This is a genomic window from Nocardia sp. NPDC058658 (genome assembly GCF_042716665.1).
Classification (GTDB): Bacteria; Actinomycetota; Actinomycetes; order Mycobacteriales; family Mycobacteriaceae; genus Nocardia.
The window spans coordinates 227,782-282,647 of sequence record NZ_JBHXRR010000004.1; the positions used below are offsets into that span (position 1 = coordinate 227,782).

60 protein-coding genes (2 of these 60 only partly in view) are annotated in these 54,866 nt (G+C 66.9%); 37 read left to right on the plus strand and 23 right to left on the minus strand.

Annotation, left to right across the window (positions count from 1 at the left end; genetic code table 11):
* On the minus strand, positions 1–205 hold the 5' portion of the coding sequence (gene fgd / locus ACFWUP_RS10010) for a glucose-6-phosphate dehydrogenase (coenzyme-F420) (RefSeq protein WP_379232686.1). It extends 806 nt beyond the left edge of the window; the window shows 205 of its 1,011 coding nt (coding positions 1–205); the start codon lies at positions 203–205; its stop codon lies beyond the left edge, outside the window.
* Between the two features lie 158 nt (positions 206–363).
* Here fgd and ACFWUP_RS10015 point away from each other — a divergent pair, with 158 nt between their 5' ends.
* The 4 genes from ACFWUP_RS10015 to ACFWUP_RS10030 all read left to right on the plus strand — a co-directional run bounded on the left by ACFWUP_RS10015 (position 364) and on the right by ACFWUP_RS10030 (position 3,747).
* Entirely contained in the window at positions 364–1,122 is a 759-nt protein-coding gene (locus ACFWUP_RS10015; RefSeq protein ID WP_379232880.1) for an HAD-IIA family hydrolase, read from the plus strand.
* A 148-nt stretch (positions 1,123–1,270) separates the two neighbouring features.
* A complete protein-coding gene (locus ACFWUP_RS10020; protein WP_379232688.1) occupies positions 1,271–2,359 on the plus strand; it encodes an LLM class flavin-dependent oxidoreductase in 1,089 nt (362 codons plus the stop codon).
* A 154-nt stretch (positions 2,360–2,513) separates the two neighbouring features.
* On the plus strand, positions 2,514–3,149 hold the full coding sequence (locus ACFWUP_RS10025; protein WP_379232690.1) for an FMN reductase: 636 nt from the start codon (positions 2,514–2,516) through the stop codon (positions 3,147–3,149).
* Between the two features lie 49 nt (positions 3,150–3,198).
* A complete protein-coding gene (locus tag ACFWUP_RS10030) occupies positions 3,199–3,747 on the plus strand; it encodes a YceI family protein (protein WP_379232692.1) in 549 nt (182 codons plus the stop codon).
* 122 nt (positions 3,748–3,869) lie between these two features.
* On the opposite strand, the gene ACFWUP_RS10035 is transcribed toward ACFWUP_RS10030, so the two are convergent.
* Both ACFWUP_RS10035 and ACFWUP_RS10040 read right to left on the minus strand, forming a co-directional pair.
* Entirely contained in the window at positions 3,870–4,319 is a 450-nt protein-coding gene (locus ACFWUP_RS10035; protein ID WP_379232693.1) for a MarR family winged helix-turn-helix transcriptional regulator, read from the minus strand.
* Complete coding sequence (locus ACFWUP_RS10040) at positions 4,316–4,948, minus strand: DJ-1/PfpI family protein (protein ID WP_379232695.1); 633 nt, start codon at positions 4,946–4,948, stop codon at positions 4,316–4,318. Before ACFWUP_RS10040 ends, ACFWUP_RS10035 begins: the two co-directional genes overlap by 4 nt.
* A gap of 115 nt (positions 4,949–5,063) precedes the next feature.
* On the opposite strand from ACFWUP_RS10040, the gene ACFWUP_RS10045 reads away from it, so the two are divergent.
* Both ACFWUP_RS10045 and ACFWUP_RS10050 read left to right on the plus strand, forming a co-directional pair.
* Entirely contained in the window at positions 5,064–5,282 is a 219-nt protein-coding gene (locus tag ACFWUP_RS10045; RefSeq protein ID WP_379232697.1) for a hypothetical protein, read from the plus strand.
* 12 nt (positions 5,283–5,294) lie between these two features.
* Positions 5,295–6,392, plus strand: coding sequence for an SPFH domain-containing protein (locus ACFWUP_RS10050; protein ID WP_379232881.1), 1,098 nt, complete (start codon positions 5,295–5,297; stop codon positions 6,390–6,392).
* Positions 6,393–6,464: 72 nt separating this feature from the next.
* On the opposite strand, the gene ACFWUP_RS10055 is transcribed toward ACFWUP_RS10050, so the two are convergent.
* A complete protein-coding gene (locus ACFWUP_RS10055) occupies positions 6,465–6,836 on the minus strand; it encodes a hypothetical protein (protein ID WP_379232699.1) in 372 nt (123 codons plus the stop codon).
* 116 nt (positions 6,837–6,952) lie between these two features.
* Here ACFWUP_RS10055 and ACFWUP_RS10060 point away from each other — a divergent pair, with 116 nt between their 5' ends.
* Complete coding sequence (locus ACFWUP_RS10060; RefSeq protein WP_379232701.1) at positions 6,953–7,861, plus strand: SGNH/GDSL hydrolase family protein; 909 nt, start codon at positions 6,953–6,955, stop codon at positions 7,859–7,861.
* 14 nt (positions 7,862–7,875) lie between these two features.
* Positions 7,876–9,108, plus strand: a complete 1,233-nt coding sequence (locus tag ACFWUP_RS10065; RefSeq protein ID WP_379232702.1) for an acyltransferase family protein — start codon at positions 7,876–7,878, stop codon at positions 9,106–9,108.
* Here the strand turns inward: ACFWUP_RS10065 and ACFWUP_RS10070 are convergent.
* From ACFWUP_RS10070 to ACFWUP_RS10105, 8 genes are all read right to left on the minus strand, one after another.
* Positions 9,075–10,307, minus strand: a complete 1,233-nt coding sequence (locus ACFWUP_RS10070; RefSeq protein ID WP_379232704.1) for a serine hydrolase domain-containing protein — start codon at positions 10,305–10,307, stop codon at positions 9,075–9,077. The two genes, ACFWUP_RS10065 and ACFWUP_RS10070, sit on opposite strands and share 34 nt — an antisense overlap.
* Positions 10,304–12,334, minus strand: coding sequence for a hypothetical protein (locus ACFWUP_RS10075; RefSeq protein WP_379232706.1), 2,031 nt, complete (start codon positions 12,332–12,334; stop codon positions 10,304–10,306). The genes ACFWUP_RS10070 and ACFWUP_RS10075 overlap by 4 nt, the downstream gene beginning before the upstream one ends.
* Positions 12,335–12,346: 12 nt before the next feature.
* On the minus strand, positions 12,347–13,336 hold the full coding sequence (locus ACFWUP_RS10080) for a protein phosphatase 2C domain-containing protein (protein WP_379232707.1): 990 nt from the start codon (positions 13,334–13,336) through the stop codon (positions 12,347–12,349).
* The gene (locus ACFWUP_RS10085) at positions 13,336–14,007 is read right to left on the minus strand and encodes a hypothetical protein (RefSeq protein WP_379232709.1); all 672 of its coding nucleotides are present in this window, start codon (positions 14,005–14,007) and stop codon (positions 13,336–13,338) included. The genes ACFWUP_RS10080 and ACFWUP_RS10085 overlap by 1 nt, the downstream gene beginning before the upstream one ends.
* Before the next feature lie 101 nt (positions 14,008–14,108).
* Positions 14,109–14,393, minus strand: a complete 285-nt coding sequence (locus tag ACFWUP_RS10090) for a LuxR C-terminal-related transcriptional regulator (protein WP_379232711.1) — start codon at positions 14,391–14,393, stop codon at positions 14,109–14,111.
* A 47-nt stretch (positions 14,394–14,440) separates the two neighbouring features.
* The gene (locus ACFWUP_RS10095; protein ID WP_379232713.1) at positions 14,441–14,773 is read right to left on the minus strand and encodes a hypothetical protein; all 333 of its coding nucleotides are present in this window, start codon (positions 14,771–14,773) and stop codon (positions 14,441–14,443) included.
* 1 nt (position 14,774) lies between these two features.
* On the minus strand, positions 14,775–15,365 hold the full coding sequence (locus ACFWUP_RS10100) for a toll/interleukin-1 receptor domain-containing protein (RefSeq protein WP_379232715.1): 591 nt from the start codon (positions 15,363–15,365) through the stop codon (positions 14,775–14,777).
* Between the two features lie 367 nt (positions 15,366–15,732).
* The gene (locus ACFWUP_RS10105; protein ID WP_379232717.1) at positions 15,733–16,980 is read right to left on the minus strand and encodes a helix-turn-helix domain-containing protein; all 1,248 of its coding nucleotides are present in this window, start codon (positions 16,978–16,980) and stop codon (positions 15,733–15,735) included.
* A gap of 183 nt (positions 16,981–17,163) precedes the next feature.
* Between ACFWUP_RS10105 and ACFWUP_RS10110 the strand changes: the two genes are divergently transcribed.
* The gene (locus ACFWUP_RS10110) at positions 17,164–17,595 is read left to right on the plus strand and encodes a hypothetical protein (protein ID WP_379232719.1); all 432 of its coding nucleotides are present in this window, start codon (positions 17,164–17,166) and stop codon (positions 17,593–17,595) included.
* 43 nt (positions 17,596–17,638) lie between these two features.
* Here ACFWUP_RS10110 and ACFWUP_RS10115 read toward each other — a convergent pair whose 3' ends face one another.
* Positions 17,639–18,145 (minus strand): nitroreductase family deazaflavin-dependent oxidoreductase, encoded by a 507-nt coding sequence (locus ACFWUP_RS10115; RefSeq protein WP_379232721.1) that lies wholly within the window; start codon positions 18,143–18,145, stop codon positions 17,639–17,641.
* A 74-nt stretch (positions 18,146–18,219) separates the two neighbouring features.
* Between ACFWUP_RS10115 and pta the strand changes: the two genes are divergently transcribed.
* Positions 18,220–20,298 (plus strand): phosphate acetyltransferase, encoded by a 2,079-nt coding sequence (gene pta, locus ACFWUP_RS10120; protein ID WP_379232723.1) that lies wholly within the window; start codon positions 18,220–18,222, stop codon positions 20,296–20,298.
* The gene (locus ACFWUP_RS10125; RefSeq protein WP_379232724.1) at positions 20,295–21,491 is read left to right on the plus strand and encodes an acetate kinase; all 1,197 of its coding nucleotides are present in this window, start codon (positions 20,295–20,297) and stop codon (positions 21,489–21,491) included. The genes pta and ACFWUP_RS10125 overlap by 4 nt, the downstream gene beginning before the upstream one ends.
* 27 nt (positions 21,492–21,518) lie before the next feature.
* Here ACFWUP_RS10125 and ACFWUP_RS10130 read toward each other — a convergent pair whose 3' ends face one another.
* From ACFWUP_RS10130 to ACFWUP_RS10140, 3 genes are read right to left on the minus strand one after another with little or no spacing between them, the layout of a single operon-like run.
* Positions 21,519–24,152, minus strand: a complete 2,634-nt coding sequence (locus ACFWUP_RS10130) for a tetratricopeptide repeat protein (protein WP_379232726.1) — start codon at positions 24,150–24,152, stop codon at positions 21,519–21,521.
* Positions 24,153–24,157: 5 nt separating this feature from the next.
* Positions 24,158–25,114 carry a glutamate ABC transporter substrate-binding protein gene (locus ACFWUP_RS10135; RefSeq protein ID WP_379232728.1) on the minus strand — a complete coding sequence of 319 codons (957 nt, stop codon included), beginning with the start codon at positions 25,112–25,114 and terminating at the stop codon, positions 24,158–24,160.
* Positions 25,111–26,592: a hypothetical protein gene (locus ACFWUP_RS10140; RefSeq protein ID WP_379232729.1), complete on the minus strand. Its 1,482-nt coding sequence runs from the start codon at positions 26,590–26,592 to the stop codon at positions 25,111–25,113. Before ACFWUP_RS10140 ends, ACFWUP_RS10135 begins: the two co-directional genes overlap by 4 nt.
* A 127-nt stretch (positions 26,593–26,719) precedes the next feature.
* Here ACFWUP_RS10140 and ACFWUP_RS10145 point away from each other — a divergent pair, with 127 nt between their 5' ends.
* Both ACFWUP_RS10145 and ACFWUP_RS10150 read left to right on the plus strand, forming a co-directional pair.
* Complete coding sequence (locus tag ACFWUP_RS10145; RefSeq protein ID WP_379232731.1) at positions 26,720–27,343, plus strand: NUDIX domain-containing protein; 624 nt, start codon at positions 26,720–26,722, stop codon at positions 27,341–27,343.
* Between the two features lie 9 nt (positions 27,344–27,352).
* Positions 27,353–27,727, plus strand: coding sequence for a hypothetical protein (locus ACFWUP_RS10150; RefSeq protein ID WP_379232733.1), 375 nt, complete (start codon positions 27,353–27,355; stop codon positions 27,725–27,727).
* Between the two features lie 6 nt (positions 27,728–27,733).
* Here ACFWUP_RS10150 and thiE read toward each other — a convergent pair whose 3' ends face one another.
* Positions 27,734–28,432: a thiamine phosphate synthase gene (thiE, locus tag ACFWUP_RS10155; RefSeq protein WP_379232735.1), complete on the minus strand. Its 699-nt coding sequence runs from the start codon at positions 28,430–28,432 to the stop codon at positions 27,734–27,736.
* A gap of 113 nt (positions 28,433–28,545) precedes the next feature.
* Here thiE and thiO point away from each other — a divergent pair, with 113 nt between their 5' ends.
* From thiO to ACFWUP_RS10185, 6 genes are all read left to right on the plus strand, one after another.
* Complete coding sequence (gene thiO, locus ACFWUP_RS10160; protein WP_379232883.1) at positions 28,546–29,616, plus strand: glycine oxidase ThiO; 1,071 nt, start codon at positions 28,546–28,548, stop codon at positions 29,614–29,616.
* Entirely contained in the window at positions 29,613–29,822 is a 210-nt protein-coding gene (gene thiS / locus ACFWUP_RS10165) for a sulfur carrier protein ThiS (RefSeq protein WP_379232736.1), read from the plus strand. The genes thiO and thiS overlap by 4 nt, the downstream gene beginning before the upstream one ends.
* A complete protein-coding gene (locus tag ACFWUP_RS10170) occupies positions 29,815–30,570 on the plus strand; it encodes a thiazole synthase (protein WP_379232738.1) in 756 nt (251 codons plus the stop codon). Before thiS ends, ACFWUP_RS10170 begins: the two co-directional genes overlap by 8 nt.
* A gap of 85 nt (positions 30,571–30,655) precedes the next feature.
* Positions 30,656–31,591: an ABC transporter ATP-binding protein gene (locus ACFWUP_RS10175; RefSeq protein WP_379232740.1), complete on the plus strand. Its 936-nt coding sequence runs from the start codon at positions 30,656–30,658 to the stop codon at positions 31,589–31,591.
* Positions 31,591–32,352, plus strand: coding sequence for an ABC transporter permease (locus tag ACFWUP_RS10180; RefSeq protein WP_379232742.1), 762 nt, complete (start codon positions 31,591–31,593; stop codon positions 32,350–32,352). The genes ACFWUP_RS10175 and ACFWUP_RS10180 overlap by 1 nt, the downstream gene beginning before the upstream one ends.
* A 306-nt stretch (positions 32,353–32,658) precedes the next feature.
* Positions 32,659–33,471 carry an adenylate/guanylate cyclase domain-containing protein gene (locus ACFWUP_RS10185; protein ID WP_379232885.1) on the plus strand — a complete coding sequence of 271 codons (813 nt, stop codon included), beginning with the start codon at positions 32,659–32,661 and terminating at the stop codon, positions 33,469–33,471.
* Here the strand turns inward: ACFWUP_RS10185 and ACFWUP_RS10190 are convergent.
* From ACFWUP_RS10190 to ACFWUP_RS10200, 3 genes are read right to left on the minus strand one after another with little or no spacing between them, the layout of a single operon-like run.
* Positions 33,454–33,792: a hypothetical protein gene (locus tag ACFWUP_RS10190; RefSeq protein ID WP_379232744.1), complete on the minus strand. Its 339-nt coding sequence runs from the start codon at positions 33,790–33,792 to the stop codon at positions 33,454–33,456. The two genes, ACFWUP_RS10185 and ACFWUP_RS10190, sit on opposite strands and share 18 nt — an antisense overlap.
* 49 nt (positions 33,793–33,841) lie before the next feature.
* Positions 33,842–33,985 carry a hypothetical protein gene (locus ACFWUP_RS10195; protein ID WP_379232746.1) on the minus strand — a complete coding sequence of 48 codons (144 nt, stop codon included), beginning with the start codon at positions 33,983–33,985 and terminating at the stop codon, positions 33,842–33,844.
* Positions 33,986–34,033: 48 nt separating this feature from the next.
* Complete coding sequence (locus ACFWUP_RS10200; RefSeq protein WP_379232747.1) at positions 34,034–34,873, minus strand: SDR family NAD(P)-dependent oxidoreductase; 840 nt, start codon at positions 34,871–34,873, stop codon at positions 34,034–34,036.
* 42 nt (positions 34,874–34,915) lie between these two features.
* Between ACFWUP_RS10200 and ACFWUP_RS10205 the strand changes: the two genes are divergently transcribed.
* The 11 genes from ACFWUP_RS10205 to ACFWUP_RS10255 all read left to right on the plus strand — a co-directional run bounded on the left by ACFWUP_RS10205 (position 34,916) and on the right by ACFWUP_RS10255 (position 46,400).
* Positions 34,916–35,509, plus strand: a complete 594-nt coding sequence (locus ACFWUP_RS10205) for a TetR/AcrR family transcriptional regulator (protein WP_379232749.1) — start codon at positions 34,916–34,918, stop codon at positions 35,507–35,509.
* A gap of 67 nt (positions 35,510–35,576) precedes the next feature.
* Positions 35,577–37,292, plus strand: a complete 1,716-nt coding sequence (locus tag ACFWUP_RS10210) for an acyclic terpene utilization AtuA family protein (protein ID WP_379232751.1) — start codon at positions 35,577–35,579, stop codon at positions 37,290–37,292.
* Positions 37,244–38,440, plus strand: a complete 1,197-nt coding sequence (locus tag ACFWUP_RS10215; protein ID WP_379232753.1) for an acyl-CoA dehydrogenase family protein — start codon at positions 37,244–37,246, stop codon at positions 38,438–38,440. The genes ACFWUP_RS10210 and ACFWUP_RS10215 overlap by 49 nt, the downstream gene beginning before the upstream one ends.
* The gene (locus tag ACFWUP_RS10220; protein WP_379232755.1) at positions 38,437–40,035 is read left to right on the plus strand and encodes an acyl-CoA carboxylase subunit beta; all 1,599 of its coding nucleotides are present in this window, start codon (positions 38,437–38,439) and stop codon (positions 40,033–40,035) included. The genes ACFWUP_RS10215 and ACFWUP_RS10220 overlap by 4 nt, the downstream gene beginning before the upstream one ends.
* A gap of 8 nt (positions 40,036–40,043) precedes the next feature.
* Positions 40,044–42,041 (plus strand): acetyl/propionyl/methylcrotonyl-CoA carboxylase subunit alpha, encoded by a 1,998-nt coding sequence (locus ACFWUP_RS10225; RefSeq protein ID WP_379232757.1) that lies wholly within the window; start codon positions 40,044–40,046, stop codon positions 42,039–42,041.
* Positions 42,038–43,198 (plus strand): acyl-CoA dehydrogenase family protein, encoded by a 1,161-nt coding sequence (locus ACFWUP_RS10230; RefSeq protein WP_379232759.1) that lies wholly within the window; start codon positions 42,038–42,040, stop codon positions 43,196–43,198. Before ACFWUP_RS10225 ends, ACFWUP_RS10230 begins: the two co-directional genes overlap by 4 nt.
* 213 nt (positions 43,199–43,411) lie before the next feature.
* On the plus strand, positions 43,412–44,194 hold the full coding sequence (locus ACFWUP_RS10235; protein ID WP_379232761.1) for an enoyl-CoA hydratase family protein: 783 nt from the start codon (positions 43,412–43,414) through the stop codon (positions 44,192–44,194).
* A gap of 4 nt (positions 44,195–44,198) precedes the next feature.
* A complete protein-coding gene (locus ACFWUP_RS10240) occupies positions 44,199–44,813 on the plus strand; it encodes a TetR/AcrR family transcriptional regulator (protein ID WP_379232763.1) in 615 nt (204 codons plus the stop codon).
* Positions 44,814–44,883: 70 nt separating this feature from the next.
* Positions 44,884–45,090, plus strand: coding sequence for a DUF2191 domain-containing protein (locus tag ACFWUP_RS10245; RefSeq protein WP_379232764.1), 207 nt, complete (start codon positions 44,884–44,886; stop codon positions 45,088–45,090).
* Positions 45,081–45,512, plus strand: coding sequence for a PIN domain-containing protein (locus tag ACFWUP_RS10250; RefSeq protein WP_379232766.1), 432 nt, complete (start codon positions 45,081–45,083; stop codon positions 45,510–45,512). The genes ACFWUP_RS10245 and ACFWUP_RS10250 overlap by 10 nt, the downstream gene beginning before the upstream one ends.
* Positions 45,513–45,587: 75 nt before the next feature.
* A complete protein-coding gene (locus ACFWUP_RS10255; RefSeq protein ID WP_379232768.1) occupies positions 45,588–46,400 on the plus strand; it encodes an SDR family oxidoreductase in 813 nt (270 codons plus the stop codon).
* Here the strand turns inward: ACFWUP_RS10255 and ACFWUP_RS10260 are convergent.
* Positions 46,397–47,023, minus strand: a complete 627-nt coding sequence (locus ACFWUP_RS10260) for a class I SAM-dependent methyltransferase (RefSeq protein WP_379232770.1) — start codon at positions 47,021–47,023, stop codon at positions 46,397–46,399. The genes ACFWUP_RS10255 and ACFWUP_RS10260 overlap by 4 nt on opposite strands.
* Before the next feature lie 151 nt (positions 47,024–47,174).
* On the opposite strand from ACFWUP_RS10260, the gene ACFWUP_RS10265 reads away from it, so the two are divergent.
* Positions 47,175–47,897 (plus strand): TetR/AcrR family transcriptional regulator, encoded by a 723-nt coding sequence (locus ACFWUP_RS10265; protein WP_379232772.1) that lies wholly within the window; start codon positions 47,175–47,177, stop codon positions 47,895–47,897.
* A 173-nt stretch (positions 47,898–48,070) separates the two neighbouring features.
* Here ACFWUP_RS10265 and thiD read toward each other — a convergent pair whose 3' ends face one another.
* Entirely contained in the window at positions 48,071–48,919 is an 849-nt protein-coding gene (thiD, locus tag ACFWUP_RS10270; RefSeq protein WP_379232774.1) for a bifunctional hydroxymethylpyrimidine kinase/phosphomethylpyrimidine kinase, read from the minus strand.
* A gap of 79 nt (positions 48,920–48,998) precedes the next feature.
* Between thiD and ACFWUP_RS10275 the strand changes: the two genes are divergently transcribed.
* Positions 48,999–50,141 carry a GTP-binding protein gene (locus ACFWUP_RS10275; protein ID WP_379232776.1) on the plus strand — a complete coding sequence of 381 codons (1,143 nt, stop codon included), beginning with the start codon at positions 48,999–49,001 and terminating at the stop codon, positions 50,139–50,141.
* A gap of 103 nt (positions 50,142–50,244) precedes the next feature.
* On the opposite strand, the gene ACFWUP_RS10280 is transcribed toward ACFWUP_RS10275, so the two are convergent.
* Positions 50,245–51,381: an epoxide hydrolase family protein gene (locus ACFWUP_RS10280; protein WP_379232778.1), complete on the minus strand. Its 1,137-nt coding sequence runs from the start codon at positions 51,379–51,381 to the stop codon at positions 50,245–50,247.
* An 89-nt stretch (positions 51,382–51,470) separates the two neighbouring features.
* On the opposite strand from ACFWUP_RS10280, the gene ACFWUP_RS10285 reads away from it, so the two are divergent.
* The 5 genes from ACFWUP_RS10285 to ACFWUP_RS10305 all read left to right on the plus strand — a co-directional run.
* On the plus strand, positions 51,471–52,109 hold the full coding sequence (locus ACFWUP_RS10285) for a TetR/AcrR family transcriptional regulator (RefSeq protein WP_379232780.1): 639 nt from the start codon (positions 51,471–51,473) through the stop codon (positions 52,107–52,109).
* A 244-nt stretch (positions 52,110–52,353) separates the two neighbouring features.
* The gene (locus tag ACFWUP_RS10290; protein ID WP_379232781.1) at positions 52,354–52,764 is read left to right on the plus strand and encodes a VOC family protein; all 411 of its coding nucleotides are present in this window, start codon (positions 52,354–52,356) and stop codon (positions 52,762–52,764) included.
* A gap of 88 nt (positions 52,765–52,852) precedes the next feature.
* The gene (locus tag ACFWUP_RS10295) at positions 52,853–53,659 is read left to right on the plus strand and encodes an ABC transporter permease (RefSeq protein WP_379232783.1); all 807 of its coding nucleotides are present in this window, start codon (positions 52,853–52,855) and stop codon (positions 53,657–53,659) included.
* Between the two features lie 92 nt (positions 53,660–53,751).
* Positions 53,752–54,510 (plus strand): ABC transporter ATP-binding protein, encoded by a 759-nt coding sequence (locus ACFWUP_RS10300; RefSeq protein WP_379232887.1) that lies wholly within the window; start codon positions 53,752–53,754, stop codon positions 54,508–54,510.
* Positions 54,511–54,540: 30 nt separating this feature from the next.
* Positions 54,541–54,866, plus strand: partial view of an ABC transporter substrate-binding protein gene (locus tag ACFWUP_RS10305; protein WP_379232785.1) — the beginning only. The gene runs 685 nt beyond the window's last position; the window shows 326 of its 1,011 coding nt (coding positions 1–326); its start codon is at positions 54,541–54,543; the stop codon falls past the right edge of the window.

A 54,866-nucleotide genomic window follows, 5' to 3' on the forward strand; every position in this document is an offset into this window, starting at 1 on the left:
GGATCCGCTCGGTGCGCTCGCCGACCGCCGCCAGCCAGGCCAGCGAGAACGGCGCGTGGCCACCGTCGTGGCGCCACGGCTGGAAGTGATCGCTCACAGTCGCGCTGTCGAGACCGTGCTGCTCGGCGGCGACGCCGAGTTCGACCAGCTCTCGCGGCCCGAACTGCTCTGCCGATGCCTTGTACCCGAGCTTGAGATCGACCATTCCAGCCACTCCTGTCATCCGTTGACCCCTGCCACACGACCCTAGCGCGCACCCCGCCGTCCGCGCCCATGCCGTTTCGTCACCCATCACATCGCGTTTTAGCGGACAATTAACTGGTGACCGCAAAAGATGAGCAGATCCTGTCGTACCTGACCGACATGGACGGCGTCCTGGTGCACGAGGATCAGCTGATCCCCGGCGCCGACGAGTTCCTCGCCGAACTGCGCGCCAACGAGATCCCGTTCCTCGTGCTCACCAACAACTCGATCCGCACCCCGCGCGACCTGCAGGCCCGCCTGCGCCACACCGGCCTCGACATCCCCGAGGAGTCGATCTGGACCTCGGCCCTGGCGACGGCGACCTTCCTCGACGACCAGCGACCCAACGGCACCGCGTACGTGGTCGGCGAATCCGGCCTCACCACCGCGCTGCACGAGATCGGCTACGTGCTCACCGACAGCGACCCCGACTACGTAGTCCTCGGCGAGACCCGCACCTACTCCTTCGAGGCCATCACCACCGCGATCCGCCTGGTCGACAAGGGCGCCAAGTTCATCGCCACCAACCCCGACGCCACCGGCCCGTCCCGCGACGGCGTCCTGCCGGCCACCGGTTCGGTCGCCGCCCTGATCACCCGCGCCACCGGCAAGGAGCCGTACTACGTCGGCAAGCCGAACCCGCTCATGATGCGCTCGGCCCTGCGCCGAATCGGTGCGCACTCCCAGTCGACGGTGATGATCGGCGACCGAATGGACACCGACGTGATCGCCGGACTGGAAGCGGGCCTGCGCACAGTGCTGGTGACCTCGGGCATCTCGTCGAAGGCCTCGGTGGAGGCCTACCCCTTCCGCCCGACCGCGGTGGTCGGCTCGGTCGCGGACCTGATCGGCCGCACCCGCCACCCCTTCGCCGACTGAGCACCGGACAGGTGATCACCAGGCTCTGAGGGTCTTCTCTCTCGGGCGATGTCGCCAGGAAAGCCTGGTGATCGTGTGTCCAAGTAGGTATCGGAATAGTTCGCCGGCCTTCTTGGTTATAGTTGCCATGGCAACCAAAGGAGGGTCCGTGCAGTTCGGAATCTTCAGCGTCGGCGATGTGACCGCCGACCCAATCACAGGCCGCACTCCTACCGAGGGGGAGCGGATCAAGGCGATGGTCGCGATCGCGCAGAAGGCCGAGGAGGTGGGCCTTGATGTGTTCGCGATGGGCGAGCACCACAATCGCCCCTTCGTGCCGTCCTCGCCGACCACGATGCTCGGCTACATCGCCGGCCGCACCGACAGCATCATGCTGTCCACCTCGACCACGCTGATCACCACGAACGACCCGGTCAAGATCGCCGAGGACTTCGCGATGCTGCAGCACCTGGCCGACGGCCGCGTCGACCTGATGCTCGGCCGCGGCAACACCGGCCCGGTCTATCCGTGGTTCGGCAAGGACATCCGAGACGGCATCCCCCTCGCGATCGAGAACTACGCACTGCTGCACCGGCTTTGGCGTGAAGACGTCGTGGACTGGGAAGGCAAGTTCCGCACGCCGTTGCAGTCGTTCACCTCGACGCCGCGTCCGCTCGACGACGTGCCGCCGTTCGTCTGGCACGGGTCGATCCGTAGCCCGGAGATCGCCGAGCAGGCCGCGTACTACGGCGACGGCTTCTTCGCCAACCACATCTTCTGGCCCACAGACCATTTCAAGCGACTGATCGACCTGTACCGCCGCCGCTACGAGCACTACGGCCACGGCAGCGCCGACCAGGCGATCGTTGGCCTTGGCGGACAGGTGTTCCTGCGCAAGAACTCTCAGGACGCCGTCCGCGAATTCCGCCCCTACTTCGACAACGCGCCCGTCTACGGACACGGCCCGTCGCTGGAGGACTTCACCGAGCAGACCCCGCTCACCGTGGGCAGCCCGCAGCAGGTGATCGAGAAGACGCTCACCTTCCGCGAGCACTTCGGCGACTACCAGCGTCAGCTGTTCCTGATCGACCACGCCGGGCTGCCGTTGAAGACGGTGCTCGAACAGCTCGACCTGCTCGGCGAAGAGGTCATCCCGGTGCTGCGCAAGGAATTCGCTGCCCGCCGCCCCGCACACGTTCCGGATGCCCCGACACACGCCTCGCTGCTCGCCAAGCACGTGGCGGAGGTAGGCGCATGACATCCACGCAGAGACGCCCGGCGCACCACGGAGGTGGGCGCGTGACATCCACACAGCGCCGCGCACTTCGCCGCCAGGTCCGTGACGGCGGTGGGCGCGTGACAACCACACAGCACCGCGTACTCGATGCCCGACACACAAAGGAGGTGACCGCATGACAACCCGTATCGCAGTGGTGTCGGCTGGGCTTTCGCAGCCTTCGTCGACCCGACTGCTGGCCGATCGCCTGGCCGCCGCGACAGCCGGCGACCTGCGCGCCAAAGGCGCCGAGGTCGAAGTGGACTTCGTAGACCTGCGCGATCACGCCCGCGATCTCGCCGACAACCTGCTCACCGGTTTCCCCGCCCCGACACTGCGGTCGGCGATCGACAAGGTCGTCACCGCCGACGGCCTGATCGCCGTCACACCGATCTTCAGCGCCTCCTACAGCGGCCTGTTCAAGACCTTTTTCGATGTGCTGGAACCGGATTCGCTCGCAGGCATGCCGGTACTGACCGGGGCAACCGGCGGCACCGAACGCCACTCCCTTGCGCTCGAACACGCCGTCCGCCCACTTTTTGCCTACCTGCGCTCGATCGTCGTCCCCACCGCCGTCTACGCGGCATCGACCGACTGGGGCGCGAACGGCGCCGACCAGGCACTGAACAACCGAATAGACCGCGCCGCAAAAGAATTCGCCGGTCTACTGCTCGGCACCAGGGCGAGCCGCCCGGCCGACCCCTACGCCGAAATGTCTTCCTTCGAGGATCTGCTCGCCGCGAACCGACCCTCCGAAACCGAGTCGGTCTGATCCCCGACTCACCCCTCCGCTCAACCCACCGAACACAAGGAGCTCGCTCATGACCACCGCCATCGCCAAGGGACTCACCGCAGGCACCTGGGCCATCGACCCCACCCACTCCACCGTCGGCTTCTCGGTTCGTCACCTCATGGTGAGCAAGGTCCGCGGCCGCTTCACCGACTTCGACGGCGCCCTGGTGATCGCCGAGGACGGCACCGCCACTGCCGCTGCCGAAATCCGCGTCGACTCCCTCACCACCGACAACGCCCAGCGCGACGCCCACCTGCGCACCGCCGACTTCTTCCACGCCGAAGATTTCCCGCTGATGACCTTCAAGTCCACCGCCTTCCGCGGCGAGGGCACCGAATTCGTCGTCGACGGCGAATTCACCGTGCGCGGCAACACCAAGCAGGTCTCCCTCGACGTCGAATTCCTCGGCGTCAGCCCCGGCATGGGCAACGGCCCCGTCGCCGGCTTCGAAGCCAAAACCGTCGTCTCCCGCCGCGACTTCGGCCTCGACATCGACATGCCGCTGCCCGACGGCGGCGCCGTCATCGGCGACAAGATCACCCTCACCCTCGAAATCGAGGCCGCTCTCCAGAGCTGACGCCGACCCCGCGTCGACGCCCTCATCGCCCATCCGGTGGTGGGGGCGTCGCGGTGTTCGCCGGCCGAGTCGAGCGGAACCGTCACCGATTTCGACCAATGGTGCGCCGCAATGACTTTCAGTCAGTCCTCGTCGGCAATGATCGTGTCGAGGGTGGTCGCGAGGCGGGTGAGAGTCTCGACTGTTGCGGCGAACTCGGTGGGGCCGAGGGCCTTGGCCAGGCGGTGTGCCATGGCCGCGTGCTGGGGGTTGATGCGGCTGATTGCGGCCTCGCCCGCCGCTGTCATCGCGACCAGTTTGGCCCGTTTGTGGGCCGGGTTGGGGCGGTATTCGCACATGCCCTTGCCGACCAGCAGGTCCGCGATCCGCTGCACGCTCTGGCGGGTGATACCCATGGCGCGGGCGATCCCGGCGACCGGCTGTGGCTGGTTTTGGATGGCGGCCATCACCTGCCACCAGGCCACCGAGATTCCGGCCGGTGCGGACAATCCGTCACCGATGGTGAGGAACTGGCCGTTGAGTCGGAAGACGGTAAGCGCGGCGGCGTCGAGTAAGTCCTGGTCGGAGTTCAAGCGACGTGGCTCCCTTCGTATTCGGCCAGCACGGCGTACCCGGCCGGGTCCTTCTGTGCATACAGCTTGTACCAGGCCTCGAGTACGTGCGGTTCGTACAGGTCAAGGCGCGCGAAGATCTCTCTGGCGAATTCGAACGGCGACATACCGTCGGCGGTGATCACGTCACGGTCGGTGACCGCAGGTGTCTCGACGTAGCGGTCCGAACCCGAATAGCCGCTGTAGGACAGGAATTCCGCCGCATTGCTGGTGTGCGCGCGGTCATCGAGCAAGCCGGCTCCGGCCAGTCCGAAGGTGGCGCCGCAGATCGCGGCCACCGGCACCCCGGCCGCGACGAACTCTTTTGCCTTGTGCGCGAACGAGATCAGCTCCCCGCTTATCCACAGATCCGCGCCGGGCAGGATCAGCATCGCGCTGTCGGCCGGATCGAGATCGGCGACGGCGAGGTCGGGCGTCACGCGCAGCCGCCCCATGGTGGTGATCGGTTCTGTGGTGAGGCCGACCGTCTTGACCTCGAACGTTCCGGGCTCCCGGTGCCAGTTGCCATTGGCGATATGCGCCGTCGCGGCCCCCACTTCCCAGTCGGCGAGGGTGTCGTAAACGGCTACGTGGACTGTTTTCGTCGTCATGACAGTATGTTGTCATATTTGACAGAATGCTGTCAATAAGAATTTTGCTACCGGCTTACAGCCGACCCTCCGTACGCTGACGGCATCCGGTGCGAGACAAGGAGGTTCACCCGCGATGACCGACTCCGTACACGGCATGACCGGCGTCATCACGTCGCCGATCCGCGCGGCAGGCGCGCTGGGTGAGGTGCTGGTCTCGATTCGTGGGGGCACCGAGCTCTATCTCGCCAGAGCCGAGGAGCCGATCGCCGCCTGGACCACCGTGTTGATCGTCGCGGTCCATCCGGGACGCCTGGTCGACGTGGTCACCTGGATTCCCCTCCCCGCTGAATGAAAGGGCCCCATGATGCTGGGCTATCACGTTCCCGATCCCGACGAAGCGATGCTGGTCAGCGGCGCCAAGACCAAGGACGACACCCCGTTCCGGGTGGTCATCGGACGCGGTACCTGGGTGGTGCCGCTGTTCCGCAAGGTCCGCTACCTGTCACTGGCCATGTTCGAATCCGAGATCCGCGAGCGCTGCGTCACCAAGCAGGCCATCCAGCTCGATGTGCGCGCGGTGATCGCGTTCAAGGTCGCCAACGACACCCAGTCGATTGTCAATGCGGCACAACGCTTCCTGTCCGAACAGGAGCAGGAGATGTCGGTGCTGACCGGTCGTATCTTCTCCGGCCACCTGCGCTCGATCGTCGGCTCGATGACGGTCGAGGAGATCATCCGCGAACGCCAGAAGCTGGCCGACGAAGTACTCATCGCCTCGAAGGTGGAGATGAGCAATATCGGCCTGTGGGTCGACTCGTTCCAGATCCAGTCCATCGACGACGGCAACCTCGGCTACATCAATGCGCTTGCGGCACCGCACAATGCGGCCGTGCAGCGTGACGCGCAGATCGCCCAGGCCCAAGCCTCCCAGCGTTCCGCCGAAGCCGAGCAGGAGTCGTTGCGTCGTCGCGCCGAGTACGAACGCGAGACCTCGATCCTCAAGGCTCAGTACCAGCGCGATATCGACAAGGCCAATGCCGAAGCGGCACAGGCGGGTCCGCTCGCCGACGCCATCGCCCGCCAAGCCGTCCTGCACGCCCAGGCCGAACAGGCGCGCAAGAACGCGGAACTGCGAGAGCAGGAGCTCCAGGCGGAAGTGGTGAAACCCGCTCAGGCAGAAGCGGAACGGGTCCGCATCCTCGCCGAGGCGGAAGCCGACCGCACCCGAATCCAAGCCGAAGCGGCCGCCTCCAACAACCGCATCGCCCTTGACCAGATGCTCATCGAGCAGCTGCCCGAGATCGTCAAGCAGGCCTCCCAGGGCCTGGCCGGCGCCAACCTCACCGTGCTCAACGGCCCCGACGGCGTCAGCGAGATGCTCAACGGCATGGTCGGCCAGGGCCTGACCGTCTTCAACTCCCTGCAGAAGGCCCTGTCGAACGGCGAGGCCGACAAGCTCTGACCCAGACGGGGGCCGGGCGCGCGTCCGGCCCCCGTCTTGCCTGATTCGAGCGGTTGGTCTGGATCTCCGGTCTCAGTAACCGGCCCGCGGTTCGAAACCGGGGTCGGGCAGCAACGGTGGGGGTGCTTGTTGTTGCGCGGGCGCTTGTTGTTGTGGCATCGGCGCGCTGCGCGGCGACGGATCGGTGACAACCGCGGGGGCGGGACCATCCGCACCCGGCGGGGCGGCTTCCGCCGAGGTCGCATTCGGCGTGTCCGTGAAGGTCGGCGGAGCCTGATCCGTCGTTGTGTTCGGCGTCACCGTTGTGGTCGTTGCCGGATTCGTGGTGACAGCGGGCGGCTCGACGGGTGCGGAATCGGGACTTCCGCCACAACCGGCGAGCACGAACACGGCCGTGGCGAACGTGATCACAGACCGGCGGTCTCGATATCTCTTGACGGACACGGCGTCAGGATAATCGCGTCGATGCGCCGTGTGCCGTCCTCCGTTCGACCGACACCGCTCACCGCTATCGCGGGGCAATACTGAACTCTGTTGTGCCGTACAGCGATTGGATTCCCATGAGACTCCGCAGACCGGGCTACCCGGCCGCCACAGTGCTGACCGTGATGGTGTCGGCCGTGTTGTCCGTTGTGGCGCCGGCGGCGGCTGATCCACCCGGCGGCGCGACGGCGGTCGTCCTGGGCGATTCGTTCACCGCCACCGCACCCGTACTCGGGCATGCCGAGGATGGGTGCACCCATTCGGTGACCTCATGGCCGAATCAGCTCGCGCGCGAAGCCCGTCTCGCGGGGGGCTCACAGTTCGTTGATGTGTCGTGCAACGGCGGCACGCTTGACACCGGCGATGGTTGGACGCTGGTGCACCAAGCACGAAAGGCTTTCGCGCAGGGTGCTTTCGGTGCCGACACCCGAGCGGTGCTGATCCAGGTGGGGCTCAACGACAGGTGGGGAGCGTCCACCGGGACGGCCTTCCCGTCGACGGACTGTCTGCTCAATGTCGTCGCCGGATGTGGTTTCGAGGCCACCGACCAGCACCGGCTGCCCGACTACCGCGCGGTCAGCGGTGCCGGCTACGCGGATCGGGTACGCGATGTCGTCACATTCGTTCGATACCACGCGGCAGGCGCGCGAGTGGCTCTCGTCGGCTATCCCGAGGTGTTCGCTTCGGACCAGTCGAGCGCCTGCATGGATCTCGCCGGGATCGGCCGGGTCGTGCAGCCACGTGCGGAGGGCTACATCGCCTATCTCGACAAGATTCAGCAAGCGCAGCGAGAGGCAGCCGCGCTGCTCGGCATCGAGTTCCTCGATGTCAGGGCCATCACCGCGGGACACGGTAGCTGCACGGCCGAACCGTGGATCAGCGGACTCGACGGGGCGAGTTCCCTGTTCGACGGTGCGCCGATCCACCCGAACGCGCAGGGCAACGGCGCGGTAGCGGCACAGATACGAGAACGGTTCGGGCTCTGAACGCAAACGGCGCGGTGCCCGGCTCGAAGCTGCCCGCGCTGACCGGTGCGCGCTGGTGGGCGGCGGCGACGGTGTTTGTTCTGCACGCGCTCGTGTTTCTGCCGGTCTATCCGTTTCAGAAGTCCGAGCTGTTCCGCGCTATCCACTACCTCGTCCCGATGCAGCAAGGCGCCGCCGGGGTGACCTTCTTCTTCGTCCTGTCGGGATTCGTGATCTGCTGGTCGTTCCAGCGGGGAATGTCGGTGCGCGGGTATTACCGGCGCCGACTGCTCAAGATCTATCCCACCCATCTGGTCGCCGCGTTCGTGCTGATCGTCGTGGTTGCTGCCCCACTGTCTCGCCCGGTGGTGTGGTTGCCGAATCTGTTGCTCGTGCACACGTGGGTGCCGAAGTGGACCACCCTCGGTGGGCTCAACGTACCGTCGTGGTCGTTGTGTGCGGAACTGCTCTTCTACCTGAGCTTTCCGCTCGTGATCCCGCTCGTCGCCCGGATCCCGGCCAACCGTCTGTACTTGACCACGGTCGGATTGACCATTTCGATTGTGTTGCTGCACACTGGTTTCCATCTCTGGGTGCCAGGTATCAAGGACACCGCCAACGCTTTCGCGGTCCGGCTGCTTCCCGGCGCGGTCTCGCCCGAGTTCGAAATCCACGTCTCGCCACGGTGGTTCGCCCAGTCCGACATCCCGATCCCGACGTCGTATTGGCTCACTTACCACTTTCCGCTGTCCCGACTACCCGAGTTCTACGTGGGCGTCCTCGCGGCCCGCATGGTCGCCGAGGGTGTGTGGCGCAACACCCGGCTGCGAAGCCCGCTGGCCGCCCTGGCGCTGTGCTATGCCGTGACCTGGTTCGTCCCGGTCGACTTCAAGATGTCGGCGTTGCTGGTTGCCCCGATGGCCGCCGTGGTGGCTACCCTGGCCGCCCGCGATCTGGCGGGCATTACCGGCCTGAACAACACCCGGCCGCTGATCTGGCTCGGCGATATCTCCTTCGCGTTCTACATGATCCAGTTTCCAGTGATGGTCATCCTCACCCGGCTGTTCATCGGTGGGCGGCAGTACTCGCTCGGCGGCTGGGCACTGTGGACGGTCGTCAGCCTCGCCGTCTCGATACTCGCCGCGGCCGCCATCTACCACGGCGTCGACCAGCCGATCATGCGTCGTTACGCGCGGCGCGCGAAGCCTGACGACCTGACCACGAGGCCACCGATTCATTCCGGGATCAGCATCCTGACCAAGCCGTAGGCGATCTCGTTCGCCGGGCGCCCGCCGGCGGGGCCGTCCCGCAGGGTACACAGCACGATGATCGTGATGTCGGTGACGGGGTCGTATCCCATGAATGTCTGGAAGCCGGGAATGGCGCCGTCGTGGCCGATCATCGGGCCGAACGACTCCAGGCCGAGGCCGTAGCGGATGCCTGCGGGGTCGAGCCGGTCCAGCGGGGCCGCACTGGCGAGACGTTCCCGCTGCAATACCTGGCCGATCAGTTCGTCACCGCCGACGAGGGCGCGCACGTAGGTCGCGAGATCTTGTGCGGTCGAGATCGTGCTACCCGCCGCACCGATCCAGGACGGGTCCAGATTTGTCACATCGGTGGGAAGCAGCGCGCCGGTGCGGGCCATGGCGATCTGGCTGTCCGGCAACACCACCGACGTAAGTGCCGCGGTATTGGTGCCGTAGAGGTAGCCCCGCGGTGACGGCGGGGGCAGCGCGGCGTCACCGGGCGCGGGGTAGGACGTCTTCGACAGGCCGAGTGGGAGGAAGATCCTCTGCGTCAGCAGCGTTCGGATGTCTTGCCCGGTGACATGTTCGAGGACAGCGGCCAGCAGAACGGTGTTCGTGTTCGAATACCGGAAGTCCGTTCCGGGTGCGAAATACGGTGACGAAGCGAAACCGATCCGCAGCAGTGCGTCCGGATCCCATACCCGGTCGGGATCATCGTCCATGGCAGCGGCGAACGACGGGTTCTCGTTGTAGCTGAACAGGCCGCTGCGCATGTTCAGCAGTTCGGCGATCGTGATGTCGTCACCGTTCGGTACGTCGCCGCGATAGCGCGATACCGGATCGTGTAGGCCCAGCTTGCCTTCCCGGACCAGTTGCAGCGCAACGGTTCCCACCATGGTCTTGGTGGTCGAGCCGACGCGGAAGAGATCGTCCACCCGGACCGGGTCGTCTTGTCCGAGTACGCGGGTGCCGAACGCCTGTTGCCAACTGGCGGCGGGCGTTCGGACATATACCACGGCACCGGGGACGAGCATCGTGTCGAGCGTGTGCCGCACCAGCGGTTCGGCGAGGCGGCCGAGGGCCGTGGATGCCGCCGTACCGCGGTCGCTCTCGGGACGGTCGGGCGTCTGGTAGCCACCTCCGGAGACGAGGGCAGCGCACGCGACGGCGATCACGCCCAACCGTGTGCACGATCGGATCGCGTTGTGAGAGAACGTCATATGCCCCGACTTCCGATGACGGACAAGGTCGCGCTGTTGAAATTCGATACATAGATCTCGCCTGCGGCAGGTCCCGCGGCGATCCCGTGCGGCCGCGAGCCGACGCGCACGACCTTCGTCACTGCGCCGGTACGGGTGTCGATGAGCGAGACCGAATCGCCGGTTCGGGCATTGTCGAGTCCGTGATTGGTGACATACGCCGTCCCGCTCGCACGGTCCACCGCGACCCCGACCGGGCCCACACCGACGCGCACGGTGTCGGTGACCGCGCGCGAGCGTGTATCGATCACCGACACCGTGCCGTCAGCGTGGTTGGTCACGTACGCGGTGTCGGTATCGGTGTCGACGGCCACGCCCCACGGCTGATTGCCGACGCTGATCGAGGTCACCACCGACAGGGCGGTCATATCGACCACTGCCACCCGACGGTCGGCCGACTCCGGCGACCCCGCTATCGCCACGAACACACTGCTCGTCGCCGGATCGATGGCGACACCATAGGGATGGCTCCCGACCGGGATCGTCGCGACCACCCCGCGGGAGCGAAGATCGACGACAGACACGGTGCCTGCCTCGAAATTCGTGACATAGGCGGTACGTCCGGCCTGGTCGACAGCGATTCCGTAAGGCCCGGCCCCGACGGTGATCCGGCCGACGACGGTGCGGTCGCGTGTCCCGATCACCGAGACCGAACCATTACCCGCGTTGGTGACATAGGCGAGTCCCGATGCTGAATCTATCGCTATCGCTGTGGGTTTCGCGAAATCCGGCGAGGTGATCGAGGTGGTGGTCGCTGTCCTGGTGTCGTACACCGATACCGAGTCGGCCAGACTGTTGGTCGCGAATACGCTGTCGGTCGGCGCGTCGGCGGCCACACCCCAAGGCTGCGCGCCCACCGGGATGGTCGTGGTCACCGTGGTCGGGGCCGAGCGGGCGTTTGTCCGGGCGCCGCGATCCGGTTCACCGTCGTCGGACGTCGTGCTGGTCACCAATCCGGCGATGACGACCACAGCGATGACGGCACCGATCACCCTGACCCGCAGCGGAACTCGCTGCCACCACGAGCGGCGTGCCGACGGAAATCCCCGGGACCGAGGTGACGTCGGCCCCGGTCCTCGCTGGAGGACGGCAGGGCGCGGTGGCGTGGGTGCACGGGTGCCCGCACCCGCTGCCGCGGCGTCGAGGGCCTGGATCCAATCCTGCGGGCGGGGTCGCTGACCGGCAGGGCTGGACAACGCGGAGTGGACGAGCTGGCGGACCGGCGCCGGCACGCTCGACGTCAGCCTGCTCGGGTCCCGAGTGCTCTGCTCACCGAGCAGTAGACGCAGCGCCAGCAGGCCGAACTTGTAGGCATCGGACTGCGCCGTGGCCAATTCCTCGCCGGGATAGGCGGTCTTGATCTCCCAATCCGGTGTCTCCACCTGGTCAGTCACCGAGTGGGATCGCAATCGCATGGCATCGCAGTCGATGAAGTAGACCTGCCGTCGCGGCCGCAGCGAAAACAACAGATTCTTCGGCGACATGTCACCGACCGCGATGTCGTGCCGATGCAGCACGGCCAATGCCGCCGCGGTGTCGGAGAGCAGCTCGTAACGGTGGCGGTCCGACAGCGGGATGCCACGTTTGGCCAGGTAGATGTCATCGTTGAGCAGGTGCTGGAATTCTGCGGTCTTGCGCTGCACCGACGACGTCATGGTCATGTCGATGAAGAAGTCGTCCGGAATCGCCGGCATCACGAATCCGACCACCGTGGTCGAGTTGTCCTCCTCGACCAGCCGACACGGCCAGGCGGCCCGATTCAGTAGTTCCATGCCCTCGACGCCCGGCAATGATTCGAGGTAAGCGGGCATGTCCTCGAGCACTCCGACCCGCACACTGGGCAACACCGCGGGTTTGTATTCCTTGAACACCAGTGCACGCGCGTGCGGCATCTGCGCGCGAGGGGCGGGGTAGACCACGCCCTGCCCGCCGGATGCCAACTTCGTCGTCGCTCCCAGCTTGCCACGTTTCAACCGTGCCTGTGCCACCGCGCGGCCCCGTCAGCTGGCCCGCGGCCAGATGGCCACCAGGGTCCGGTCATCGTCGAAAGTCTCTCGGGAGAAGTCCAACGCGTGCGCGAACTCGAGCTGCGAGGGCACCCGGTCACCGAGCATCGACGCGAACAGACCCCCGACGCCACCCTCGCCACCGCCGAGCGGATCACCGAAGCCGTCGGTGCCGACCAACAGCACCTGTCCGGGTTCGATGATGATCGTTAGCGGCGTCACCTCGTTGGGTACGCGGGGCAGGCCGACGACGGCCGAGGACGACAGTCCCGAGGCCGATGCCTGCTTGCCGCCGAGCACCGGGACGAATTTCCCGTCGGCCAGCAGCCAGACCCCAGAATCGCCGACCCCGGCGACGACCGCCGACAAACCACCATCGGGGTGCGGCTCGCACACCACACAGGTCAACGTCGTGGCCAGCATTCGCTCCGCTTGCTCGGCATCGGCCTGTGGCAGCGACAGCACGGTGGCGGCCTGCTCGATCAGTGTCCACGCGGCGCTCTTGAACAGGGTGTACCAACCACCGTCGTCGAGCGGCTCCGGCGGATCGTCGAGCCACTGAGTGGCGTAGCGCACGACGGCGGAGGCACCGATATGTGAGTACTTGGCCCCCGAAACCCCGTCGGCCACAGCGACTGTCAATCGATCGCGTTCCTGGTCGACGGTGATGGCGAAATCGTCTTGGCGCGGAGCGCCGCGGTAGCGGTGCAGGTATCCGCGCACCGACGCTGCCCGAATCGTGAACGCACCGCCGGACCAGCCGTCGATCACGGTGTCGGCCCGGTAGGGCGCCTTACCGAACTCCTTGTGCACGGCTTTGGGTTCGAACACCGGAGTCGGCGTCCCGACGACGATCGGTTCGCCGTAGATCCGGTCGGTGGTCGTCTTCTCCGGCTCGTCGCCGGTGCCGGAAACGGTTGCCGCCGACACGGCCTGCTCGGCTTCGTTTTCGGCGGGCTTGTCCCTCTTGCTCGACCAGCGCATCAGACGGTGTCCACCGCGAGCGAGACGAAGTCGTCGGGTTTCTCGACCTGCAGCGAAGCCTGCCCGGTCGCCAGCGCGGTGCCGGAATTGATCACCGACTGGGTGAGCGCGGTGACGAATTTCGAGATCGCGACACCGGTATCGGTACCGGCCGCCGCGATGAACGCGTACTGCGAGTTGGTCGCGACCCGTCGGATGACGTCCGCGTCGGCCTGCCCGATACCGAAGGCTAGAACATTCGGCCGCGCTGGGAAACTCAGCAGCTGTGCGTGCGCGGCCTCCCACCCGTCACCAGGATTCGGTGCGCCGTCGGTCAGGAAGAAGACCGCGGGACGGTTCACCAGATATCCGTCCGACTTCAGTGCCTTGATATCGCGCGGGATCCGCCTACTCAATTCGGTGAAGGCCGCGGCGAACGACGTCGAACCACGGGCGCGCAGCTCCGGCACCCCGTCCACGTATCTCAGGTCGCTCGGCTCCAGATAGCAGACCGCGTCGTCGGAGAATCCGATGACGCAGAATCTGACCTTCGCCGCGGCCATCGATTCACCCTGCAGGGTGTCGAACAGCGTGACCAAGCCGGTGTTCAGATCGCCCACATCTTTTGCCATCGAATACGATTCGTCGGCGACGAAATAGACCGGAAGTACGGTTGCCTTCGGTTCGTTCATTCAGCTCACACTCCGCTATCGCGATGCTGTTCAAATATGTCGAATATTACTGTCCGGCAATCGATTCCACTGTCGGTTGTTCGGCGGACAGCGCGCTGGAGCTACAGGTCGTCGATACCGATCAGCGCGTCTTGCAACGCACGAACAACGAGCGCCGCCTTGGTCGGCGCCGGTCTTCCCGCTGCGGCGTACTTGTCCCTGATCCGGGACAGATGCGTGTTGACCGTGCCTGGCGAGATATACAGGCGCTGTCCGACTTCTACCTTCGAATCCGACGCCAGCCAGGCTAGTAATACCTCGATCTCGCGACCGCTCAGCGTCGGCCGCCCCGGCGCCGCGTGGCCGGTGGTTCGTGTGTCGTCCTCGTCATCGAACGCGATGCTCATAAACCAATTCCTTCACCAGTTTGCGCATTCTTCGCCGATGTTCACGTCTATTTCCAGCGAGCGAGTAGGTCGCGGACGCATCTTCGCGCCAGGATAAATGTCGCGGCGAGCAATAATATGCTCGTTGTCGAACGGAGGAAGTCACCATCATCGTTGGGTACTGCGGTATAGGCGGCCTGGGCGTACCAGATGAACACGATGTCGATCAGGAGCAGAGCCGCCAGTACATACCAGAGGCGGGCTCGCCGCACCGCGTTTTGTTGCACGATATTGACGGTTTGATAGCCGTTCTGATTAGAAACCACCGTGCCACCGCGCTTTGCGATGTTCACCTGATTCTGCCCAGTGATATTCCTGTTCGACCACGGGAACAATCGCATGTCATCTCCTGTCTGGATTATTCAGAGTGACATTCTGGGTTCCATTCTGATTGGCGACGACGATGCCGCGGTTGGTCGCGGAATTTTGTTGTGTCGCCGGTTGCTGCGTGGCCTGCGGTGGATCCGGAGTCGGGGTCTCATCGCTCGGCGTCAACCGTCGGATGAGGCCGTTGATATCGTTCTCGAGCGATTGGTGACGAATTCGCCAACCCTGCGACAGGGTGAGTGCCCGAATATCGTCCGGGAGACTGTCCGAAACCGGGAGCAGGGTGTCGTCCAGCAGGACCGGAACGACCGGAATGCCTTGCTCGAACGCGGTACGTAACTCCATACGCACCCAGTCGCGTTCGTTGTCGATGCACCGTACCCCTCGTTTGTCACGGGCATCGAGCCAATGGCGACCGATCACCGCCACCACGACGTCGCTCTCGGCGAGCGCCGCTCGGATACGCCTGGAATATATCGCCCCGAGCGGTAGTGAATCCTGGTCGCGAAATACATGCACGCGACCGAAACGGCGAGCCAGTTGGGCCGAGATCTGACCGACCGCGTATACGCTGTCGATCGTGCGGTAGTTCAGGAATACTTTCATCTGACGAGCAAACTCCTTGACGAGAAATCGTTACGCACGGCAAGAATTGCGTGCGGGGCCGAGACCCGGCTCGGCGTCAGAACTGAACAGGCTACCAGTTCGCTGTGTTCTCCCGGCCTGCTCCACTTCCGGAACTGCGCTCATCTGCGGGCCATTCCGGACTATCTGCCCGCCGCCTGTGTCGACTCCATTCTGCACCCGTAGCCAGTATTTTGCTCGGCGCCGAGGATTTCCATACCATCCTTACCGGTCCGTATTAATGCGGTTGAACGCGATAACGCTCCCGCGCTTCCAGCATCGGACAGCGGGCGCGCGCGTGGTAGCTGTTGTCCGTTGCCCGATCGGGTGGCAACGGACAACTCGCCGATCAGCGCTTCGTCAACGCTGCCATCAGGGCAGGCTGGATGTCATGGGAGCCGGGGTGGCCACGGAAGCGAGTAATTGTGCGTGCGAAGTCGCGCAGATCGGTGCGGATTGTCGCGGAATCGACCGAGCACACCACATCGAGCAATGGTCCGATGAGCTCGCTCGCCCGATCCGGCTCCCCCAGTGCGGCGTGTACGAGTGCGCGGCGGGTGCCGAATCGGGCGTTGTCGCGGTCCGAGGGCAGCGGCCGCGACATCGCCCGCTCGAAGAGCGCGGCGGCGGCGGGGAGGTTGCCCAGATCGTATTGGCACCACGCCTCGATGAGCAGGGGTCTGCCGTGCAGGGCCGACGGACCGAGGTGGGCCTCGCCTTCAGACCGCTGCACCTGCTCGTACAGGCTCGCGGCGGTGTCCAGTGCGCGCATCGCACCGGCGTGGTCCATCCCGATCGCGTATCCCTGCGCCGCGCCCAGTGCGGCCAGCCAGCGAATGCGGGGATGGATGGCATCGTCGGCCAGGACCTGCTCGGTGGGCCCGGTCGTCGCGGAGGAGTCGCCACGGTAGAGACTCACTACCGCTCTGCGGATGAGCGCGTAGCTCGCCATGTGGTCGTCCTCGGCCGCCGAGGCCAGTGTCACCGCGCGGTCGGTCCACCACAGCGCCCCCCGGTCGTCGCCGCATTCCTGGGCCATCCACCCGGTGAACTCGGCGGTGCGGGCGGCGTGGCGGAGCAGCCGCCGCCGATCCCGGCCCGCGCTTTGCCCGGCCGAGGAAACCGCGACGTGTGCTTGGGCGATCGCCACGGGCAGTACAAGGGAGGGGCTACTGGTGCGACCGAGTCGTTTCGTCTCCTCGAACATCGCGGCCAAACCGGGCAGCGTGTCGGCGGACCGACCGGCAGGTCGCGGCAGCTCGGTCACGGTCGGCGCGCCCGCTTCGCCGATCTCGAACGCCCCCGACCCATCGGAGTACAGCCGCAGATTCCACTGTGGGTGTGTGTAATCGGTTGCGGCGGGAATGTTTTCGCGCTCCGACTGAGTGATCGTCGTGGCCAGCGCATGCAACTCGCCCTCGGCGGACAGGACCGCATCGCACTTGCGCGCCAGTTGCGCGGACGGCGACTTGTGCCCGTTCTCCACTTTGCTCAGATGGCTGCGGCTGTAGTGCACGAGCGCGGCGAACTCACCGAGGCTCAGCCCCTGCCGGATTCGGCGTCGGCGCAGCTCGCTGCCGAACTCAGCTCGTGTCATGATCTTCCCTGGACCACTGTCTGCGCCCGCAGAATCTCCTGCGTGACCTGCCGAGGACGCCAACAGCAACCCTTCGGTTTCCGCGAGTCTACCGCCGAATACGGGCGGCGGCAGCGAAACATATCGTCGGCCGGTGTCCCGCGCTTGGCTGAATGCCCCTGTGTGAGAAAGAGATCGACACCGATGAATACCGAATACCGAGTCAAGCATCTCGAGATGTTGCAATCGATCATCACACGACTGAGTCAGCAGTCTTTCACCGTGCGTGGATGGTCGGTGACCCTCGTCTCGGTGATTTTCGCACTGCTGGGCGCGCAGTCCCAGCAGCGATCAGCAGTGATACTGCTGGCGCTGGCACCGACTTGGATCTTCTGGGGTCTGGATGGGTACTATCTGGGCCTGGAACGCCGCTATCGCCGCCTCTTCGCCGCTGTGGCAGCGCAGTTGCAGCTTCCGTCGACCTCAGGGCCGCAGCCGTTCGACATGATTACCGACTCCGCCCATCCTGTTCGCGACCTCCTTCGCGCTGCGCTTGCGCCGAGCGTGGCAGCCATTCCCGCCGTACTCACCGCGGTGATCCTGGGCTACTGGGCGTTCGTCGTCATGACGAGTTGACCAGCGGGAACCAACTGCGTGGGGCGCGCCGTGTCCGCCCGAGTTATGCCCTGCGCAAGGCGAACATGCGCAGGTCGCGGGTGGTGCGGTCGCGGTAGGCGGCGTAGGCGCCGGTGATGTCGACGAAGCGGGCGAAGACCGCGTCTTTGTCCGCTTCGGGGACCGGGGTGGCGATCACCGGGATGCGCTCGCCCGCGATGGCGACGGTGGCCGAAGGGTCGGCGAGGAGGTTGGCGGTCCAGGCGGGGTGGTTGGCCTGGCCGAAGTTGGACCCCACCACGTAGAGCGTGTCGCCGTCGTGGACGTAGAGCAGCGGCTGGGTGCGCGCGACGCCGGATTTGCGGCCGGTGGTGGTGAGCAGGACCACCGGCGCGCCGATGGGGCCGAGGACGGTGTACTTGGCGTCGGTGCGTTCGAGGACGGCCCGGTCGAGCGGGGTGAGCGTGCGGATCAGCCAGGAACCCGGCTTGGTCGCGGCGAAACGGTTTGCTGCGCGAGACAGGGCATTGGTGCGCGACCCCCACTGCCGATCCGGGAACTGCGATGTCATGAACCGGACTATAACGGCACCGATCGGACCACACCGACCCCCCGAATCGCCGACGATTAACTAAGCTCGCTGACATGGTCGAACATGCGCCGTCCACCGTGTACATCGCCTCACCCGAGGGTGACACCGGAAAATCCACGGTGGCATTGGGGGTGCTCGGCATGCTGTGCGCCACCACCGCCCGCGTCGGCGTGTTCCGCCCGATCACCCGCTCCGCAGACGAGCCCGACTACATCCTCGAACTGCTGCTCGAGCACAGCACCGCCGACATCAGCTACGAGCAGGCCGTCGGCGTCACCTACGAGGACGTGCACCGCGACCCCACCGCCGCGATCAGCGACATCGTGATGCGGTTCCACGACGTCGCCAAGGCGTGCGACGCGGTGGTGATCGTCGGCAGCGACTACACCGACGTCGCCAGCCCGAGCGAGCTGCGCTTCAACGCCCGCATCGCGGTGAACCTGGGCGCGCCGGTCCTGCTGGTGGTGCGCGGCGCCGACCGCACGCCCGCCGAGGTCAAACAGCTCGTCGAGTTATGTGCCTCCGAGCTGGCCACCGAACACGCCCACCTGGTCGCGATCGTGGCCAACCGCTGCGCCCCCGACGAACTCGACGAAATCGCCGCCGCCCTGGCCGGTTTCGACGTGCCGTCCTGGACGCTGCCCGAGGTACCGCTGCTGATGGCGCCGACCATGGCGGAGTTGTGCGAGTCGATCGACGGCGAAATCTACAGTGGCGACCCGGAATTGCTGCAGCGTGAGGCGTTGCGCATCATGGTCGGCGGCATGACCGCCGAACACATTCTGGAGCGTCTGTCCGACGGTGTGGTGGTGATCGCGCCGGGCGACCGTTCCGACGTGCTGCTGAGTCTGGTGAATGCCCATGAGGCAGAAGGATTTCCGTCGCTGGCGGGCGTCATCATGAACGGTGGCCTCCGCCCGCATCCGGCGATCGCACGGCTGATGGAGGGCCTGCACCCCCGGCTGCCGATCCTGGCCACCGAGCTCGGCACCTACGACACCGCCAGCGCCGTGCACGGCACCCGCGGCCGGATGTGGGCGGGCAGCCCCGGCAAGGTGGACACCGCGCTCGCGCTGATGGAACAGCGGGTCGACGCACCGGAACTGCTGCGCCGCATCCAAGTTCCGTCCTCGACGGTCGTGACGCCGCAGATGTTCGAATACCGGCTGATCGAACGCGCCCGCTCCGACCGCAAACGCATCGTGCTCCCCGAGGGCGACGACGACCGCATTCTGCGCGCCGCCGGTCGGGTGCTGCAGCGCAAGATCGCCGACCTCACGATCCTCGGCGACGAGCCCGCCCTGCGTGCGCGTGCCTCCGAGCTCGGCGTCGACATCACCGATGCCCAGATCCTCGACCCACGCACCTCCGGCTACCTCGACGAATTCGCCGCCGAGTACACCGAATTGCGCAAGCACAAGGGCATGACGCTCGAGCGCGCACGCGAAACCATGGCCGACATCTCGTATTTCGGCACCATGATGGTCTACAAGGGGATCGCCGACGGCATGGTCTCCGGCGCCGCGCACACCACCGCGCACACGATCCGGCCCTCGTTCGAGATCATCAAGACGGTGCCCGGTGTCTCGACGGTGTCGAGTGTGTTCCTGATGTGTCTGGCGGATCGTGTTCTCGCCTATGGCGATTGCGCGGTGGTGCCCGATCCGAGCTCGGAGCAGCTGGCCGATATCGCGGTGTCCTCGGCGGGCACGGCGGCCCGGTTCGGGATCGAACCGAGGGTGGCGATGCTGTCGTACTCGACGGGCGCGTCCGGTACCGGCGCCGATGTCGACAAGGTGCGCGCGGCCACCGAACTCGTGCGGGAACGGGCGCCGGAACTGCCGGTGGAGGGGCCGATCCAATACGACGCGGCGATCGAGCCCGCCGTCGCCAGCGCCAAGCTGCCCGATTCCGAAGTAGCCGGTAAGGCAACGGTTTTCGTCTTCCCCGACCTCAATACCGGCAACAACACCTACAAGGCGGTGCAGCGCAGTGCGGGCGCGGTCGCGATCGGTCCGGTGCTGCAGGGTCTGCGTAAGCCGGTGAACGACCTTTCGCGTGGCGCGCTGGTCGCCGACATCGTCAACACGGTGGCGATCACCGCCATCCAGGCGCAGGGAGATGTCAAGTGAGTGACCTCGTCCTGGTGCTGAACAGCGGCTCTTCGTCGATCAAATATCAACTGCTGCACGCCGTCTCGGGGCAGGTGCTGGCCTCCGGGCTGGTCGAGAAGATCGGTGAGGCGCACGGCGGGCGGATCGTGCACGAGGCGGGACCCGCCAAGCTCGAGTACGACGGCGCGATCCCCGATCACAAGGCAGGCCTGGCGCGCGCGTTCGAGATGTTCCGCGAGACCGGCCTCGACCTCACCACGATCGGGATCGGCGCGGTCGGGCACCGGGTGGTGCACGGCGGCGAGGTGTTCTGGGAACCGACCCTGATCACCGACGAGGTCGTGGCCGCGATCGACGAACTGTCGGTGCTCGCGCCGCTGCACAACCCCGCCAATGTGGTCGGCATCGAGTCGACCCGCGAACTGCTGCCCGGCATTCCCGAGGTCGCGGTCTTCGACACGGCGTTCTTCCACACCATGCCCGACGCCGCCAGGACCTACGCGATCGACGCGAAACTCGCTGCAGCCCACGGCATTCGAAAGTATGGCTTCCACGGCACCTCGCACCAGTACGTGTCGGAGAAGGCCGCGGAATACCTGGGCAAGCCCACCGAGGAGCTGAACCAGATCGTCTTCCACCTGGGCAACGGTGCATCCGCGTCGTCGATCCAGGCAGGCACCGCGATCGACACCACCATGGGCATGACCCCGCTGGAAGGTCTCGTGATGGGGACAAGGCCCGGCGATCTCGACCCCGGTGTCATGCCGTATCTCATGCGGGCGGCCGAGCTGGACGTGAGCCAGGTCGAGCAACTGCTCAACCGCAGCTCCGGGATCAAGGGCATGTGCGGGGTCAACGACTTCCGTGAACTGCAGAAGCTCATCGACGGCGGCGACACCCAGGCCAAGCTCGCCTACGACGTCTACATCCACCGCCTGCGCCGCTACCTCGGCGCCTACCTGGTGGAACTCGGCACCGTCGACACCATCGTGTTCACCGCGGGCGTGGGGGAGAACAGCCCGGCCGTGCGCGCCGACGCGCTGGCGGGGCTGCAGAACCTCGGCATCGAGATCGACCCGGCCCGCAACGAGACCCGAACCCCCGGCATCCGCCCCATCTCCCCGGATTTCGCCCCGGTGACGGTGCTGGTGGTCCCCACCAACGAGGAACTGGCCATCGCGCGCGCGGCACACGAGCTGGTCGGCAGCTGAGGCCCAGCGGCGCCAGCCGCCAAAAATTCAGAACCAGGACTTCGGGCGTAGGGAGTTGGCCAGGTCGACGAGGGCGTAGCGGTGGTCCCGGTCCGGCGCGTTGCGGGCGAGAGCACGCAGGCCGGATTCGGTACCGTCGCGTAGTTCGCGCTCGGTGAAGGTGCGGCCGAACAGCTTGGCGTCCTTGCGTTTCGGGGTGTTCCCCGCCTGCAACCACGCCAACGCGGTGCCCTGGACCAGGGTGCGCATGAGGGTGGTGCGGTGCTCGCCCGGGGCGATGGACTGGGCGCGCGAGGCGGCCAGCCGCAGAACCTGTTCGTCGAGGTCGGCGACAGGGGAACTGGTGAGCAGCAACAGGATTGCCGTGGTCTGGGCGGTGGTGAAGTGGCGTGAGGCGGCGGGTACGTCGTCGAGCGCGTGGACGGCTTCGCCGACGCGCCCTGCCACCGCCAACTGCCGGGCCAGGCCGAATGCCGCGCTCACGACGGCGCGGTCGGTGCGCCAGACGGTGTCGTAATAGCGTTCGGCGAAGCTGCGCCACTGTTCCGGTGCGGCGGAATCCCAGTGCTGCAGAATGAGTTCCGCGGTCGCGGCGAGCGCCAGCTTGGGGGCGATCTCACCCGGCAGGACCCGCAGCACCTCCTCGAACGCGGCGAAGGCGGCTTCGTAGTCGAGTTCCAACAGGTAGGCCTGGCCTCTGAACCAGTCAGTGCGCCAATCGGAATCGCTGGGAACCCGGTCCAACATATGCAGAACCGCCGCCGATTCGCCCAGTTCCAGCCGGGCCCGCGCCTCGGCGAAAAGCAGTTCGCCCGCGAGGGTTTCGGGCGCGTTGTCGGGGTCGGCTTCGGCCCGTTCGCGGGCATCGTGCAGGGCCTCGAGCACGCGCTCCGGCTCCGGGTTGGTGGTCGCGGCCAGCAGCGGCGCCGACGGATCGGCCGGGTCGATCAATGGGATGGGCAGGGCCGCAACCACATCGCGGGAGTCGAGCAGGGGAGAGCGACCGATGCCGTCGAGGTAGGCATCGGTCTGGCTGATCAGTTCCTCGGTCCCGAAGCTGGTGCGCTGTGGGCTGAACACTGTGGACAGCTGGGGATGTTCGGTGCCGGTGTCGTAGGCGAGGATCTCGCGCAGCACCCCGGCCAGCTGCGCCATCATCGCGCGCGCCGACGGAAAACGCTGTGCCGGATCAGGATCGGTGGCGGTGAGCAGGAAGCGGTGGAAGAACTCGTAGCGCGCCAGCAGCGGTTCGTCGGCCGGGTCGGGGATGCCGTCGAGGTAGCGGCCGTGTTCGCTGGGCAGTGCCAGCGTGAGTGCGGCGAGGGTGCGGCCGACGGTGTAGACGTCGGAGGCCGGCGTCGGCCCGGTGCGGGCAATCTCGGGTGCCTGGAACCCCTTGGTGCCGTAGAGGTTTCCGTATGCGTCGATGGTGGCGACCGCGCCGAGGTCGATCAGCTTCACCTGGTCCTCGGTGACCATCACATTGTCGGGCTTGAGGTCGTTGTAGGTGAGGCCGATCGAATGCAGATATTCCAGTGCGGGAAGGATTTCCAGCACATACGCGATCGCCTCGGCCAGCGGCATCTGCTCGCCACGCGGCTTGGCGTCGAGGATGTCACGCAGCGAATGCCCGCCCACGTACTCCATCACGATGTAGCCGATGGACCCGTCACCGGCGGTGTGCTCGACGAAGTTGTGGATCTTGACGATGCTCGGATGCGCCACCTCGGCCAGGAACTGCCGCTCGGCCACCGCCACGGCCTGCGCCTCGGCATCACCGGCGTGCAGCAACCCCTTGAGCACCACCCACCGATCACTCACATTGCGGTCGATGGCCAGGTAGATCCACCCGAGCCCGCCGTGCGCGATACAACCCTGGATCTCGTATTGCCCGGCGACCATATCGCCCTCGTGCAACGACGGCCGGAAATCGTAAGCGGCCCCACAGGTTTCGCATTCACCAGCGGTCGACGCGGCCCGCGCGGGCGTCGAACGCCCGACCGGATTGCTACAGCGCCAACAGAACCGCCGCCCCTCCGACACCATCGGATCGGCCAATACCGCATCCCGCGGATCAGCCGGCGTCACGGTCGGAATCGGCACCAGCCCCGCCCCCAGCCTGCGGGTAGGACGCGACCGCGCCGTCCGCACACTGCGCCCCGACCGCGAGGTACTCACCCCGGTCTCCGGCGCGGAAGGCCACGGTTCGGAACTCACCCGCGCCCCGCGCACCGCAGCCTCGGTAGCCGCATGCGGTTCGTTCACCGGAACCCGTTGCGCCGCTTCGGTCGGTGCGTACGCCTCGGGCGCAGGACGACTCGCTCGCTGTGTGGCGAGCAGATCGTCCGCCGAAAGGTCTGACGGAACCTCGCCCGAGCGCTGGACCTCGGCTTCCTCGGTGCGCGACGTGGCATCGGTCGCCGGGGTGTGGTCGCGGCTGCTCTCCTGCTTGCGAGCGAATTCCGCAGCCGCCTCGGCGGTGAGTTTCGGCAGCGGGCGCGTTTCGTCGTCTTCGGGCAGCGTCCACCCACCGGGCAGCGTGCCGGACCGATGACGCTGGGTCAGCTGGGTGGGCTCGCGCCGTTCGGTGTCGTCCGACGGTGCGGCGATGGGCACCGAATCATGTTGCCCTGATTCATTATTGGTGGGGGTGGTGCTCATGGCCGTCAGTCCTGGTACTTCGGGGCGGGTGGACTCGGCGTCTCGCCGAGGGTCGCGAGCCAGCGGCGGTGGATGCGGGTCCAGGTGCCGTCGTTGCGGATGCGGTCCAGGGTGGAGTTCACGAAACGCACCAGGTCGTCGTCGCCCTTGGGGATGCCGATGCCGTACGGCTCGGCACTGATGCTGCCCCCCACCACCTCGGTGTAGGGGTCCTGGGCGGCGAGGCCTGCGAGGATCGAGTCGTCGGTGCTCACCGCGTCGACCTGGCGTTGTTGCAGCACCACCAGGCAATCGGCCCAGGTCGGCACCGTCAGGATGGTGGCGGCCGGTTGGTCGCGGCGGATGTGATCGAGCGAGGTGGTGCCGCGCACCACGCACACCCGCTTGCCCGCCAGATCGGCGAGCCCGTTGATGCCGGAATCCTTCACCGCCAGCACCCGCTGATCGGCCCGCAGGTACACCGTCGAGAACGCCACCCGCTGACGTCGCTCGCAGGTGATGGTCATCGTCTTCGCGATCAGGTCGACGGTGTGATCCTGCAGCGCGCGCTCGCGCTCTTCCGAAGCGAGACTGCGATATTCGATCAGATCGGGATTGCCGAGCAGGTCGCGGGCGATCTCGCGGGCGATGTCGGCGTCGAAGCCGACGATGCGCCCGGACAGCGGGTCACGGAAGCTGAACAGATTGCTGCCCGCGTCGAGACCGACCACCAGCCTGCCGCGCGCGCGAATCGCATCGATCGTCGGGCCGGGGGCGGTACTGGGTCGCAGACTCGCGGTCGGATCGCCACACTGTTCGCCCCCCGTGGCGGGCACGGGAGTATCGGTGCCGATCGGAATTGCCTTGGCGGGCAACGGCGGTTCGGAATAGACGCCGCGCTCGTCGGGCGCCGGTGTGCTGTCGGAACAGCCCGCGAGCACCCCGACCAGCATCAGCGCCGCGAGGGCGCGCCCGCGCCTCACCGGTACTCCCGCAGCCGCGGCCACAACCCGAGCGCCACACACGCCGCCGCCGCGATCCCGAGCACGAACGCGCCGGGCGCCAGGAACGACAGCACATCGATCGCTTGGGAAACCTTGTCGCGCAAGGTCGCTCGCGTAGCGGCGCCCGCCTTGTCCAGCGCCCGGTCGAGCGCGTCGACCTGAGCGGCCGAGTCCGCGGCGCTCGGACCCGTCGCCACCGCGGCCGCGCCCATGAAATCGCCACGCTCGAGGACGCTGTTCATCCGCTCGTGCGCGGACTTCCAGCGGGTCAGCGCGGCCTGCGCGTGCGCCACTTCGTCGCGAGCGGGCGCGTTGCTCGGATATCCGGCGAGGAGTTCGTCGAGCCGGGCGGTGTTCGTGTCGAAAGTGCGGTCGTAGTCGCCGGTCGCGTCGCGGCGAACCAGCTTCACCATTTCGGCGGATCTGGCCTGCTGCACCAGGATTCGGCTCTCGGCCAACCGCGCCGACGGCACCGCGCCGTCGTCGCGGCAGCGAATCATCGCCACCGCCGAGACCGAACCGGCGGCCACCGTCCACAGCAGCGTCAGCGTCAGCGCACCGGTGCCGAGCAGCAAACCCATATTGAAGAACCGGCGTGAACGCCGAGCCAGCTCCACCTGCACCCAGACCAGCGCGCCCAACGCCACCACCAGCAGCACGATCGCCGTCCACGGCGGTTGCACGTGCCGGTACTGCGCCGCGGTGACCGCGTCGAAGCGGTGATCCTCGAGTTCCTCGGCCATCGGCAGCAGGGTCGTCTGCATCTGATGCGAGGCCTCGCTCAGATACGCGGCGCCGACGGGATATCCGTTGCGGTTGTTCACCCGCGCGGTCTCGATCAGCCCGGAGTAGACGGGCAGACCGGTCGCGATGCCGGTGCGCAGGCGACGATCGGCGCCCGACGGGTCCGCCGCCTCTTCGTCGGAGATATGCCCGGCCTGGGTCACCAACTCGGCGGCGGCTTCCCCGATGGCCTGGGTATAGCGGTCACGCACCGCCTTCGGTTCGATGCCGCCCGCGATGAACGCGGTGCCCGCCGCCGCGTCGGCGATCGAGAGCGAGGTGTAGAGGTGGTTGGCCGAGTGCGCGTCGGGTTCGGTGTCGTCGAGCAGTACGCCGAGAGCTTGCTGGCGCTCGCTCACGGTCGAAGAAGTCACCGCGCCCGCGGTCACGCAGAGCACCATCAGGACCAGTCCGGCGGCGACCAGGCGCCCAGGCGAAGACTGCGCGAACCCACGTAGCCGGGCCGGATGGAACTGCGCGCGCAACGCTCTGACGTCGGGTGCGGGTGGACGGTCGATCGGCGTAGCCGGTCGGCGAAGCGGCGCCCAGCGCGGTGTCACCGGCGCGGCCGCAGCCGTCTCGGGGGCCACCGTACCCGCCCCGGCCTGCGCGGACGGGCGCACACGAACGGCCGCCACCTCCGTCGAGGCATTGCGATTCCCCGGTTCGACCATCGTTCACCTCCCGCCGCTGTCCGTGCACCACTGCTGGTGCGGAGTTTATTGTTGTCCTACGGGTAGCGCAGCCCCTCACACACCCCCGCAGCGGTTGCTGTTCGGCTGCTCGGGGAAAGAGTATGGGATGCGCGGCGACGGAGACGGCTGGTACAAGAGCCTCGACGGGATCAAGCACTGGGGCAAGTTCGGTGCGGCGGGTCTGCTGCTGCGTGCGCCGTTACCCGACGGCGGGTCGGCCGTGCTGTTGCAGCACCGGGCGCCGTGGAGCCATCAGGGCGGGACCTGGGCGTTGCCCGGTGGGGCGCGGGATTCGCACGAGTCACCCGAGCACGCCGCCGTCCGCGAGGCCGAGGAGGAAGCGGGCATCACCGCCGCCGACCTGCGCGTGCGCGCCGAACGCCTGACCATGACCGCCGCGAGCGGCTGGACCTACATCACCGTCATCGCCGACGCCGACAAACCACTACCAACGGTCGCCAACCGCGAAAGCACCGAACTGGCCTGGGTCCCCGAAGACGAGGTCGCCGGCCTACCGCTACACCCCGGCTTCGCGACCGCCTGGGTCGAACTGCGCGCGGTGCCGTTGCGGGTGCTCACCTCCGACCACCTCGCGGACGCACTTCCCCGCACAGTCGAACTGCCCGACCTGAGCTTTTACTGGCTGCACGCCCACCCCGGCGGTCCCGGTCGTGACATCGACTTGGACGCTGTCGACGGACCCACTGTCCTCGCGCGCCTGCAGCGGTAGATTCATGCCGTGCGTGGGTTTGACATCGATGGCCATCAGGTGACATTCGAGCTGGGCGACAAGGGATTTCGAGTGCTGGTCGACGGTGCGGTGATCCCGGTGACTTGGGAGCTGCAGGACCACCACACCACCAACGTCAGGACCTACGAAGAGGTTCTGAAGGCTCGTCATCCGGTGGACTGGATTCCGTTCGGGCACTCGCGTAAGGCGGGGGAACCGTCGATTTACCCGGAGCGCCGCGCGGCGTATATCCGTTTCGACATCCCCACCACGTACGTCTACAACACCGCCTTCTGGGCGTCGGAGAGCGTCTGGATCAGCTTCGCGCCCGATTTCGGCAGCGCCGAGGTCACCACGACGAAGTCCGTCGACTCGTCGACGTGACGGCGCTCAGTTCGCGGCGAGCAGTGCCTGCTTGAGCTCGCGGGCTGCGGCCTCGGGGTCAGCGGCCTCGGTGATCGCTCGCACCACCACGACGCGGCGGGCGCCGGCGCCCAAAACCTCCGGCAGTCGCGGCAGGTCGACGCCGCCGATGGCGAACCACGGCAGGGTCGGGTGAGAGTCGGCGGTGGAGCGGACGAAGTCGACGCCCGCGGCTTGGCGGCCGGGTTTGGTGGGGGTGGTCCAGATCGGGCCGGTGCAGAAGTAGTCGAGGTGGCCGTCGATCGCGGCCAGGCCTGCCTGGTTGCGGTTGTGGGTGGAGCGGCCGATCACCACATCCGGGCCGACGACGCGGCGCGCGTACGCGGGCGGCAGGTCACCCTGCCCGAGGTGCAGCACATCGGCACCGGCGGCCAACGCGATATCGGCGCGGTCGTTCACCGCGAGCAGGGCGCCGTGGCGGCGGGTCGCGGCTTTGATCTCGGCGAGCGCACCCAGTTCGGCCTTCGCCTCGAGCGGCCCGAATTCGGCCTCGCCCGGCGACCCCTTGTCCCGTAGTTGCACGATGTCGACCCCGCCCGCGAGTGCCGCGTCGACGAAGCGGGCCAGATCGCCCTTCTCCCGGCGCGCATCGGTGCACAGATACAACAGCGCACTCGACAGGCGCTCCCTGGGCGGGACGGAACGGTTCGGCTGGGAGGGCTGCACGCTGACGACGGTAGTCGCGCTACCGTGGAGACGCGAGTATCGAGGCGTCAGCCGTGGTAGTTCAGCGCCGAGAACCGCGGCACCAGCCGCACGAAAACACAGTGAGGAACGTGATGCGCACTCTGGCGGTCGTTGGCGGCGGCGCCATCGGGCTTGCCGTCGCGTGGCGTGCTGCCGAGGCCGGCTGGACGGTCACGATCTACGACCCCGAACCGGCGCGGGGCGCCTCCTATGTGGCCGGTGGGATGCTCGCGCCGCTGTCGGAGGGCTGGCCCGGCGAAGACCGCGTGCTCGCCTTCGGTTCGGCCGCGCTCGACGAGTGGCCAGCCTTCGCCGCGAGCTTGCAGAAGATCTCCGGCGAGACCATGTTCGTGGCCGACGAGACCCTGACTGTCGCCCTCGACGGTGCCGACGCCGCGGATCTGCGCACCGTCTCGGACTGGCTGGCCGGTTTCGGCCACGACCTGCGCGTGCTCGACCGCGCGGGAGTCCGCGCACTGGAACCGGCACTAGCGCGCACTGTTCGTGCAGGGCTACACGCGAAAACCGAGCCGGCCATCGACAACCGCCGCGTGCTGAAGGCATTGCAACAGGCGTGTGCGGGCATCGAAATTCGCACGGAAACTGTTGTCGCACTGGATGATCTACCCCACGACCGCATCGTCCTCGCGGCGGGCGCTCGTTCCGCCGAGCTTTGGCCCGGTCTCCCGGTACGCCCGGTGAAGGGTGAAATCCTCCGGCTGCGGCGCAGGCCAGGCGTCAGTCCGCCACCGACCAGGGTGATCCGTGCCCGAGTTCACGGCCAACAGGTGTACCTCGTTCCCCGCGAAGACGGAATCGTCGTCGGCGCAACACAATACGAGGCGGGCTTCGATACCACCGTCACAGTCGGCGGTGTCCGCGACCTGATCGCCGACGCCGAAACCATCCTGCCCGGCATCGCCGAATACGAACTGGCCGAAGCGAATGCGGGCTCACGCCCGGGAACCCCCGACAACCTCCCGCTGCTGGGCCACCTCGACGACCGCGTCGTCGCCGCCACCGGCCACGGCCGCAACGGCATGCTCACCCTCGCGCTCACCGCCTCGGTGATCCCCGCCCTGCTCGAAGGACATACCCCTGAGGTCGCTGAAGTAGCCGCACCCCAACGTTTTCCAGCACTGTCGCAAGGAGTAGTCCGATGACCATCCCGATCGGTGTCACCGTCAACGGTGTCGACCACGAGTTCCCCGAGCCGCTCAGCGTCCGCGAACTCCTCGCCGAGCTCGAATTGCCGTGCCAGGGTGTGGCATTGGCGGTCGACGGCGCGGTCTTCTCGAAGTCCCGCTGGGACGAACCGGTCGAGCGTGGCTGGACCATCGAGGTGCTCACGGCGGTCCAGGGTGGTTGAGCCGCTGCGGATCGCCGATCGTGAGTTCGGTTCACGCCTGATCATGGGCACCGGCGGCGCCGAGAACCTCGCCGTCCTCGAACAGGCCCTGATCGCCTCGGGCACCGAGCTCACCACGGTCGCGATGCGCCGCGTCGACGCAGCGGGTGGCACCGGCGTGCTCGACCTGCTGAAACGTCTCGACATCACCCTGCTGCCCAACACCGCAGGTTGTCGCACCGCCGCCGAAGCCGTGCTCACCGCCCAGCTGGCCCGTGAGGCCCTCGACACCAACTGGGTCAAACTCGAGGTGGTCGCCGACGACCGCACCCTCCTGCCCGACCCCTTCGAACTCCTCGACGCCGCCGAAAAGCTCGTCGACGACGGTTTCGTGGTCCTGCCCTACACCACCGACGACCCCATCCTGGCCCGTCGCCTCGAGGAGGCGGGCTGCGCCGCCGTCATGCCGCTCGGTTCCCCGATCGGCACCGGCCTCGGCATCGGCAACCCCCACAACATCGAGATGATCGTCGCCGCCGCGAAGGTCCCCGTCATCCTCGACGCGGGCATCGGCACCGCCAGCGACGCCGCCCTCGCCATGGAACTCGGCTGCTCGGCGGTCCTGCTCGCCACCGCCGTGACCAGGGCGAAAGACCCCGAACTCATGGCATCGGCCATGTCGGCCGCCGTCCGGTCCGGCTACCTGGCCAGACAGGCGGGCCGCATCCCCAAGCGCTTCTGGGCTCAGGCTTCTTCCCCATCCCGCTAAGGGTCGAAGGTCATCCTCGAGGATGACACGACTCGCTACTTCTCGGCGACGCGCGAACCGGGCTTTGTCGGGCAAGCTGGGGCGCATGATCGAGCTGAAGGGCCTGACGAAGCAATTCGGCCAGACCGTCGCGGTGCAGGACCTCACGTTCACCGTCAAACCAGGACTGGTGACCGGATTCCTCGGGCCCAACGGCGCTGGCAAATCGACCACCATGCGGATGATCCTCGGGCTGGACAAACCCACCTCGGGCACCGCGCTCATCAACGGCAAGCACTACCAGGAGCTCGAGCGCCCGCTGACGCAGGTCGGCGCGCTGCTCGACGCCAAGTGGGTGCATCCGAACCGTTCGGCGCGCGCCCACCTGGAGTGGCTGGCCGCGTCCAACGACATCCCGAAGGAGCGGGTCGAAGAGGTCTTGCGCCTCGTCGGCCTGTCCGAGGTGGCGAACAAGAACGCCGGCGGTTTCTCGCTCGGCATGTCCCAGCGCCTCGGCCTGGCAGGCGCGCTGCTCGGTGACCCGAAGGTGCTGCTGTTCGACGAGCCGGTCAACGGCCTCGACCCGGAGGGCATCCTGTGGATCCGCCGGTTCATGCAGCGCCTGGCCGCCGAAGGGCGCACGGTGCTCGTGTCGAGCCACCTGCTCTCGGAGATGGCCCAGACCGCCGAGCAGCTCATCGTGATCGGCCGTGGTCAGCTGATGTTCGACGGCTCCACCAAGGAGTTCATCGACCGCGCCTCCGAACAGTCGGTGCGCGTACGCAGCCCGCAACTCGATCAGCTGCGCAGCCTGCTCACCTCCCACGGCATGACCGTGAAGGAAGACGGCGACACCGCGCTGATCGTCGCGGGCGTCACCTCCGACGAGGTCGGCAAGGTGGCAGGAACCAACAACGTCACGCTCTACGAACTGGCACCGCAGCAGGCCTCGCTCGAGGAAGCGTTCATGCGGATGACCGGCGGCGCCGTGGAGTACCACGGTGAAAGCTTCGACCACCAGGTGATGGGAGGTGCGCTCTGATGGGCGTGCTCGCAGCGGAACGAATCAAACTCACCTCCACCCGTTCGCCCTGGTGGTGCTCGGTCGCGGTCATCGTGCTCGGCATCGGCTTCGCCGTGCTGATGGCGTTGGTCCTCAACGCCGACTCGGCCGGTAACTCGGCCGATGGCCCGCCGCCACTCACCCCGACCATGGCGGTCTCCGGTATCTCCGGTTTCGGTGTGATGGTCTTGATGATCATGGCCGCGTTGTCGGTGACCAGCGAATACCGCTTCGGCGTCATCCGCTCGAGTTTCCTCGCGGTGCCCAACCGATCCAAGGTGATCCTGTCCAAGACCGCGCTGGTCGGTGTCTACTCGGCCGTGCTCACCGGCGTTCTCGCCCTGCTCGCGTTCGCGATCGCCAAGGGAATCAGCGGTGATCGGGCGCCCGGCCTCGTCCTCGACGGGAACTGGCGCGCGATCTACGGCCTGCCGATCTACGCCGTCCTGTGCGTGATGCTCGCCGTCGCGGTCGGTGTGCTGGTGCGTCAGTCGGCCGCCGCGATCTCGCTGCTGATCCTGTGGCCCCTGCTGATCGAAACCTTGCTCGGCGCGTTCGGCAGCTTCGGCCGCACGGTCACCCCCTTCCTGCCCTTCGCGAACGTGAACCGCTTCCTGAGCGACCAACCTGTGGTGGGCGACTGGCACTGGGGCGTGTGGGGCAGCCTGATCTACTTCGCCGTCTTCGTGGCGATCGTGTTCGCCGGGGCGCTCGTCCTGGTCAACCGCCGCGACGCCTGACAAAGCTTGCCCTGGGTCGCCCTCGTAATGGCCCAGGGCGACCAGGGGCCGCGACCTTGTCGGGAGGCCGCGCCCCCACGAACCCCCGACGTCCGCTGCCCGGACGTCGGGGGTTCGTGTGTACATGGGTAACGTCGGCCGCCTTCATCGCCTCCACGCACCTGAGTCTGGCTATAAGTCTCGGGGAGGCGGATCGGCTAACCTTTGGCTGTGAGTGAAACGCCTTCTGGCGGGGTGAATCCGCGACACGACGCGGAGGCATTCATCCCGTTGGAGCCGATCGTGAGTGAGCCCGCCGAATCCGACATGAGTGCGCGCGCAGCCAGGAAGCGCGCCCAGATCTCCTCGAAGTTACAGGCCGCCAATCGTCGCGCCGATGTGATCGGCGCGCTGCGCAAGGCCCGTCAGCAGCTGCCGGGCGACCCCTCGTTCGGTGATCCGCTGTCGGTCACGGGCCCTGGCGGTGCGCGCGCGGTGGCGAGGGCGGCGGACAAGCTCGTCGGCGGCGCCCCCACCGCGGCAAGGGAAATCGGTTTCGGCGCCCTGCAGGTGTGGCAGGCCGGGCTCGAACGGATCGGCCGCGGACGTGGCACCGAGGAGGTGACCATCGTGTTCACCGACCTGGTCGGCTTCTCCGCCTGGGCACTCGCCGCCGGCGACGAACGCACCCTCGACCTGCTGCGCAAGGTCGCCAAGGCGATCGAGCCGCCGATCGTCGAGCGTGGCGGTCAGGTGGTCAAGCGAATGGGCGACGGTCTGATGGCGGTGTTCTCCTCGCCCGACCGCGCCGTGCGCGCCGCACTGGCAGCCCGCCGCAATCTCGGCGAAGTCGAGATCGACGGCTACACCCCCCGGATGCGAGTCGGCCTGCACACCGGTTCCCCTCGCGAGATCGGCGGCGACTGGCTCGGCGTCGACGTCAACATCGCCGCCCGCATGATGGAGGCAGGCGGCAACGGCAACATGATGCTGTCCAGCACCACCCTGTCCGCACTACGCCCGGAAACCCTCGACGACCTGGGCGTCACCGTCAAGCCCTACAAGCGCAACTTCTGGGCCGCCCCACTGAACGGCGTCCCCGAAGACGTCAGAATCTTCAAACTACACACGCCGAGCTGACCGCTTCGCCAGCCGATCCTGTTCCTTCCAGTACTCGCGGAAGGCCCGCTGCGTCGGCGTCGGCCTTGACGTCAGCGCCTGCCAGTTCGTCGCGCGCACGAAGTCGATGATCATCAACACCGGCAGGATGAACGCCGAGAAGAAGATCAGATAGCTGCCACCTTCGAACACGAACGCCAGGTACCCCGCGTACCCGAGGAACACGACGCCGAACACCGCATTGAGCCCCCGCGATAGCTCGCTGCGCCCGTTGTCGACGTTGGCCATGAGGATCATCGCGAGGCCGCTGACTGCGAGCAGGCCGACATACCAAGTGAACATGTCGGCAAGCCAACAGCTTTCGCCTTACCCCACCCTTGCGAAACCCTTGCTACTCGAGCCAGAGCCAGGCGCCGAGCCCCGCGAGGACGGCGGCGACGATCAACGCGATCGACATCGCCCGATTGTTCTTCCAGGTCGTGTACGCCCCGCCGAGCATGAACCCGGCGAGCGCGAAGAGCAGCACTGACAGCATGGTTGTGGATTCTCTGTCACGGCGTCGCGGAGCCCGCAGGCGGGCGGCCTAACCGGACTTCCGCGCCTTCGCGACGGAACGGAACACACCGGCCAGGTCGAAACGGGCGGAGATGCGCTCGAAGGTCCGTGGCGTCGCGGCCGCCAGCGCGACCACCGCGCGCGGCGCGCCTTTCATCACGATGACCTCGGCGCGATTGCGCTCGATCGCCCCGATGACCGCCGGGCCGATCGCCGCCGCGGGCGACTGCGGCATCAGCCGGGGAGCGCGGACGCCGAACTCCCGGGTCATGTCGTCGTACATCCCGGTGTCCGCCATGAAGCCTGGGCATACCGCACTCGCGCCGACACCCCAGCCCGCGTCCTCGGCGCTGAGCCGCAGTGAGCGCGTGAAGCCGACGAGGCCGAACTTGCTCGCGTTGTAGGGCTCCTCGTACGCCGACGGTAGAAGGCCGGCGATGGAGGCGATGTTGACGACGTGGCCGCGTCCCCGCTCGATCATGCCGGGGATGACCAACCTGGTCAGGATCATCGGTGCGGTCAGATTCACCGCAACCATCTGCGCCAGATCCTCGACCGAGGCTTCGGGGAAGTGCTGCGCACCCTCGAGGCCTGCGTTGTTCACCAAGATATCGACGCTGCCCAACTCGGCCTCGACGCGTGCCCACACCTCGGGCAGCGCCGCGGTGTCAGCCAGGTCTGCCGCGAAGGTCGACACTCGGACATCGGTCTCCTCCCGGAGTGTCCGCGCGACACCCTCCAGCGCGTCCGCCGACCGGGCGACCAGCGCCAGGTTCACGCCGCGTTCGGCGAGGGCTCGGGCGATGAGAACGCCCATGCCACGCGAGGCGCCGGTCACGAGCGCGGTGTCTGTCGGCCGTAGTTCCATACCTAATAGTGACAGATTGTTCACTAACTGCCAAGATGCGGTATGCCATCGTCTGAACCACGTCCGCGCAGGGGCCTGCCCGAAAACACCAGGGCACGCCTGATCCGGGCCACGGCGCAGACCTACAACGAGTTCGGGCTCGCCGACACCGACGTGCGTCGCATCGTGGCGAGCGCGGGATACGCCACCGGCACCTTCTACCGACACTTCAGCGACAAGCACGAAGCACTCCTCGCGGCGTGGGAGTGGTGGATCGAGGTCGAGTGGTCACCGGTCCTCGAGGCTGTTCGCCGGGAGGGCTCGGCGCGGGAGCGGGCCGAGCAGGTGGTGGATACGGCGGCCGGGATCCACCGGAAATGGCACGGCCTGCGAGTCGCGATGGCGGCGCACGCCCAGGTGAGTCCCGCCGCGATGGCGGCCTACCGCGCCGCGCAGCGTGGGCAGGCATCCATCCTGGGCGAGGTTCGCGAGGCGATCGGCGGAGCCGCACGGCCGCGGGAGGCCGACCTCCTCGTCGCGATGACGCTCGAGCGAATCCTCGATGCGAACGCCTCGGGTGAGCTGGACGCACTCGACATTCGATGGTCGGCGATGCGCGATCTGCTGGTCGCTCAGGTCACGACAGCGCTCGCCTAGCGGGATGCTCGAAATTAACAAGCACGCGTGCTTGCTTTTTTTCTGAACCGCTGCGATCCTGGGTGCCATGAGTGCTCTCTCCGCTGACCCGGACCTGATCCGGATCGGGAATTGTTCCGGGTTCTACGGTGACCGGCTCAGCGCTATGCGCGAGATGCTGGAGGGTGGCGAGCTCGACGTGCTGACCGGCGACTATCTCGCCGAACTCACCATGCTCATCCTCGGTCGCGACCGGATGAAGGATCCGAGCCTCGGCTACGCGAAGACGTTCGTGAAGCAGATCAAGGACTGTCTGGGGCTCGCGCTCGAGAAGAACGTCCAGATCGTCACCAATGCCGGTGGACTGAACCCGGCGGGTCTGGCCGACGAGCTGCGCAAGGTCGCCGCCGAACTCGGGCTCGACGCCAAGATCGCCCACGTCGAAGGCGACGACCTGGTGGCGCGGGCCGCCGAGCTCGACCTCGGTCAGCCGCTCACGGCGAACGCCTACCTCGGCGCGTGGGGCATCGTCGAGTGCCTGAACTCCGGCGCCGACATCGTCGTCACCGGCCGGGTCACCGACGCCTCGGTGATCGTCGGCCCAGCAGCGGCCCACTTCGGTTGGGGCCGAACCGATTACGACGCGCTCGCCGGTGCTGTCGTCGCCGGGCACGTGATCGAATGCAGCACCCAGGCCACCGGCGGCAACTTCGCCTTCTTCACCGAACTCGGTGACATCGGTCGCCCCGGCTTCCCGATCGCCGAGATCCGCCGCGACGGCTCCTGCGTCATCACCAAGCACGACGGCACCGGCGGCGCGGTCACCGTAGACACCGTCGAAGCCCAGCTCATGTACGAAATCCAGGGCGCGCGCTACGCCGGACCCGACGTCACCACCCGCCTGGATACCATCACGGTGAGCCAGCAGGGCAAGGACCGCGTCCTGATCAGCGGCGTCACTGGTGAGGCACCCCCGCCACAGCTCAAGGTCTCGCTGAACACCCTCGGCGGCTTCCGCAACGAGATGTCGTTCATCCTCACCGGCCTCGACATCGAGGCCAAAGCCGCACTGGCGCAACGACAGCTGGAAGCCTGGCTGCCGGTCAAGCCCGCCGAGCTCACCTGGACCCTGGCCCGCCTCGACCGCCCCGACGCCGATACCGAGGAGCAGGCCAGCGCCATGCTGCGCTGCGTGGTGCGCGATCCCGACCCGAACAAGGTCGGTCGCGGATTCTCCAGTGTCGCTGTCGAATTGGCTCTTGCCAGCTACCCGGGCGCCAGCTTCACCGCCCTGCCCGGCAACGGCTCGCCCTACGGCGTCTTCACCCCCGGCTTCGTCGACGCGCACGAGGTGCCGCACGTCGCGGTCCTGGCCGACGGCACCCGCGTCGACATCGCCCCGGCCACGGAAACCGCTGTCCTGGAACCGGTTCCCGAACCCGAGCTCCCCGAAAACCTTCCTCCCTCCGAGACCCGCCGAGTCCCGCTCGGCACGATCGCCCTCGCCCGCAGCGGCGACAAGGGCGGGGACGCCAATATCGGCGTCTGGGTGCGCACCGACCAGCAATGGCGGTGGTTGGTGCACACCCTCACGGTCGAAAAGCTGCAGGAACTTCTCCCCGAGACGGCCGAACTCACCGTCACCCGCCACGTGCTGCCCAACCTGCGCGCGGTCAACTTCATCATTTCCGGCCTGCTCGGCAAGGGCGTCGCCTACCAGGCACGTTTCGACCCGCAGGCCAAAGGGCTCGGCGAATGGCTGCGCTCCCGCCACATCGATCTGCCGACGGAGCTGCTCGCGTGACATCTGTATGGGAAACGCCGGAACGAAAAGAACTGCGCGCCACCGTGCGTGGGTTCGTCGAGCGGGAGATCCTGCCCGATCTCGACGCCTGGGAGCGCGCGGGGGAGCTGCCGCGTGAACTGCACAAGAAGGCAGGCAAGATCGGCCTGCTCGGTCTCGAGTACCCGGAGTCTGCCGGGGGCGAGGGCGGCAATGCGATCGATTCGGTGATCGCGGGCGAGGAGATCCACGTCGCCGGTGGTTCCGGTGGCCTGTGGGCGTCGCTGCTCACCTGTGGAATCGCCCTGCCGCACATGATCGCCTCGGGCAATCAGGCCCAGATCGACCAGTGGGCCAAGCCCACGCTGGCCGGTGACCTGATCGGCTCGCTGGCCATCACCGAACCCGGCGGCGGTTCCGATGTCGGCCACCTCACCACCACCGCCGTGCGCGACGGTGAGGACTTCATCATCAACGGCGCCAAGACCTTCATCACCTCGGGTTGCCGCGCCGACTTCGTCGTCACCGCGGTTCGCACGGGTGGCCCTGGCGCAGCGGGTGTTTCGCTGATCCTAGTGCCGAAGGACACGCCCGGCTTCACCGTCAGCCGCAAGCTGGAGAAGATGGGCTGGCTGGCCTCCGACACCGCCGAGCTGTCGTACGTGGATGTACGCGTGCCCGCCACGAACCTGGTCGGCGCCGAGAACAGCGGCTTCGCGCAGATCGCCGCCGCATTCGTCAGCGAGCGCGTCGGCCTTGCGGTGCAAGCGTATTCGCTGGCCCAGCGCGCACTCGATCTCACCGTGCAGTGGTGCCGCGATCGCGAGACCTTCGGTCGTCCGCTGATCAGCCGCCAGAAGGTGCAGATGACGCTGACGGATATGGCTCAGCGCGTTGATATTTCGCGCACCTACACCCGCGCGCTGGTCGAACGCTACGTGGCGGGCGAGGAAAACCTCATCGCCCAGGTCTGCTTCGCCAAGAACAACGCCGTCGAGACCGCCGAATGGGTGGCCAACCAGGCCGTGCAGCTGCACGGCGGGATGGGCTACATGCGTGAGGCCGAGGTCGAGCGCATCTACCGCGACGTGCGCATCATCGGCATCGGCGGCGGCACCAACGAAATCCTGACCATGCTGGCGTCGAAAGTATTGGGGTACCAGTCATGACCACCTTCCGTTCCGTTCTCGACCCGGCCTCGCCCGAGTACACCGCGGCCGCCGAGGCGATGTCGACCAAGCTCGCCGAGGTCGAAACCGAGTTCGCCAAGGCCATCGGCGGCGGTGGCCCCGACAAGGTGGCGCGTCACCACAAGCGCGGCAAGCTGACCGCGCGTGAGCGCATCGAACTGCTGCTCGACGAGGACTCACCGTTCCTCGAACTGTGCCCACTTGCCGCGTGGGGCAGCGACTTCCAGGTCGGCGCGTCGACGATCGCCGGTATCGGCCTCGTCGAGGGTATCGAGTGCATGATCGTCGCGCCCGACCCGACCGTGCGCGGTGGCGCCTCGAACCCGTGGACGCTGCGCAAGCAGTTCCGGATCAACGAGATCATCAGGGAGAACCGGCTTCCGGTGATCTCCCTAGTCGAGTCCGCCGGTGCCGATCTGCCGACGCAGAAGGAAGTCTTCATCCCGGGTGGCGCGATGTTCCGCGACCTCACCCAAGCCTCCGCCGCCGGAATCCCCACCATCTCTTTGGTTTTCGGCAACTCGACCGCCGGTGGCGCCTACATCCCCGGCATGTCCGACTACGTGGTGATGGTCAACGGTGGCGCGAAAGTGTTCCTGGCAGGCCCGCCGCTGGTGAAGATGGCCACCGGTGAGGACTCCGACGACGAAACCCTCGGCGGCGCCGAAATGCACGCCCGCACTTCGGGTCTGGCCGACTACCTGGCCGCCGACGAGCAGGACGCGATCCGCCTGGGCCGCAACATCGTTCGCCGCCTGAACTGGAAGAAGCAGGGCCCTGAGCCGCGCGCCGAGGTCATCTCCCCGCTCTACGATCCCGAGGAACTGCTCGGCATCGTCCCCTCGGACCTGAAGATCCCGTTCGACCCGCGCGAAGTGATCGCCCGCGTAGTCGACGGTTCCGACTTCGACGAGTTCAAGCCGCTCTACGGTTCCTCCCTGGTCACCGGCTGGGCCGAGATCAACGGCTACCCGATCGGCATCCTCGCCAACGCGCGCGGCGTGCTGTTCTCCGAGGAATCGCAGAAGGCCACCCAGTTCATCCAGCTGGCCAACAAGAAGAACACCCCACTGTTGTTCCTGCACAACACGACTGGCTACATGGTCGGCAAGGAGTACGAGCACGGCGGCATCATCAAGCACGGCGCGATGATGATCAACGCGGTCGCCAACTCGAAGGTGCCGCACATCTCGCTGCTGGTCGGCGCCTCCTACGGTGCCGGGCACTACGGCATGTGCGGGCGCGCGTTCAACCCGCGTTTCCTGTTCGCCTGGCCCAGCGCCAAGTCCGCCGTCATGGGTGGCGCGCAGCTGGCCGGTGTCATCACCATCGTGCAGCGTGGCGCCGCCGAGTCCAAGGGCCTGCCCTTCGACGAGGAAGGCGCCGCCGGTCTCGCCGCGATGGTCGAGGCGCAGATCGAGGCCGAGGCCATGCCGATGTTCTTGTCGGGCAGGCTGTTCGACGACGGCATCATCGACCCCCGCGACACCCGCACCGTGCTGGGAATGGCTCTCTCCGCCATTCACACAGCCCCGATCAAGGGCGCCGAGGGCTTCGGCGTCTTCCGAATGTGAGATGCGCTGTGGCCATTACTAACGTCCTCGTTGCCAATCGCGGTGAGATCGCGCGCCGCGTGTTCGCCACTTGCCGCCGGATGGGCATCGGCACCACCGCGGTCTATTCCGACGCTGACGCCGCGTCGCCGCACGTCTCCGAAGCCGACGCCGCCATCCGGCTGCCCGGCAACACGCCCGCCGAGACCTACCTGCGCGGCGAGCTGATCATCGAAGCCGCACTGTCGGCCGGTGCCGATGCGATCCACCCCGGCTACGGATTCCTCTCCGAGAACGCCGAATTCGCGCGCTCGGTGCTCGACGCCGGTCTGGTGTGGATCGGTCCGCCGGTCGCCGCGATCGAGCAGATGGGCTCCAAGGTCGAGTCCAAGAAGATGATGGACGCCGCCGGTGTGCCCGTCCTCGCCGAGCTGGACCCGGCCGAGGTCACCGACGCGCACCTGCCCGTGTTGATCAAGGCTTCAGCCGGTGGTGGCGGTCGCGGTATGCGCGTCGTGCGCGATCTGGCCGAACTGCGGGACCAGATCGCCGGTGCGCAGCGCGAGGCCGAGTCGGCCTTCGGCGATCCGACGGTGTTCTGCGAGCGCTACCTCGAGACCGGACGTCACATCGAAGTTCAGGTCATGTCGGACACTTTCGGCAAGACCTGGGCGGTCGGTGAGCGTGAGTGCTCGATCCAGCGTCGGCATCAGAAGGTCGTCGAGGAAGCTCCGTCGCCGCTGGTCGAGAAGATCGACGGCATGCGTGATCGGCTGTTCGAGGCGGCGCGTCTGGCTGCCGAGGCGATCGGTTACGAGGGTGCGGGCACCGTCGAGTTCCTGGCCGACGAGAAGGGTGACTTCTTCTTCCTGGAGATGAATACCCGTCTGCAGGTGGAACATCCGGTCACCGAGCAGACCACCGGCCTCGACCTGGTCCGCCTGCAGTTGCAGGTGGCCTCGGGTCTGCCGCTGCCCGCGACCCAGCCCGCGCAGCGCGGTCACTCGATCGAGGTCCGCCTCTACGCCGAGGACCCCTCGCACGACTGGCAGCCGCAGAGCGGTCCGGTACACAAGATCGAGATCCCGTTCACCGCTGGTGAATTCACGGTTCTCGAGCAGCCCGGCGTGCGCCTGGACACCGGTGTCGTCGACGGTTCGCTGGTCGGCGTGCACTACGACCCGATGCTGGCCAAGGTGATCTCCTACGCCGAAACCCGTGCGGAGGCAGCGCATCTGCTCGCCACCGCGTTGCAGCGCGCCAAGATCCACGGCCTGGTCACCAACCGCGACCTGCTCGTGCGCGTCCTGCGCCACCCGGCCTTCCTGGCCGGTGACACCGACACGGCCTTCTTCGCCACGCACGACCTGGCGGTGCTGAGCGCGCCGCTGGTCTCCGAGGCCGACGAGGCGCTGTCGATTGTCGCTGCCGCACTGTCTGATTCGGCCGCCAACCGCACCACCTCGCGGCTGGCAGGTCTGAGCCCCAGCGGTTGGCGCAACCTGCCGTCGCAGCCGCAGACCAAGTCCTACGGGAGCCGCACCTCCGGCACCCACGAGGTGCGCTACCGCTTCACCCGCACGGGGATCGCGGTCGAGGGCCATGACGGCCTCGAACTGATCTCGGTCGCGCCCGACCGTGTCGTCCTCGGTGTGCGCGGCGAACGTGGCACTGTGCGTAGGCAATTCGAGATCGCCCGCTACGACGACCTCGTCGCGATCGACTCCCCGCTCGGCCCGGTGGCCGTGCGCAGGCTGCCGCGCTTCACCGACCCGTCCGAGCAGATCGCGGCCGGTTCGCTGCTCGCGCCGATGCCCGGCAGCGTGATCCGCCTCGGCGCCGCCGAAGGCGATCACGTCAAGCAGGGCCAGCCCATCCTGTGGCTGGAGGCGATGAAGATGGAACACACCATCGCCGCCCCCGCCACCGGCATTCTCAGCGCATTGAACGTGACCGTCGGCCAGCAGGTCGAGGTCGGAGCCATCCTCGCCGTCGTCGAGGAAGAAGAGCAGGAGCAGACATCGTGAGCTTCATCGAAACCGAAGAGCAGAAGGCGCTGCGCGCGGCGGTCGCCTCGCTGGCCACCAAATACAACTACCGCGACTACGTGCGGCCCAAGGTGCAGAAGCACGAGCCGCTCACCGAGCTGTGGGCCGAGGCGGGCAAGCTCGGCTTCATCGGCGTGAACCTGCCCGAGGAGTACGGCGGCGGTGGCGCGGGCATCTACGAGCTCTCGCTGGTGCTCGAAGAGCTCGCCACCCAGGGTGCGGGCCTGCTGCTGATGGTCGTGTCTCCGGCCATCTGCGGCACCATCATCGCCAAGTACGGCACCGACGACCAGAAGCAAACGTGGCTGCCCGGTCTGGCCGACGGCACCAAGATCATGGCGTTCGGCATCACCGAACCCGACGCGGGCTCCAACTCGCACAACATCACCACCACCGCCCGCCGCGACGGCAGCGACTGGATCCTCAACGGCCGCAAGATCTTCATCTCCGGCGTCGACCAGGCCGACGCGGTGCTGATCGTCTCGCGCACCGAGGATCACAAGACGGGCAAGCTCAAGCCCGCGCTGTTCATCGTCCCGACCGACGCCCCCGGCTTCAACAAGACGGTCCAGGATATGGACTTCTCCGAGCCGGACCGCCAGTTCACGCTGTTCCTCGACGATGTCCGCCTGCCCGCCGACGCCCTCGTCGGTGCCGAGGACGCAGCGCTGGCCCAGCTGTTCGCCGGCCTGAACCCCGAGCGCATCATGGGCTCGGCGATGGGCATCGGCCTGGGCCGCTACGCCATCGACCGCGCGGTGGAATACGCCAAGGAGCGCCAGGTCTGGAAGACCGTTATCGGTGCGCACCAGGGCATTTCGCATCCTCTCGCCCAGGTGAAGATCGAGCTCGAGCTCGCCCGGCTGATGATGCAGAAGGCCGCGGTGCTCTACGACGCGGGCGACGAGTTCGGTGCCGCCGAGGCCGCGAACATGGCCAAGTACGCCGGTGCCGAGGCCTCGATCAAGGCACTGGATCAGTCGATCCAGACTCACGGTGGTTCGGGGCTGACCGGCGAGGTCGGTTTGGCCGGGATGCTGGGTGCCGCGCGCATCATGCGTGTTGCGCCGGTTAGTCGGGAGATGATTTTGAACTTTGTGGCTCAGCATTCTTTGGGGCTGCCTAAGTCTTACTGAGTTCGCGCGGGTGGCGGCGGCGAGGAGGTGGGTGTGACCAGGTGTTCGGTAGTCCCAGATGGTTTGGCGCTGTGTTTATTGGAGCGCTGGCGCGCTCGAGCGCGGCCCCCTGGGGGCCGCTACCGCCGCTGCGCGGCGGACCCTCCCTAGGGGTCGGGTGTGCGGGGTTGGGAGGGCGGTCATGGCGGATTTGTGGATTGGTTGGAGGGTTTGATGGATAGTTCGGTTGATGTTCCTTATGTGCGGTACGAGGTTGTTGACGGGTTTGCCACGTTGACCTTTGATTCGCCGCATAATCGGAATGCGTTGTCGTCCAAGCTTGTTCGGGAACTCGTTGCCGGTCTGGCTGCGGCCAACGATGATCCAGCCGTGCGCGGCATCGTGCTCGCCCACACCGGCGACACCTTCTGTGCCGGTGCGGATCTCAAGGAAGCGACGACGGCCGACCCTGCCACCGCCGCCGACGAGCGCACCCGGGTGATGATCGACGTGCTGCGTGGCATCGTCGGTTCGCCCAAGCCGGTGCTCGCCCAGATCGACGGCAATGTGCGTGCCGGTGGCATGGGCATCATCGCGGCTTGCGATCTGGTGATCGCCGGGCCGAGTAGCAGTTTCGCGCTCACCGAGGTCCGCATCGGGATGGCGCCCTTCATGATCTCGCTCACCCTGCTGCCGCGGCTGTCTCCGCGCGCGGCGAGCCGCTACTACCTCACCGGCGAGAAGTTCGACGCGACTATCGCGCAGGAGATCGGGCTGATCACCGTCGCGGTCGCCGATGCCGCCGCGGAGGTGAAACGCCTGCGTGGGGAGCTGCGTAAGGGTTCGCCGCAGGGTCTGGCGGAGTCCAAGAAGCTGGTCAACGCGGCCCTGCTCGCTGAGTTCGACGCCGAGGCCGAAACGCTGGCCAAACGGTCCGCGAGCTTCTTCGGCACCCCCGAAGTGATCGAGGGCATGACGGCCTTCTTCCAGAAGCGCCCGCCCAGCTGGGCACAATAGTCCGATGGCGACACCCCACGAACCCAAGCAGGACCGCAGCCGGGCCACCCGGCAGCGGCTGCTGGAGGCGACCATCGACTGCCTGGCCGAAACCGGCTGGGCAGCGGCCACCGTGTCGGTGGTCGCCGAACGGGCCGGGGTGTCGCGCGGCGCGGCCCAACACCATTTCCCCACTCGCGAAGACCTGATCACCGCCGCACTCGAGTACATGTTCGAGTTCCGGATGGACCAGGCCAAGGCCGAAGCCGAAGCGGTGAACGCGGTCGCCCAGGGCGAAGGCCGAACGCGCGCAGTCGTTTCCGGCCTCGTGGAGTCCTACACCACCCCCTTCTTCAAGGCCGCCCTCCAGGTCTGGACCCACGCCGCCGCCGACCCGGCGCTGCGCGAACGCATCCTCCCCCTGGAAGCCCGCTTCGGCCGCATCTCCCACCGCCGCGCCGTGGAGGCCCTCGGCGTGGACGACTCCGACCCCGTGACCCACCACCTGGTCCAAGCCACCCTCGATCTGGCCCGCGGCCTAGGTCTCGCCGACGTCCTCACCGACGACTCCGCCCGCCGCAAACTCATCGTCGACCAGTGGGCCGCCACCCTCCACAGCGCCCTGAATCTGTCCCACTGAACCCTTGTGACCTGCCCTTTCTGGGGTATATAGTTCGGTCGTGGGGGAATATATATCGAGGGATTGTGCGATGACCAAGCGACTGATCGAGATCGACGACGACCTACTCGAGTCCGCGCAGGACGCACTCGGGACAGCCGGCGTCTCCGATACTGTTCGCGCCGCGTTGAACTCGGCCGTGGTGGCGCATGCGCGCGCCAGCGAAGTCGAATGGTTGGTCAACGGCGGCATGGCCGAAATGGCCGACAAGGATCGGCGCGACGACGTATGGCGATAACGGCGCGCTATCTCATCGACACCAGCGCGGCGGCTCGAATGCGCCATCCGGATGTGGCGGCCACGCTCGGACCGCTGATCGAGGCCGGATTGATCGCCACGTGCGCACCGCTCGATTCCGAGGCGCTCTACAGCGCCCGTAGCCCTGCCGAATACGAGCAGATCCGCTTCCGTCGCCGGGCGGCCTACGAATATCTGCCCACGAATGACGAGCACTGGGCCAGTGCTTTCACTATTCAGCGCGAACTCGCACGATCGGGGCGCCACCGAGCGGTCGGCATCCACGACCTGCTCGCGTCGGTTCTCGCGGTAGAACACCGTCTTGTCCTGTTCCACTACGACGCCGATTTCGAAACGGTCGCATCGGTGGTTGACCTCAACCATCGTTGGGTCGCGCCGCGGGGAACTTTCGAAACCTCCTGACCAGGGGATGTCACACTTCGGTTGGCTGCTTCGTCATCTCTTTGAACGCCAAAGAAGCGATGAAGGAGTGGAATCATGGTGGAGCAGAAGAAGATTGCGGTGGCTGGGGCGACCGGTCGGCTGGGGCGGCATGTGGTGGACGTGCTGGTCGAGCGTGGGCACGAGGTTGTCGCTTTCTCCCGCGCGAACGGTGTCGACATCGAGAGCGGTGCGGGGCTGGATGAAGCGCTGACCGGCGTCGACATTGTTATCGACGCGTCGAGCACTCCTTCGGCCGATCAGCAGGTGGCTACCGACTTCTTCACCGCGTCCGCGCGGAATCTGCATGCGGCGGGGGAGCGGGCCGGGGCCGAGCGGCTGGTTGTGGTGTCCATCATCGGGATCGACGGTTCACTCGCCGGGTACAATGCCGCCAAGCTCGCGCATGAACAGGAATTGCTCAAAGGTGCGCTGCCGGTGCAGATTCTGCGTGCGGCGCAGTTTCACGAGCTCGTCGAGGTGATGGTCGGGTGGGGTACGCAGGGATCCGTCGCCTACGTCCAGGGCATGCGCACCCAGTTGGTCGCCGCTCGGACTGTCGCCGAGGCGCTGGTCGATCTAGCCACGAATCCGATTGCGGCCGAAGATATTCCGTTCCCCGAGATCGCGGGTCCGCAGCCGGAAACGATGGCTTCTGCGGCCGCCGCGCTGGTAGCGGCTCGTGGCGACGCCCTGCAGATCATCGAAACCTCCGACGATGCCAACCCGGACCGCGAGCAATTCGAAAACGGCACCCTGCTGCCTTCCCCGCACGCCACCCTGGCAGGCCCGTCCTTCGCCGAGTGGATCGCCGCGACGGTCCCCGCTGGCGGTGGGAACGGTGCAGCGGGAAGGTCGCTGGGGATCTAGCCGCGCCGCACGTGCACCACGCTGTCGACGCGCTGTCCGACCACGCCGTCCGGACTGGTCGCGGGAGTGTGGACCAGCTCGGCGGTCTCGACCTGCCACTCGGGCCCGAGTTCGAGCTGCTCGAGCACCTGCTCGATGGTCGGGAACACATGCGCGTGCATCTCGCTGGACGCCCAGCTCGGCGCGGCCGCGTGCGCGCCGATCACCAGCACCCCACCCGGCGCGACGGCCGCAGCGGCACTGCGCAGAATCCCGGCCCGCTCGTCGGGCCGCTCCACCGGCGAGTGCAGGAACTGCGCCGACACCAGGTCGAAGGCGCCCGCCGGGAAACTCGCCTGCAGATCGTGGCGCTCCCACGCGATCGTCACCCCGGCCTCGGCGGCCCGTTGCGCACCGCGCTCCATCGCCGTCGCGGAGATGTCGACGCCGGTCACCTGCCAGCCGCGCTGTGCCAGCCAGATCGCGTCGGCGCCCTCACCGCAGCCCAGATCGAGAGCGGTTCCGGGGGTCAGCTCGGCGACCTCACGCACCAGGAGCGGGTTCGGGTTGCCGGTCCAGATCTGCTCGCGCTCGCGGTAAAAATCTTCCCAGAACTCTTCGGCGTTCGCCACGGTCTCGGTCATCGATGCTCCTGGTCAGTGCGGGTAAAAGGCTCCTTCCGATAGTGCATCGGCTGCTTCGATTGCCGCTAGAAAAATTGCTGAATCGGCAACTGTGTTCCCGCTCTCGGTGCGGTGCGTAACCCCCGGTACGGCCCGCCCTAGTATTACTACCGTGACGCGCGGTTACCCCAAGACGAACGAGGCACCGCGACGTCGTGTCGACGCGCGAACCGAACGCTGGCGCGAACATCGCGTGCAGGTGCGCATCGAATTCGTCGACGCGGCTTTCCGGGCACTCGATCAGGTCGGGCCCGATGTGAGCATGGGCGATATCGCCAAAGAAGCCGGCGCGGCCAAACCCAAGCTGTATCGCCATTTCGAGGACAAGACCGACCTCTACAACGCGATCGTCGACCGGGTACGCGACATGCTCTGGGAGCGCGTGCTCACCAGCATCAATCTCACCGACGATTCGATCGCCGAACTCGTCCACACCGCGGCTGCCGAATATGTGGCGGTGGTGTCGGCGCACCCGAATGTCTTCCGGTTCATGCTGCACAGCCATTTCAGCCAGCAGGCCAAGGAAACCGAACGCGCGCTGGTCGCCGCCCGCCAATCGGCAAGGCGCGCAGCGGAATTCTTCGCGGGTCTGCTGCCGACGGAATCGATCGACGTGACCGGGATCGAGCTGGTGAACTATTCGATTTTCGGTGCGGTCGCCTCGGCCACGGACTGGTGGCTCGGCGCCAATCAACGCGAGGTATCGGCGATGCCGGTCGAACGCTTCGTCGACTATCTGGCCGAAAGTATCTCGGCCCTTGCAATGGCACATGCCCGCTTCAACGGAGTCACAATCGACCCGTCGAAACCTCTCCACGACGCCTTCAGCGCGTAGCCGCGATCTCTCACGCCCGGCACGAACTTCGTTGTTCTCGCCGATCACGTCATTGGGGTCGGTGGGGCGCGACGAGTTCAGTATGAACCTGGGCACCGACAAGTTTGCGACGCCACGCTAGGCGAACCTACGCGTTCGCACCGGCCGTGCGCGGCCGAGGAACGCTGCGCCCGTCAGTCGTCTGTGTGCAATCGCCAGAGGGGTGAGACAGGCCCGTGACCTGCGCCGAGGTCGTAGGAGGCGGCGAGGCAGCGGTAGGTCCATTCCTTGGCGAACTCGACCGCGTCGGGTACCGAGTAGCCGTTGGCGAGCGCGCTGGCGATCGCCGCGGCCAGGGTGTCGCCGCCGCCGTGATCGTTGCCGGTGGCGATGCGCGGGGCGGTGAACTCGCGGAAGGTGTCGCCGTCGTAGAGCAGATCGGTGCTGACTTCCGAGGCGCGCAGGTGTCCGCCCTTCACGATCGCCCACTGCGCACCAAGCGCGTGCAAAGCCTCGGCGGCCTTGCGGGCGGTGACGTCGTCGACCACCTCGATGCCGGTGATCAGGCGCACCTCGTCGAGGTTCGGCGTCACCACGGTCGCCAGCGGAATCAGCGTATTACGTACTGCTTCAAGGGCTTCCGCGTGGAGCAGCGGGTCGCCGTGCATCGAGGCCGCGACCGGATCCACCACCAGTGGGATGGTGCCGTCGCGCCCGATCCCGAGCTCGCGGCACACCCCGGCCACCGCTTCGATGATCGCGGTGGAGGCGAGCATGCCGGTCTTGGCCGCGCCGATGCCGATATCGCGAACCACCACGCGCACCTGATCGGCCACGACCTGCGGCGGAATCTCGTGAAAACCGCTGACGCCCACCGTGTTCTGCACGGTCACCGCCGCCACCGCCACGCACGCGTGCACCCCGCACAGCGCCATGGTGCGCGAATCGGCCTGGATGCCCGCGCCGCCACCGGAGTCGGTGCCCGCGATGGTGAGTGCGCGAACGGGGGTCTGGCCATCGGGGGTCAGCGGCAACATCTTCACGCCCCAACCCTACGGCTCGCGAGTGTCGATGTGAGACCCGAATTCGACCAGCAAATGAAAACCATTATCATTAACTCTCGTGACCAACTCCTCGAAGCATCTGCCCGTCACCGTCCTGTCCGGTTTCCTCGGCGCGGGCAAGACCACGCTGCTCAACCACATCCTCGCCAACCGCGACGCCCGCCGGGTCGCGGTGATCGTCAACGATATGAGCGAGGTCAATATCGACGCGGCGCTGGTCGCGGGCCAGGGACACCTCGACCGCACCGAGGAGAAGCTGGTCGAGCTCACCAACGGCTGCATCTGCTGCACCCTGCGCGAGGATCTGATCGAGGCCGTCGCCCGCTTGGCGCGCGAAGGCCGCTTCGATCAGTTGGTGATCGAGTCGACCGGCATCTCCGAACCCATGCCGGTGGCGGCCACCTTCGACTGGGAGTTCGAGGACGGTTTCCGCCTCGGCGACGTCGCCCGCCTCGACACCATGGTCACCGTCGTCGACGCCTCCACCTTCCTGGCCGAACTGGTGCGCGGGCAGGCGCTGACCGAACGCAATCTCGAAGCGGGCGAGGGTGATTCGCGGTCGATCGCGGACCTGCTTGTCGACCAGGTGGAGTTCGCCGACGTGCTGCTGATCAACAAGACCGACTTGGTCAGTGCGAACGCCGCCGCTACGGTCGAGGCCACCGTGCGCAGGCTCAACCCGCGAGCGCACGTACTTCGCACCGAAAAGGGTGCCGTCGACCTGAGCGAAGTGCTCGCCACGGGGCGCTACAACCCCGTGGTCGCGGCCGAATCCGAGGGCTGGGCCGAGGAGTTGGCTGGCGGGCACACGCCCGAAACCGAGGAATACGGGATCAGCAGCTTCACCTACCTCGCCGACCGACCCTTCCATCCGCAACGCCTCGCCGACGTGCTCGAGCGGCTGAAGGGGATGTTGCGCAGCAAAGGCTTCTGCTGGATCGCGAGCCGCCCCGAGCTGGCGGCCATCTGGTCGCAGGCCGGTCCGAACCTGACTTTCGAACCCGGCGCGTGGTGGTCGGAGCTGGAAGTGCCTGCGGGACAAGAACTTGTGTTCATCGGGGTTCGGCTCGACGCGCCCGCCCTGCGACGCGAACTCGACGCCGCCCTGCTCACCGACGCGGAGTTCGCGGCGGGCGCGAGCGAGTGGGCCGGCTACCCCGACCCGTTCCCGGCCTGGGCCGAGTTGCACGAGCATCACTGATCGGTCTCATTGGTGCGCGTATGTCAGTGCGCTGGTGCATGATTCGAATGGGTCGCGACCCACGCACCGATGAGGGGAGCGTGGGCCGCGGCACCTGGTCGAGTCAGGCGAGCGCGGCGAAGAACTCGCGGATGTCGCCGACCAGCACCTCGGGTGCCTCGTGCGCGGCATAGTGCCCGGCCGCGTCGTTCGCGCCGCCCGTGGCCGAGCTGGTGTCGTAGGAATTCCAGCTCACGATCTCGCTGTGGTCGCGCTCGGCGAATCGGCGGATCGACTGGAAATCGCCGGCGAACATCGCCAGGCCGGTCGGGACCGTGGTGGGCTCGGTCGGCTGTTCGGTGGCGTGTGCGTCCTCGTAGTAGAAGCGCAGCGACGAACCGGCCGTGCCGGTGAGCCAGTACAGTGCCACATTCGCGATCACGAACTGCGGATCCAAGGATTCGCCGAACAGCTGCGCGTTCCAGCCGAGCAGGCCCACCGGGGAGTCGGCGAGCGCGTAGGCCAGGGTCTGCGGCTGCTGGCTGTGCAAGGTGTTGAAGGCCATCTTGTTCTCGTGGAACCACTGAAGGTGTTGCAGCGCAGCCATATCCGCCTCCGACAGGCCCTCGAACTCGGCCGGGTCGCCGGACGGGAACGAGAACAGCTGGGTGACGTGCACGCCGATCACGTTGTCCGGCGCGATCCGGCCGATCTCGGGGGAGACCATCGAGCCGCCGTCGTTGCCGATGGCGCCGTAGCGCTGGTAGTCGAGGCGCGACATCAGTTCGGCCCAGGCGCGGGCGGTGCGGTAGCGGTTCCAGCCGGTGCTGCGGGTGGGGCCGGAGAAGCCGAAGCCGGGCAGCGAGGGGATGACCAGGTGAAAGGCGGGCTGATCGGCGGATTCGGGCTCGGTGAGCGGGGCGATCACGTCGAGGTATTCGAGGATCGAACCGGGCCAGCCGTGGGTGAGGATCACCGGCGTCGCATCGGGGCGTGAGGAGCGGATGTGCAGGAAGTGGATGTCCTCGCCCTCGATCTCGGTGGTGAACTGGGGGTAGGCGTTGAGCTCGGATTCCAGTGCGCGCCAATCGAATTCCTCGAGCCAGTACTTGGCGAGGTCCTGCACGCGGCCGGCCGGGACGCCGTAGGCATCGCCGACGCCGGGCAGTTCGTCGGGGTAGAGGGCGTTGCGCAGGCGGGCGGCGAGGTCGTCGAGACGGGCCTGCGGGATGTCGATGGTGAAGGGGGTGATGGCGGTCATGTCGGCTCCTCTTTACGAAACGGAATGTTCCGTTCTGTTTCAAACGTAGCAGAACGGATCATTCCGTTTCAAGTGGTAGGCTGATATTCATGGCTCAGAGTGAAACCGCACCCCGCTTGGCCGGCCGCAAGGCGCAGGCTGCCCGCAACGACGGGTTGATCCTCGAGGCCGCCCGTGCGGTGTTCCTCGACGATCCGAACGCGCCGATCGCGGCCGTTGCCGAGCGGGCGGGGGTTGGGATCAGTGCGCTGTACCGGCGTTATCCGAGCAAGGAGGTGCTGCTGCGCACGCTGTGCCACGAAGGGTTGCGGCGGTACAACGCGGAAGCCGATGCGGCGCTGGAGGATTCGGACGGTTGGCGGGGGTTTGTCGGATTTCTGGAGCGGGTGGTCGACGCTGACGTGCACTCGCTCACCGTGCATCTCGCGGGCACCTTCACTCCGGACGAATCGATGCTGCCGGATGTGATGCACTCCGGTGAGGTCACCGAGGAGTTGGTTCGCCGGGCTCACGCCAGCGGGCGGTTGCGGGCTGATGTCAATGCGCTCGATCTGGGGTTGATTCTCGAGGCTTGTTCGGCGGTCGCTATGGCAGAGCCTGTGCGTACCGCTGAGCTGCGGCAACGGGTTCTTTCGCTGATGATCGACGGGCTTACTGTCGAGGGGTCGCTGCCCGGACCGCCTCCTGCTACGGGCGAATTCGCTTGGCGGTGGGAACGTAGGTCCTGAGCCCGGGGTTTACCGGGTCCGGGGCAGGTGTACCTTTTGCTGTGTTTTTGGAGCGCTGGCGCGCTCGAGCGGGGCCCCGGAGGGCCCCGATCTTCCCTCCCTGCGGGTACTCCTTCGTCGCACCCTCCGGTCAGTCCAGATCGGGGCGGGCCCCTTTGGGTAGAGACTGCCTGGGATTTCCCGACCCAGGGGGGTGTGGGGCTGGCAGACTTGGCGCATCATCCGGACGACGCGGAGGCGCGTAGTGAATTGGACTTTGGAAGTTGTGGTCGTGCCGGTTTCCGATATCGACCGGGCCAAGGATTTCTATGCCGACAAGCTCGGCTTCGCCGTCGATCATGACACTGTGATCTCCGATGATGTGCGCATTGTGCAGCTCACCCCACCTGGCTCGGGGTGTTCGATTGTCATCGGCAAGGGCGCGGTCCCGCATATGGAGCCCGGTTCGCTGAAGGGGCTGCAGCTCGTGGTTCCCGATATCCGGCAGGCGCATGCCGAACTCGTGGCGCGTGGTGTCGAGGTCACCGATGTTCAAGAACTCGGCAAGAACCCGCGGCAGGTCCCGCATCCGCTCGACAATGTCGGGTTCGTCTTCTTCAGTGACCCGGACGGGAACAGCTGGGGCGTGCAACAGATCTCGAGTCGAGCGGGCTAGCAGCGCGGGTCTCGAATCAGGGCGCGAGTAACTCTCGAGCTGATTCGAACCCTGTCGGCCGACCCCTCGCGGCGGGCACCATGCACGAATGCTGTTGGACAAGCCCACCGAAACCGCCGAGCGACGGGTCCCGCTGTACCGCCGCCCGGGGTTTCTGCGTGCGCTGTCGCCGCTCGTGCTGTTGCTCGTCTGGCAGCTCGCCAGCACCAGCGGTTGGATTCCGCCCAGGAAACTGCCCGCGCCCTCGGCGGTGCTCGACGCGGGTCTGGAAACCTACCGATCGGGCCAGCTCACCGAGGCTCTGCTGGTTTCCGGGCAGCGGGCACTGTACGGGTTCGCGCTCGGCGCGGTGCTCGCGCTGGTACTCGGGGTGCTCGCCGGGCTGAGCAAGATCGGTGAATACGCGGTCGACCCGCAGTTGCAGATGATCCGCACCATCCCGCTGTTCGGGCTGATCCCGCTGTTCATCATCTGGTTCGGTATCGGCGAGGAACCCAAGGTCTACCTGATCGCGCTCGGCGTGTTCTTCCCGCTGTACCTCAATACCTTCGCCGGCATCCGCCAACTCGACCCGAAACTCCTGGAACTCGGCAGCGCACTGCACCTCGGCCTCGCCGAACGCCTGCGCCTGCTCGTCCTCCCCGGCGCCCTACCGCAGATCCTGGTCGGCGCCCGCCAGAGCCTCGGCATCGCCTGGCTCTCACTGATCGTGGCCGAACAGATCAACGCCAGCGCGGGCCTCGGCTTCGTCGTCAACAACGCCCGCGAATTCCTGCGCACCGACATAGTCGTCTTCGGCCTGGTCGTCTACAGCCTCCTCGGCCTGCTCACCGACTCGATCGTCCGCCTACTCGAACGCCGAGCCCTGCGCTGGCGCCCGACGGTGAACCGCTGATGTCCGCATCTTCCGCCGACTCGAGGGCCCACCCCGTCCTGCGAGTGGGCAGGCCCGCTACCCCGCCGCCGTTCGATCGCGAGGTTCACACCATGACCGCTGCCGCCGCCACAACTGTCACCCCCATCTCCGCGCGGTCGCCCCGGGTCGCTGCCGCGCGAATCAGCGGTCTTCGCAAGCGATTCGGTGAGCGCACCGTGCTCGCCGGAATCGATCTCGAGATCGGCGCGGGCGAGATCGTGGCGCTGGTCGGGCGCAGTGGATCCGGCAAGTCCACGATTTTGCGGATCCTCGGCGACCTCGATACCGCCACTCGCGGTGAGGTTTCCGTCGAAGGCAGGCCGACGATCGTCTTCCAGGAACCCCGCTTGATCCCGTGGCAGCCGGTGGTGCGCAATGTCGCCCTCGGCAGGCCGAAGCCGCGCAGTCGGCGGGTCGACGAGCAAGCCGCCCGCGACCTGCTCGCCGAGGTCGGTCTCGCTGATCGGGCAGACGCGTGGCCGCTCACCCTGTCCGGCGGTGAGGCCCAACGTGCCGCGCTGGCAAGGGCATTGGTGGCCGAGCCGACCCTGCTGCTGCTCGACGAACCCTTCGGCGCACTCGACGCACTGACCCGTCTGGCCATGCACGACCTGCTGCTCGGCCTGCACGCCCAGCGCGAATTCGGCGTACTGCTCGTGACTCACGACGTGCTGGAAGCGATCACGCTCGCCGACCGCGTTCTGGTGCTCGACGAGGGCCGCATCGCCGTCGATGTGCCCATCGAACTCCCACGCCCACGCACCGCCGCGGCACCGGAGGTCGCCGAGTACGCGACCCATCTGCTCGCCCTGCTCGGTGTCACTCGCTGAACCGTCAGCGATCCGCACTCCGTCCCACGCATGAAAGTTGTTCCCGTGAAACGCACTCCGAAGTCTCGTCTGACCGGTCTGGCACTCGCCGTCGTCACCGCGCTCTCCCTGAGCGCCTGCGGTGACGACGCGTCGACCGAGGCCGCGCCCACGGGGCCGGTCGACCTCAGCACGGTCACGCTGAAAGTCGGTGACCAGAAGGCGATTTCGATCGAAGTGCTGTTGAAGGCATCGGGGCAACTGGAGAACCTGCCCTACAAGATCGAATTCTCCACCTTCACCGCCGGTCTGCCGCTGGTCGAAGCGGCGAGCGCGGGCGGCATCGATATCGCCCAAACAGGCAATACCCCAGTGAT

Bases quoted from the DNA above. Each gene is read 5' to 3' on its own strand.
- ACFWUP_RS10015 (WP_379232880.1), top strand. From the start codon at position 364: ATGGACGGCGTCCTGGTGCACGAGGATCAGCTGATCCCCGGCGCCGAC.
- ACFWUP_RS10025 (WP_379232690.1), top strand. From the start codon at position 2,514: ATGACAACCCGTATCGCAGTGGTGTCGGCTGGGCTTTCGCAGCCTTCG.
- ACFWUP_RS10030 (WP_379232692.1), top strand. From the start codon at position 3,199: ATGACCACCGCCATCGCCAAGGGACTCACCGCAGGCACCTGGGCCATC.
- ACFWUP_RS10040 (WP_379232695.1), bottom strand. From the start codon at position 4,948: ATGACGACGAAAACAGTCCACGTAGCCGTTTACGACACCCTCGCCGAC.
- ACFWUP_RS10045 (WP_379232697.1), top strand. From the start codon at position 5,064: ATGACCGACTCCGTACACGGCATGACCGGCGTCATCACGTCGCCGATC.
- ACFWUP_RS10050 (WP_379232881.1), top strand. From the start codon at position 5,295: ATGCTGGGCTATCACGTTCCCGATCCCGACGAAGCGATGCTGGTCAGC.
- ACFWUP_RS10060 (WP_379232701.1), top strand. From the start codon at position 6,953: ATGAGACTCCGCAGACCGGGCTACCCGGCCGCCACAGTGCTGACCGTG.
- ACFWUP_RS10070 (WP_379232704.1), bottom strand. From the start codon at position 10,307: ATGACGTTCTCTCACAACGCGATCCGATCGTGCACACGGTTGGGCGTG.
- ACFWUP_RS10080 (WP_379232707.1), bottom strand. From the start codon at position 13,336: ATGCGCTGGTCGAGCAAGAGGGACAAGCCCGCCGAAAACGAAGCCGAG.
- ACFWUP_RS10085 (WP_379232709.1), bottom strand. From the start codon at position 14,007: ATGAACGAACCGAAGGCAACCGTACTTCCGGTCTATTTCGTCGCCGAC.
- ACFWUP_RS10090 (WP_379232711.1), bottom strand. From the start codon at position 14,393: ATGAGCATCGCGTTCGATGACGAGGACGACACACGAACCACCGGCCAC.
- ACFWUP_RS10095 (WP_379232713.1), bottom strand. From the start codon at position 14,773: ATGCGATTGTTCCCGTGGTCGAACAGGAATATCACTGGGCAGAATCAG.
- ACFWUP_RS10100 (WP_379232715.1), bottom strand. From the start codon at position 15,365: ATGAAAGTATTCCTGAACTACCGCACGATCGACAGCGTATACGCGGTC.
- ACFWUP_RS10105 (WP_379232717.1), bottom strand. From the start codon at position 16,980: ATGACACGAGCTGAGTTCGGCAGCGAGCTGCGCCGACGCCGAATCCGG.
- ACFWUP_RS10110 (WP_379232719.1), top strand. From the start codon at position 17,164: ATGAATACCGAATACCGAGTCAAGCATCTCGAGATGTTGCAATCGATC.
- ACFWUP_RS10115 (WP_379232721.1), bottom strand. From the start codon at position 18,145: ATGACATCGCAGTTCCCGGATCGGCAGTGGGGGTCGCGCACCAATGCC.
- pta (WP_379232723.1), top strand. From the start codon at position 18,220: ATGGTCGAACATGCGCCGTCCACCGTGTACATCGCCTCACCCGAGGGT.
- ACFWUP_RS10130 (WP_379232726.1), bottom strand. From the start codon at position 24,152: ATGAGCACCACCCCCACCAATAATGAATCAGGGCAACATGATTCGGTG.
- ACFWUP_RS10140 (WP_379232729.1), bottom strand. From the start codon at position 26,592: ATGGTCGAACCGGGGAATCGCAATGCCTCGACGGAGGTGGCGGCCGTT.
- ACFWUP_RS10145 (WP_379232731.1), top strand. From the start codon at position 26,720: ATGCGCGGCGACGGAGACGGCTGGTACAAGAGCCTCGACGGGATCAAG.
- thiO (WP_379232883.1), top strand. From the start codon at position 28,546: ATGCGCACTCTGGCGGTCGTTGGCGGCGGCGCCATCGGGCTTGCCGTC.
- thiS (WP_379232736.1), top strand. From the start codon at position 29,613: ATGACCATCCCGATCGGTGTCACCGTCAACGGTGTCGACCACGAGTTC.
- ACFWUP_RS10175 (WP_379232740.1), top strand. From the start codon at position 30,656: ATGATCGAGCTGAAGGGCCTGACGAAGCAATTCGGCCAGACCGTCGCG.
- ACFWUP_RS10180 (WP_379232742.1), top strand. From the start codon at position 31,591: ATGGGCGTGCTCGCAGCGGAACGAATCAAACTCACCTCCACCCGTTCG.
- ACFWUP_RS10185 (WP_379232885.1), top strand. From the start codon at position 32,659: ATGAGTGCGCGCGCAGCCAGGAAGCGCGCCCAGATCTCCTCGAAGTTA.
- ACFWUP_RS10190 (WP_379232744.1), bottom strand. From the start codon at position 33,792: ATGTTCACTTGGTATGTCGGCCTGCTCGCAGTCAGCGGCCTCGCGATG.
- ACFWUP_RS10195 (WP_379232746.1), bottom strand. From the start codon at position 33,985: ATGCTGTCAGTGCTGCTCTTCGCGCTCGCCGGGTTCATGCTCGGCGGG.
- ACFWUP_RS10200 (WP_379232747.1), bottom strand. From the start codon at position 34,873: ATGGAACTACGGCCGACAGACACCGCGCTCGTGACCGGCGCCTCGCGT.
- ACFWUP_RS10205 (WP_379232749.1), top strand. From the start codon at position 34,916: ATGCCATCGTCTGAACCACGTCCGCGCAGGGGCCTGCCCGAAAACACC.
- ACFWUP_RS10210 (WP_379232751.1), top strand. From the start codon at position 35,577: ATGAGTGCTCTCTCCGCTGACCCGGACCTGATCCGGATCGGGAATTGT.
- ACFWUP_RS10215 (WP_379232753.1), top strand. From the start codon at position 37,244: ATGGCTGCGCTCCCGCCACATCGATCTGCCGACGGAGCTGCTCGCGTG.
- ACFWUP_RS10220 (WP_379232755.1), top strand. From the start codon at position 38,437: ATGACCACCTTCCGTTCCGTTCTCGACCCGGCCTCGCCCGAGTACACC.
- ACFWUP_RS10235 (WP_379232761.1), top strand. From the start codon at position 43,412: ATGGATAGTTCGGTTGATGTTCCTTATGTGCGGTACGAGGTTGTTGAC.
- ACFWUP_RS10240 (WP_379232763.1), top strand. From the start codon at position 44,199: ATGGCGACACCCCACGAACCCAAGCAGGACCGCAGCCGGGCCACCCGG.
- ACFWUP_RS10245 (WP_379232764.1), top strand. From the start codon at position 44,884: ATGACCAAGCGACTGATCGAGATCGACGACGACCTACTCGAGTCCGCG.
- ACFWUP_RS10250 (WP_379232766.1), top strand. From the start codon at position 45,081: ATGGCGATAACGGCGCGCTATCTCATCGACACCAGCGCGGCGGCTCGA.
- ACFWUP_RS10255 (WP_379232768.1), top strand. From the start codon at position 45,588: ATGGTGGAGCAGAAGAAGATTGCGGTGGCTGGGGCGACCGGTCGGCTG.
- ACFWUP_RS10260 (WP_379232770.1), bottom strand. From the start codon at position 47,023: ATGACCGAGACCGTGGCGAACGCCGAAGAGTTCTGGGAAGATTTTTAC.
- ACFWUP_RS10280 (WP_379232778.1), bottom strand. From the start codon at position 51,381: ATGACCGCCATCACCCCCTTCACCATCGACATCCCGCAGGCCCGTCTC.
- ACFWUP_RS10285 (WP_379232780.1), top strand. From the start codon at position 51,471: ATGGCTCAGAGTGAAACCGCACCCCGCTTGGCCGGCCGCAAGGCGCAG.
- ACFWUP_RS10295 (WP_379232783.1), top strand. From the start codon at position 52,853: ATGCTGTTGGACAAGCCCACCGAAACCGCCGAGCGACGGGTCCCGCTG.
- ACFWUP_RS10300 (WP_379232887.1), top strand. From the start codon at position 53,752: ATGACCGCTGCCGCCGCCACAACTGTCACCCCCATCTCCGCGCGGTCG.